52 protein-coding genes and 2 tRNA genes (1 of these 54 cut by a window edge) are annotated in these 53,343 nt (G+C 38.7%); 19 read left to right on the plus strand and 35 right to left on the minus strand.

Annotation, left to right across the window (positions count from 1 at the left end; translation table 11 throughout):
• A protein-coding gene (locus AC6CH7_RS22470; protein WP_498264833.1) for a hypothetical protein crosses the window boundary here: on the minus strand, positions 1-193 show its 5' portion. 110 nt of this gene lie to the left of the window's left edge; the window shows 193 of its 303 coding nt (coding positions 1-193); the start codon lies at positions 191-193; its stop codon lies off the left edge, out of view.
• Positions 194-366: 173 nt separating this feature from the next.
• Here AC6CH7_RS22470 and AC6CH7_RS22475 point away from each other — a divergent pair, with 173 nt between their 5' ends.
• From AC6CH7_RS22475 to AC6CH7_RS22490, 4 genes are read left to right on the plus strand one after another with little or no spacing between them, the layout of a single operon-like run.
• Positions 367-1,347 carry a helix-turn-helix domain-containing protein gene (locus tag AC6CH7_RS22475; RefSeq protein ID WP_498264834.1) on the plus strand — a complete coding sequence of 327 codons (981 nt, stop codon included), beginning with the start codon at positions 367-369 and terminating at the stop codon, positions 1,345-1,347.
• Positions 1,347-2,270 carry a helix-turn-helix transcriptional regulator gene (locus tag AC6CH7_RS22480; RefSeq protein ID WP_498264835.1) on the plus strand — a complete coding sequence of 308 codons (924 nt, stop codon included), beginning with the start codon at positions 1,347-1,349 and terminating at the stop codon, positions 2,268-2,270. The genes AC6CH7_RS22475 and AC6CH7_RS22480 overlap by 1 nt, the downstream gene beginning before the upstream one ends.
• Entirely contained in the window at positions 2,267-2,476 is a 210-nt protein-coding gene (locus AC6CH7_RS22485; RefSeq protein ID WP_498264836.1) for a DUF6965 family protein, read from the plus strand. Before AC6CH7_RS22480 ends, AC6CH7_RS22485 begins: the two co-directional genes overlap by 4 nt.
• Before the next feature lie 45 nt (positions 2,477-2,521).
• Positions 2,522-2,881, plus strand: coding sequence for a DUF4180 domain-containing protein (locus tag AC6CH7_RS22490; protein ID WP_498264837.1), 360 nt, complete (start codon positions 2,522-2,524; stop codon positions 2,879-2,881).
• A 152-nt stretch (positions 2,882-3,033) separates the two neighbouring features.
• Here AC6CH7_RS22490 and AC6CH7_RS22495 read toward each other — a convergent pair whose 3' ends face one another.
• The gene (locus AC6CH7_RS22495; protein WP_498264838.1) at positions 3,034-3,162 is read right to left on the minus strand and encodes a hypothetical protein; all 129 of its coding nucleotides are present in this window, start codon (positions 3,160-3,162) and stop codon (positions 3,034-3,036) included.
• Between the two features lie 141 nt (positions 3,163-3,303).
• On the opposite strand from AC6CH7_RS22495, the gene AC6CH7_RS22500 reads away from it, so the two are divergent.
• The gene (locus AC6CH7_RS22500) at positions 3,304-3,735 is read left to right on the plus strand and encodes a hypothetical protein (protein WP_498264839.1); all 432 of its coding nucleotides are present in this window, start codon (positions 3,304-3,306) and stop codon (positions 3,733-3,735) included.
• Positions 3,736-3,739: 4 nt separating this feature from the next.
• Here AC6CH7_RS22500 and AC6CH7_RS22505 read toward each other — a convergent pair whose 3' ends face one another.
• The 3 genes from AC6CH7_RS22505 to AC6CH7_RS22515 are packed head-to-tail and all read right to left on the minus strand — an operon-like array spanning position 3,740 to position 7,640.
• A complete protein-coding gene (locus AC6CH7_RS22505; RefSeq protein WP_498264840.1) occupies positions 3,740-4,321 on the minus strand; it encodes a MiaE family protein in 582 nt (193 codons plus the stop codon).
• Between the two features lie 42 nt (positions 4,322-4,363).
• Complete coding sequence (locus AC6CH7_RS22510; protein WP_498264841.1) at positions 4,364-6,244, minus strand: beta-N-acetylhexosaminidase; 1,881 nt, start codon at positions 6,242-6,244, stop codon at positions 4,364-4,366.
• 10 nt (positions 6,245-6,254) lie between these two features.
• A complete protein-coding gene (locus tag AC6CH7_RS22515; protein ID WP_498264842.1) occupies positions 6,255-7,640 on the minus strand; it encodes a serine hydrolase in 1,386 nt (461 codons plus the stop codon).
• A gap of 221 nt (positions 7,641-7,861) precedes the next feature.
• On the opposite strand from AC6CH7_RS22515, the gene trhA reads away from it, so the two are divergent.
• The 4 genes from trhA (at position 7,862) to AC6CH7_RS22535 (ending at position 10,188) form a co-directional block, all read left to right on the plus strand.
• Complete coding sequence (gene trhA, locus AC6CH7_RS22520) at positions 7,862-8,500, plus strand: PAQR family membrane homeostasis protein TrhA (protein WP_498264843.1); 639 nt, start codon at positions 7,862-7,864, stop codon at positions 8,498-8,500.
• 106 nt (positions 8,501-8,606) lie between these two features.
• Positions 8,607-9,170 carry an RNA polymerase sigma factor gene (locus AC6CH7_RS22525; protein WP_498264844.1) on the plus strand — a complete coding sequence of 188 codons (564 nt, stop codon included), beginning with the start codon at positions 8,607-8,609 and terminating at the stop codon, positions 9,168-9,170.
• A complete protein-coding gene (locus AC6CH7_RS22530) occupies positions 9,151-9,420 on the plus strand; it encodes a hypothetical protein (protein WP_498264845.1) in 270 nt (89 codons plus the stop codon). Before AC6CH7_RS22525 ends, AC6CH7_RS22530 begins: the two co-directional genes overlap by 20 nt.
• 90 nt (positions 9,421-9,510) lie before the next feature.
• A complete protein-coding gene (locus tag AC6CH7_RS22535; protein WP_498264846.1) occupies positions 9,511-10,188 on the plus strand; it encodes an ATP-dependent Clp protease proteolytic subunit in 678 nt (225 codons plus the stop codon).
• Positions 10,189-10,265: 77 nt separating this feature from the next.
• Here AC6CH7_RS22535 and AC6CH7_RS22540 read toward each other — a convergent pair whose 3' ends face one another.
• The gene (locus AC6CH7_RS22540) at positions 10,266-11,105 is read right to left on the minus strand and encodes an SDR family NAD(P)-dependent oxidoreductase (protein WP_498264847.1); all 840 of its coding nucleotides are present in this window, start codon (positions 11,103-11,105) and stop codon (positions 10,266-10,268) included.
• 81 nt (positions 11,106-11,186) lie between these two features.
• The gene (locus AC6CH7_RS22545; RefSeq protein WP_498264848.1) at positions 11,187-12,089 is read right to left on the minus strand and encodes a helix-turn-helix domain-containing protein; all 903 of its coding nucleotides are present in this window, start codon (positions 12,087-12,089) and stop codon (positions 11,187-11,189) included.
• Positions 12,090-12,255: 166 nt separating this feature from the next.
• Here AC6CH7_RS22545 and AC6CH7_RS22550 point away from each other — a divergent pair, with 166 nt between their 5' ends.
• Positions 12,256-12,897, plus strand: a complete 642-nt coding sequence (locus AC6CH7_RS22550) for an acyltransferase (protein ID WP_498264849.1) — start codon at positions 12,256-12,258, stop codon at positions 12,895-12,897.
• Between the two features lie 247 nt (positions 12,898-13,144).
• On the opposite strand, the gene AC6CH7_RS22555 is transcribed toward AC6CH7_RS22550, so the two are convergent.
• The 7 genes from AC6CH7_RS22555 to AC6CH7_RS22585 all read right to left on the minus strand — a co-directional run bounded on the left by AC6CH7_RS22555 (position 13,145) and on the right by AC6CH7_RS22585 (position 18,086).
• Positions 13,145-13,384: a hypothetical protein gene (locus AC6CH7_RS22555; RefSeq protein ID WP_131607084.1), complete on the minus strand. Its 240-nt coding sequence runs from the start codon at positions 13,382-13,384 to the stop codon at positions 13,145-13,147.
• A gap of 197 nt (positions 13,385-13,581) precedes the next feature.
• Positions 13,582-13,655 (minus strand) — tRNA-Pro (locus AC6CH7_RS22560).
• Between the two features lie 54 nt (positions 13,656-13,709).
• Positions 13,710-13,783 (minus strand) — tRNA-Pro (locus AC6CH7_RS22565).
• Between the two features lie 586 nt (positions 13,784-14,369).
• Entirely contained in the window at positions 14,370-15,266 is an 897-nt protein-coding gene (locus AC6CH7_RS22570) for an aldo/keto reductase (protein ID WP_498264850.1), read from the minus strand.
• Between the two features lie 122 nt (positions 15,267-15,388).
• A complete protein-coding gene (locus tag AC6CH7_RS22575) occupies positions 15,389-15,757 on the minus strand; it encodes a winged helix-turn-helix transcriptional regulator (RefSeq protein WP_172660192.1) in 369 nt (122 codons plus the stop codon).
• Positions 15,758-15,955: 198 nt separating this feature from the next.
• Positions 15,956-16,771 carry a slipin family protein gene (locus AC6CH7_RS22580; RefSeq protein WP_498264851.1) on the minus strand — a complete coding sequence of 272 codons (816 nt, stop codon included), beginning with the start codon at positions 16,769-16,771 and terminating at the stop codon, positions 15,956-15,958.
• Between the two features lie 28 nt (positions 16,772-16,799).
• Positions 16,800-18,086 (minus strand): NfeD family protein, encoded by a 1,287-nt coding sequence (locus AC6CH7_RS22585; protein WP_498264852.1) that lies wholly within the window; start codon positions 18,084-18,086, stop codon positions 16,800-16,802.
• A gap of 192 nt (positions 18,087-18,278) precedes the next feature.
• On the opposite strand from AC6CH7_RS22585, the gene AC6CH7_RS22590 reads away from it, so the two are divergent.
• Both AC6CH7_RS22590 and AC6CH7_RS22595 read left to right on the plus strand, forming a co-directional pair.
• A complete protein-coding gene (locus AC6CH7_RS22590) occupies positions 18,279-18,713 on the plus strand; it encodes a CBS domain-containing protein (protein WP_498264853.1) in 435 nt (144 codons plus the stop codon).
• A gap of 93 nt (positions 18,714-18,806) precedes the next feature.
• Positions 18,807-19,151, plus strand: coding sequence for a hypothetical protein (locus AC6CH7_RS22595; protein WP_498264854.1), 345 nt, complete (start codon positions 18,807-18,809; stop codon positions 19,149-19,151).
• A 7-nt stretch (positions 19,152-19,158) separates the two neighbouring features.
• Here the strand turns inward: AC6CH7_RS22595 and AC6CH7_RS22600 are convergent, their stop codons facing one another.
• The 3 genes from AC6CH7_RS22600 to AC6CH7_RS22610 are packed head-to-tail and all read right to left on the minus strand — an operon-like array spanning position 19,159 to position 22,135.
• A complete protein-coding gene (locus tag AC6CH7_RS22600; RefSeq protein ID WP_498264855.1) occupies positions 19,159-20,703 on the minus strand; it encodes an ADP-ribosylglycohydrolase family protein in 1,545 nt (514 codons plus the stop codon).
• A gap of 9 nt (positions 20,704-20,712) precedes the next feature.
• A complete protein-coding gene (locus tag AC6CH7_RS22605) occupies positions 20,713-21,519 on the minus strand; it encodes a glycerophosphodiester phosphodiesterase (protein ID WP_498264856.1) in 807 nt (268 codons plus the stop codon).
• A 7-nt stretch (positions 21,520-21,526) separates the two neighbouring features.
• Positions 21,527-22,135 carry a hypothetical protein gene (locus AC6CH7_RS22610; protein ID WP_498264857.1) on the minus strand — a complete coding sequence of 203 codons (609 nt, stop codon included), beginning with the start codon at positions 22,133-22,135 and terminating at the stop codon, positions 21,527-21,529.
• Positions 22,136-22,293: 158 nt separating this feature from the next.
• On the opposite strand from AC6CH7_RS22610, the gene AC6CH7_RS22615 reads away from it, so the two are divergent.
• Both AC6CH7_RS22615 and AC6CH7_RS22620 read left to right on the plus strand, forming a co-directional pair.
• Positions 22,294-22,833, plus strand: a complete 540-nt coding sequence (locus AC6CH7_RS22615) for an RBBP9/YdeN family alpha/beta hydrolase (protein ID WP_498264858.1) — start codon at positions 22,294-22,296, stop codon at positions 22,831-22,833.
• Between the two features lie 112 nt (positions 22,834-22,945).
• The gene (locus AC6CH7_RS22620; protein ID WP_498264859.1) at positions 22,946-23,767 is read left to right on the plus strand and encodes a metallophosphoesterase; all 822 of its coding nucleotides are present in this window, start codon (positions 22,946-22,948) and stop codon (positions 23,765-23,767) included.
• Between the two features lie 69 nt (positions 23,768-23,836).
• Here the strand turns inward: AC6CH7_RS22620 and AC6CH7_RS22625 are convergent, their stop codons facing one another.
• The 16 genes from AC6CH7_RS22625 to AC6CH7_RS22700 form a co-directional block, all read right to left on the minus strand.
• Positions 23,837-24,892 (minus strand): sterol desaturase family protein, encoded by a 1,056-nt coding sequence (locus AC6CH7_RS22625; protein WP_498264860.1) that lies wholly within the window; start codon positions 24,890-24,892, stop codon positions 23,837-23,839.
• Positions 24,893-25,150: 258 nt separating this feature from the next.
• Positions 25,151-25,438 carry a hypothetical protein gene (locus AC6CH7_RS22630; RefSeq protein ID WP_498264861.1) on the minus strand — a complete coding sequence of 96 codons (288 nt, stop codon included), beginning with the start codon at positions 25,436-25,438 and terminating at the stop codon, positions 25,151-25,153.
• A 57-nt stretch (positions 25,439-25,495) separates the two neighbouring features.
• The gene (locus AC6CH7_RS22635) at positions 25,496-26,227 is read right to left on the minus strand and encodes a ThuA domain-containing protein (protein ID WP_498264862.1); all 732 of its coding nucleotides are present in this window, start codon (positions 26,225-26,227) and stop codon (positions 25,496-25,498) included.
• A gap of 5 nt (positions 26,228-26,232) precedes the next feature.
• A complete protein-coding gene (locus AC6CH7_RS22640) occupies positions 26,233-28,518 on the minus strand; it encodes a glycosyl hydrolase family 95 catalytic domain-containing protein (protein WP_498264863.1) in 2,286 nt (761 codons plus the stop codon).
• A 3-nt stretch (positions 28,519-28,521) separates the two neighbouring features.
• Positions 28,522-29,988, minus strand: coding sequence for a RagB/SusD family nutrient uptake outer membrane protein (locus AC6CH7_RS22645; RefSeq protein WP_498264864.1), 1,467 nt, complete (start codon positions 29,986-29,988; stop codon positions 28,522-28,524).
• A gap of 11 nt (positions 29,989-29,999) precedes the next feature.
• Positions 30,000-32,294, minus strand: coding sequence for a SusC/RagA family TonB-linked outer membrane protein (locus AC6CH7_RS22650; protein ID WP_498264865.1), 2,295 nt, complete (start codon positions 32,292-32,294; stop codon positions 30,000-30,002).
• Positions 32,263-33,387: an STN domain-containing protein gene (locus tag AC6CH7_RS22655; protein ID WP_498264866.1), complete on the minus strand. Its 1,125-nt coding sequence runs from the start codon at positions 33,385-33,387 to the stop codon at positions 32,263-32,265. The genes AC6CH7_RS22650 and AC6CH7_RS22655 overlap by 32 nt, the downstream gene beginning before the upstream one ends.
• A 340-nt stretch (positions 33,388-33,727) precedes the next feature.
• Complete coding sequence (locus AC6CH7_RS22660) at positions 33,728-34,900, minus strand: FecR family protein (RefSeq protein ID WP_498264867.1); 1,173 nt, start codon at positions 34,898-34,900, stop codon at positions 33,728-33,730.
• 245 nt (positions 34,901-35,145) lie between these two features.
• On the minus strand, positions 35,146-35,733 hold the full coding sequence (locus tag AC6CH7_RS22665) for an RNA polymerase sigma-70 factor (protein ID WP_498264868.1): 588 nt from the start codon (positions 35,731-35,733) through the stop codon (positions 35,146-35,148).
• Between the two features lie 167 nt (positions 35,734-35,900).
• On the minus strand, positions 35,901-37,589 hold the full coding sequence (locus tag AC6CH7_RS22670; RefSeq protein WP_498264869.1) for a GH39 family glycosyl hydrolase: 1,689 nt from the start codon (positions 37,587-37,589) through the stop codon (positions 35,901-35,903).
• 151 nt (positions 37,590-37,740) lie between these two features.
• The gene (locus AC6CH7_RS22675) at positions 37,741-38,763 is read right to left on the minus strand and encodes a LacI family DNA-binding transcriptional regulator (protein WP_498264870.1); all 1,023 of its coding nucleotides are present in this window, start codon (positions 38,761-38,763) and stop codon (positions 37,741-37,743) included.
• Between the two features lie 62 nt (positions 38,764-38,825).
• Entirely contained in the window at positions 38,826-41,585 is a 2,760-nt protein-coding gene (locus AC6CH7_RS22680) for a glycoside hydrolase family 2 protein (protein ID WP_498264871.1), read from the minus strand.
• 17 nt (positions 41,586-41,602) lie between these two features.
• Positions 41,603-42,796, minus strand: coding sequence for a PQQ-dependent sugar dehydrogenase (locus tag AC6CH7_RS22685; RefSeq protein WP_498264872.1), 1,194 nt, complete (start codon positions 42,794-42,796; stop codon positions 41,603-41,605).
• Positions 42,797-42,915: 119 nt separating this feature from the next.
• Complete coding sequence (locus tag AC6CH7_RS22690) at positions 42,916-45,213, minus strand: GH92 family glycosyl hydrolase (protein WP_498264873.1); 2,298 nt, start codon at positions 45,211-45,213, stop codon at positions 42,916-42,918.
• A gap of 54 nt (positions 45,214-45,267) precedes the next feature.
• On the minus strand, positions 45,268-45,684 hold the full coding sequence (locus tag AC6CH7_RS22695; RefSeq protein ID WP_498264874.1) for a hypothetical protein: 417 nt from the start codon (positions 45,682-45,684) through the stop codon (positions 45,268-45,270).
• Positions 45,685-45,833: 149 nt separating this feature from the next.
• Entirely contained in the window at positions 45,834-47,627 is a 1,794-nt protein-coding gene (locus tag AC6CH7_RS22700) for a helix-turn-helix transcriptional regulator (RefSeq protein ID WP_498264875.1), read from the minus strand.
• A gap of 164 nt (positions 47,628-47,791) precedes the next feature.
• Here AC6CH7_RS22700 and AC6CH7_RS22705 point away from each other — a divergent pair, with 164 nt between their 5' ends.
• The 5 genes from AC6CH7_RS22705 to AC6CH7_RS22725 all read left to right on the plus strand — a co-directional run bounded on the left by AC6CH7_RS22705 (position 47,792) and on the right by AC6CH7_RS22725 (position 50,979).
• Positions 47,792-48,115, plus strand: a complete 324-nt coding sequence (locus AC6CH7_RS22705; protein ID WP_498264876.1) for a magnetosome magnetite crystal formation protein family — start codon at positions 47,792-47,794, stop codon at positions 48,113-48,115.
• An 11-nt stretch (positions 48,116-48,126) separates the two neighbouring features.
• Positions 48,127-48,591 carry a hypothetical protein gene (locus AC6CH7_RS22710; RefSeq protein ID WP_498264877.1) on the plus strand — a complete coding sequence of 155 codons (465 nt, stop codon included), beginning with the start codon at positions 48,127-48,129 and terminating at the stop codon, positions 48,589-48,591.
• 79 nt (positions 48,592-48,670) lie between these two features.
• Entirely contained in the window at positions 48,671-49,606 is a 936-nt protein-coding gene (locus tag AC6CH7_RS22715) for a hypothetical protein (protein WP_498264878.1), read from the plus strand.
• On the plus strand, positions 49,603-50,463 hold the full coding sequence (locus AC6CH7_RS22720; protein WP_498264879.1) for a hypothetical protein: 861 nt from the start codon (positions 49,603-49,605) through the stop codon (positions 50,461-50,463). The genes AC6CH7_RS22715 and AC6CH7_RS22720 overlap by 4 nt, the downstream gene beginning before the upstream one ends.
• Before the next feature lie 9 nt (positions 50,464-50,472).
• On the plus strand, positions 50,473-50,979 hold the full coding sequence (locus AC6CH7_RS22725) for a hypothetical protein (RefSeq protein WP_498264880.1): 507 nt from the start codon (positions 50,473-50,475) through the stop codon (positions 50,977-50,979).
• On the opposite strand, the gene AC6CH7_RS22730 is transcribed toward AC6CH7_RS22725, so the two are convergent.
• Together AC6CH7_RS22730 and AC6CH7_RS22735 are read right to left on the minus strand one after the other, a co-directional pair.
• A complete protein-coding gene (locus tag AC6CH7_RS22730) occupies positions 50,957-51,868 on the minus strand; it encodes a bestrophin family protein (RefSeq protein ID WP_498264881.1) in 912 nt (303 codons plus the stop codon). The genes AC6CH7_RS22725 and AC6CH7_RS22730 overlap by 23 nt on opposite strands.
• Positions 51,869-51,929: 61 nt before the next feature.
• Positions 51,930-53,258 carry an ABC transporter ATP-binding protein gene (locus AC6CH7_RS22735; protein ID WP_498264882.1) on the minus strand — a complete coding sequence of 443 codons (1,329 nt, stop codon included), beginning with the start codon at positions 53,256-53,258 and terminating at the stop codon, positions 51,930-51,932.
• Positions 53,259-53,343 lie beyond the last annotated feature (85 nt).

Here is a 53,343-nt window from a genome sequence, read left to right on the forward strand (position 1 = left end):
GAAAACTGATAAGATCTTTAAACCGAACAACTCCAATATGTTTTTCATTATAAAAAACAGGCATTGTATATAACTCTTGTTTAAGCATTACATCTATTACCTCAATCACTAATTGCTCAGAATGCAGTCTGACATGTCTATCCAACCCCCATTCTGAGGAAAATACTTCTTTACTCTGAATAATAACCCCCATTACTTTGATAAATTTGATAAGGATATCAAATTATTTCGCAAAATTAGCACTGCCAACAAGAAATAAGGGCCCAAATAAGGTTTAAAAATACCTGATGAGGACATTTTTTATGAGAATTAAAAAAAACAACCAAATAACTAACCAAATAACTCCCCATATTTATTCATTTTAAGATGAAAGAAGTAATTTATCGTTTCGGTGTTGAGACAGAGTGGGCTGAAGAATTGGCAGCTAGTCTTGGCGGATTTATGCGCGGTAATTTCACCATTATTCCGGAAGATATATCTACAGGTACCCATTACACATTTCAAGTAAGTGAGAATATTACGGTTATGCTGATAGATGTTACTTATCACCAGGATATACTCTTTAAAGTCAGAAATACTAAAAGCGATTTTGCAGGTATATATTTCAATCTTACTGAAGGAGATCTGATTCACATTATGGACGATGTTTCACGGTCAGTTGGACGATGGAATTATAATCTGGCAATTACAGATAGTCTGCTGGATACAGATTTTCTTATAAAGGCGGGAAGCAAGTCTTACAGCATTTCCATTTTTGCAAAGAAGGATATTCTACGAGAGTACCTATCCAAAACAGGCATCCTTGATGAGGTACTAAACAGGGTTTTTGATGAGAAGCAAAATACCCTTCTGCATTATGCCCATATGAGCAGTAACAGTTGGCATATCATCAATGAGTTCAGGAAAAACATGCCTGGATGCCTATCTTTCAATCTTTTACTGAGCGGCCTGGTTTACAACTTAATGGCAGATTGCCTGGACAATATTATGAAAAGAGAAATCATGATTAGCAAGGTTCTTCCTTCGGATGTTGCAATGATATTGAGCTCGCAGACAAATCTGATTAAAAAACAGGAGGGCATTTTTCCAGGAATAGCTTTCTTAGCTGCTGAAGCAAATATGTCAGAAACAAAATACAAGAATCTTTATAAAAAAATCACTGGTCAAACCCCCAATGCCTTCTTCTTAAACAACAAGTTGGAACTTGCAAGAGATTTATTGGGATCGGGGCAGTATACCATTAGAGAATTGGCTGATAAATTAAATTTCACAAGCACTTCTCATTTATCAGAGCTATTTAAAAGTTATTTTGGGATGTCGCCTAAAGAATATTCAGCTTCATTATAATGACAATAGGAAAAAAGATATCGATTCCTCATGATATAGCAGTTCAGGGCTGCTCCTATTTTATGGAGGTAGTACCCGGATTAATGACTCTGGTTGTTGATCTTAATTCGCTAAGGAATATTGAACTAAGCAAAGTAGTAGACGTGGAGGACTTTTACATTGCCTATTATGATTTAAGCGACGAAATTGATATTCAGAAAGTTAATGGTACAAAAGTTGATTATCATTCGAAGTTGGGAATGATTGTGGTAGATGCCACATTAAAAGGCAGCTATACCCCTTCCATGAAAATGTATTCTCTCTGGCTGCTAATAGCAAAACCATTGCTCCAAAAGTATCTGCTTGGAGCAATAGGTGATCCTAAAACAGGAAACAATCGCACAATCGTTTTTTCAAGCCATATGGACAGTCGTACCCGCTTGTGTATTCTTAAACTAAGAACCCGCAATTATAACGATCCATCATTTGAACTTTATTTGCGTGGAACCTCATTGCAGGTTTTGGCATACCTGGTGGAACGTATAAACGAAAATGTCCCGGAACTAGGGAAACTTTCTGAAGAAGATACTGCACAGATCATCAGCACTCAGACTTATCTAATGGAACAACTTTTAGGAGCATTTCCAGGAATAGATTTTTTAGCGGCCCAGGCCGGTATGTCTATTTCTAAATATAAGAAGCTATTTAAGAGGATATTTAAAGAAAGCCCTAACAGTTTCTTTATTCGAGAAAAATTAAACCTTGCGCAAGAGCTCTTGAAAAGTGGAAATTTTCATGCTATAAATGAAGTGGCCAGTGAACTTGGATACGTAAAACCGGGATACTTTGCCGCGATCTACAAAAATCATTTTGGACAATTACCCGGAGAAGTTTTTGTGAAAAACAGGGCGGAAACCCAAAAATCGGCTAACTTTGCGCCATGACAGCAGAAGAATTTGAGGCGGCATTTCACGGAATAGAATTACCATCAGAAATAGAATTGGGCCCGGGAGCGGTGATTAAAGACGTGTCATTATTCTTACAAAAAGAATTAACTATCCTCAAAACCAGCAATCACCCAAGAATACAAGAACCTGTTACTTACAGATTGAACCAGGTTCTTGAAATCATTAAAACAAAAACGTTATAATAAAAGACCGCATATATTCTTATGTTTGACTCAAAAGAGATCAAAATGAATATAGAAATACACCAAACAGGAGAAATAAGAATAGCAGAGGTCATTTCTGATAAAGTCCTGATTAAAAATCCAGAAGAAGGATTACAATTACTCGCAGATTTATACTATCAGAATGTTGATAGAATTATCCTTCAGGAAAAACACATATGTACTGAATTCTTTGACCTGAAAACAGGCATTGCAGGAGAAATTCTCCAAAAATTCTCGAATTACCGGGTACGCCTGGCTATTGTTGGTAATTTCAGTAAATACCAAAGCAAAAGTATGAAAGACTTTATTTACGAAAGCAACAAAGGCAAACAAGTTAATTTTGTAGACAGCTCGGAAAACGCAATTGCCAAACTAAATCAATAATTATACACAGATTACTCATATTTAGTAATCTGTGCCACAATAACCTCAGGTTCTATTGCAATGAAATGCCCCTGTCCCTCTTTTACTACAACTTTTAATTTTCCGCCAAGTTTCCTGTAATGTTGTGCTACCACCTTAGTATGCTCTTTAAATCAAGGATCCTGGCTTCCAGAAACAATTAGCAAGGGCACCCCCTCTTTTACAATCGGGCCAAGTCCGTCGAACAGATTCTTTGATGTACAGATAAACAGTACAGCGATAAGTGCAGTAATTTTTCGCATCCCTGGTTTTATTTGGTTATGATCTTGAAAGCAAAAAAAATAAATCTGGTTAATATTTACTTAATAAACCATTAATCAGAAAAATCTTTATCAATTTATAAGGAGATAAATTAACATATATTTGAAAGCGCCCATCATTATATGAAGAGATTTGTAGAAATTCTATGTTTATTTGTCGCTTTTGCGACATACGGTTGTTCAAGCACTAGCGTAGACCAAAATAACACCAAAACATTATATCGCGCTATAAGTAAAGATGACACTGCTACTTTTAAAATAAACATAACTGACAGGGAGTTTTTTGGACAGCTGGAAATAAATTACCATGGTCTTTATAAAGATTCTGGTGATGTAACCGGAATTGTAAAAGGAGACGAGCTAAAGGGAACTTATCGCTTTCAGCATTATGGAGTTGAGACATGGCACAAAACTCCAATAGCTTTGTTAAAAAAGGATGGGAAGCTAATTATGGGCGAAGGTTCTATGGAAATTTATATGAACATACGTTACTTCAAAAAAAACGTTCCAATCAATTACCAAGACCCAAGGTTTGTGTTTGAAAAGATACCTTAAACAATTAACCATGAATGGCTTCTTTGTTGCCGAAACTTTGGATAAGCTCACCTTCAAATTCAAGCCATTCTTTCCATCTTTTATCTACGTCAATATCAATGGTATATTTGCGGGCAAAGTTTAGAAAAGTAGTGTAATGACCTGCTTCTGATACCATCAGATCATAATAGAATTTTGCAAGCTCCTGATCTTTGATATTTTGCGACAACACACGGAAGCGCTCACAACTTCTGGCTTCAATCATCGCCGCAAATAAAAGACGGTCAATAAAAGCCGAGTTTCTGCTTCCATCCCTGCGACTGAACTTAACCAATTGACCAACATAGTCGTCTTTACGTTCACGACCAAGTGTATAACCGCGTTTCTCAATTATATCAACTACCATCTGAAAATGTTGCATTTCTTCAATGGCGATAGCTGTTAATTCCTGCACCAAATCCATATGTTCTGAATTATTGGCGATCAGGGTAATGGCGTTCGTTGCTGCTTTTTGCTCACACCAGGCGTGGTCAGTTAAAATCTCTTCTAAATTTGATTCAGCAATGTTTGCCCAACGCGGGTCCGTCAATAATTTTAATCCAAGCATGGTAATAAATATCTTCTTTACGCCAAAATTAGTAAGATTTGCTTACTCTTCTGTACGCTTTTCCAGATCTTTTATACTAACCGTAATCATTTTACCTATCGGCTTGCTGTTAAGGTAAGTTAAAACCCTTAAATGATCTGCTCCTTTAGGTATTGTAAGTGTATCGGTATACTTTGGAGAAAAGCTATCCGGATAAGTATTGTCAAACGTATAATAGATGTCTAATTTCTTTATCTCGGTAGCTAATGCAATGCGGAGCGTTTTATTCACAGTGTCTTTTAAAGGTTTAATTGAGGCATCATATACACTTCTTGCATAGTTGATATTAGCTACATCGTACCTTTCAAGATTGCGCTCCATTCGGGAAATAAAGCTATCCCATCCCTTGTTTTCTTTTTGCGACCAAAATACTTCAGCCAAGGCAAAAGCACGGGGCCAGGTCATGTATTCTACATGTCGGTAATTTGGAACAGATTCTGTCCACAAATTACCCTGGCCTCCCAATATCAGCGAAGGATTAGGTATTTCAGCTGGAATGGGTTCAAAATGATAACAACTAGACAAGGTAAGCATAGAATAAGTTGGTGGTTCTACAGCTGGGTCTCCCTGATAAAGATCAAGATAACAATTGTCGGCGGGCGTCATTATCACATGGTGATTCATTTTTGCCGCTTCGATGCCTCCTTTCATTCCTCTCCAGCTCATTACCGTAGCTTCGGGTGCCAATCCACCTTCCAGGATTTCGTCCCATCCCATCATTTTTTTCCCTTTAGACTTAACAATGGTTTCCATACGTCTGATGAAATAACTTTGCAGTTCTTCTGGGGTTTTCAGGTTTTCATCCTTCATTCTTTTCTGGCATTTTTTGCAGTCTTTCCAAAATCCCTTAAAACATTCATCACCGCCAATATGGATATACTGACCAGGGAAAAGCGCCGCCACCTCTCCCAATACTTTTTCCATAAACACGAAACTTTCTTCGTTGCCCGGACATAATGCATTGTCATCAACACCATAAAAGGTATTACCCACATTTACTTTAAAAGGCCCGCCTGTACAGGACAAGTTTGGATAAGCAGCAAGTGCGGCAAGACTGTGTCCGGGGACATCTATTTCGGGCAGGATAGTTACAAAACGCTGCTGGGCATATTTAACAATTTCCTTAACATCTTCCCGAGTATAATACCCTCCATAATCAGCAACCTCATTTGGCCCTTGCGGATCACGCTTCCACCATAAGCCCATTCTTGGTACACGCCAGGCCCCTACTTCAATAAGTTTTGGTAAGCTTTTAATTTCTATCCTCCATCCCTGATCATCAGTTAAATGCCAATGAAATATGTTCATTTTATATTTAGCAAGCTGATTGATGTATTTTTTAACCACTTCTTTTGGGAAGTAGTGCCTACTTACATCGAGCATTAAACCCCTCCACCCGAATCTTGGATAGTCTGTTATTTTAACACAGGGTATAGACCATGCTTTATTTTTAATAATCTCTGCACTTTCTATTTCTTTTGGCAACAATTGCATTAAAGTTTGCATGCCATAAAAAAGACCTACAGGCTTGTTTGCCTGAACCGTAATTTTGGTAGGCTTAACATCTAAAGTATACCCTTCATCGCCTATCTGCTTATTGTAAGCTTTGTTGATAGCCAACCGAATAGTTGAAACTCCACGCGTTGCATGGCCTAATGTAAAGCCTGTTGGTGCTTTGATCATAGCAGCAAACAATTCTGCTATTTCTTTATTTGCAGGAGCTGCAATCAGTTTAGTAGCCTTGCTTATTTTGAAGTTCCCCCGAAACCTTTGAAGCTTTACTGGTTGTGGGATTAGCGCTGGAACGCTTTCTACAGCGAATATATTTATCGAGAATAGCATGCAGAGCGTAAATATTGCTATTCTGAAGTATCTGAAATTCATATTTAGTGGATTAGTTAATTCTTTTTCCCTCTACCTTTTGGCCGGCCTGATAAAGGAAAAGGCTGCTGATTTTTCCCTCCTTATCTTTAACAAACTCTACTTTTGCTGAAACCACTTTTAAGAAGAACATATTCTCTGATTCTGCAAAAATCTCATTTTTACTTTGGCCTGTAGCTTGTCCAAATAATCTCCCAGCTTCCTGTGTAATAGCAATAGAAAAATTGGGTGCCAATTGATATTCGCCTACATATGTTAATAATGTTGCCTCAGGTACTTTGATTTCTGTAGAAGGCTTACTTTCAACACCAGCAATTTTATCAGGAATTGATTTACCAATGGTAATTGCAGCGATCTTATTTGCAACAGCATCAGGAGATTTAGCTGTAGAATTAGAAAGGACAACGACTAAAACCTTTTCTGTTGGCAGATAAGTGGCGTAAGATAAAAAACCATTTATACCACCCCCATGTGAAATAGTTTTACTTCCCTGAAGCGAATCTAAGGCTAACCCATAACCATATTTCAATTTCTCTCCATTGGCTAATCTATATGGGGTCAATGCCTTGTCAAGACTTTCCTTTTTTATTATTTTGTATGAAAAAAGCGCCTGATTCCATTTGTACAGATCTTCAACTGTAGACATTAGTGATCCTGCTGCATAAGGAAGCTTCATACTGAGCAAAGCTGCATTGCCTAGTCCGTTTTCTACAGGATCGTAACCTGCCGCCCTGTTCTTAATTATTCGTTCATTATCCCCATAATAGGAGTTGTTCATACCTGCAGGCTTAAAGATCTTGTCTTCTATATATTTTCCATATGGTATTCCAGTAACCTTTTCAATAATGTACCCTAAAATGAAATATCCCGAGTTATTATATTTATACTTAGTTCCAGGCGCAAAATCAATAGGTTGAGTCCTAATAATATTGATAAGCTCAATTGGCGTCATATCATTACGCATCATTTTTCCAAAATCCGACATCCCTGTGTAGCTTTTTATACCAGAAGTATGCGTAAGAAGGTGCGCTATGGTAATTTTGGTTCCCGTATTAGGATAGTCAGCAATATACTTGTTTATGTCGTCTTGTAGTCCCAGCTTCCCCTGCTCCAGGAGCTGTAGTATCGCTACAGCGGTAAATTGCTTTGTAACAGAACCAATTTTGAAAACCATATCAGTTGTCATTGGAACACCCAGCTCTAGATTAGCCATTCCAAATGCCTTTTTATATATAATTTTTCCATCTTTTGCTACCAAAGCAGCCGCTCCTGTTTCTCCCGGTTTAAATTGAGCCGACAGCAACTCATCATATTTTGCCACAAAGTTCCTGTCAACTTGTGCACAGGTAATTTGAGTTGAAAGAAGAAGTACAATAATCAGGTAGTAGCGACTTTGCATAATTTTCTTTATTTAACTAAGTTTCTAAATGAAAGATTCTTTGGCATTTTAGTAGTTATACTGAGTGCTTCAGCATCTAAATAATAAACAGGCTATTGGGTACTGGATAAAAGCGAACAACATATGATTTAAATAACTAAGGTAATTATTTACATTAGTAAACAATGCAATAAACAGTGGTATATAGGTAACTTTTACAAGTTTCAATTGTTATTTATTTGATGGAGGAAATTAAATACAAGTATACCAGAAAACAAGAACTGGTTCATGGACTGATACATGGTATTGGAGTAGTATTTGGTGTTAGTGGCCTGCCGGTATTAGTAGGAATTGCAACGGCTCACAACAACGTCTCAGCAATTGTTGGTGCAGGCATATATGGCTTTTGTTTTATGTTGCTGTTCACTTGTTCAATGGTATACCACCTGGCACTGGAGCCAGCAGTAAAAAGACTATTCGAAATCTTTGATCACATAAGTATTTATTTCCTGATTGCAGGAACCTACACTCCTTTTTTACTGATCTACATGAACAATCGCTTCGGGATCACCCTGCTTTCGGTACTATGGGGATTGACGCTTCTGGGTGTATTTTTTAAAATATGGTTCACAGGCAAGTTCAATATAGTGTCAACAATTATTTACCTGCTTATGGGTTGGATGATGATTATTGGAGGCAATAGATTCTTTTCAGTACTTCCGGAATCTGTAATCATTATGCTATTTATCGGCGCGGCATTGTATTCAGCCGGAACGATAATATACATTTTTGGAAAGCGATCTTATACACATTCCTTATGGCACGCAATGGTACTGGCAGCAGCAATTTGCCATTATGTAGCCGTATTGCTTTCTATGTAAAACGGAGTTAGCAGAAGAATCAAAAATAGTTATTAGTAAAAAATAATTACCAGATTTGGGTGATATTTATATCCAAACAGACACATACTATTAAAACGTAGTTGCAATGGTTACAAAACTCAATAAAGATAAAGTAAGCACAGATAATGAAACTTTGCTGATGTCGCTGTACCAGGATACTTTTCCTCTTGTAGCAAGCCATGTGAGTAGAATGGGTGGATCATTTGATGAAGCCAAAGATATTTTTCAGGATGCACTGATCATTTATTATGAAAAAGTAAAGCATACCGGAATGGTGCTTAGGCACAGCGAAAAAGCATATCTTTTTGGCATTACCAAATACCTTTGGAATAAACGCTACAAAGAAACCAGCAAGCAGCTATCCCTTGATCAATTGAATATTGACCTAGATGAAGAGGCAACCCCGGCTGATTCTGTCTACGAAGAGATATCTTCCTCCAGATTACTTCATTTGATGCAAACAGCAGGTCAGAAATGTATGCAGCTATTATGCGCTTTTTATTATGAAAAGCTGAATATGGAAACATTGGCTGAGCGATTTGGATTTTCAAGCGCGCGATCAGCAACTGTTCAGAAATTTAAATGCCTGGAAAAGATAAAAGAAACTGTAAAAGAAAAATCACTGGAATATGAAGACATCATGGAATGAGCTGCGATTGATAGAGGATTTTCTTTTATCTGATACAGATACAGAAGATATACTCTTGTTTGAAGCCAATCTTTTGTTGCAACCAAATTTAAAGGAAAGTGTTTTTTGGCAGCAAAAAACATATAATCTGGTCCATAAATACGGAAGACTGCAGCTGAAAAAAGAAATAGAACAGGTACATGAAAAGTTGTTTACTACCCCAGAACATCGTTCTTTCGGGCAAAAGATTATGCAGCTTTTCGGTAAATAACCTAACCATTTAATTAGCATTCACAATTATACCCCTCCAAACCAGAGGTGAGGGCAACCTATGCCTAAAATTTAACTAATAACAACAGACATGAAGAACAACGAATTTCGCAATTACGCAATAAAACACCATCGGATCAACAGTCTATATCTAGATCGTCACATCTCCCAAACATCAACTAACGTTGGTCCGTTTGCCATGACCCCCTACATCATCGAAGAACGACAATTAAACGTAGCACAGATGGATGTATTTTCACGTTTGATGATGGACAGGATTATTTTTATCGGTGAACCTATTGACGACAGAAATGCCAATGTAATACAGGCCCAATTGCTTTTTTTGCAATCTGCCGATGCTGACAAAGACATTCAGCTGTATGTTAATTCTCCAGGTGGATCTGTCTACGCCGGACTTGGTATTTATGATACTATGCAATATATAAGGCCTGATGTTGCTACAATCTGTACAGGTATTGCCCTCTCTATGGCTTCCGTACTACTTTGCTCAGGTACAGCTGGAAAACGCTCCGCCCTGAAACATTCTAGGGTAATGATCCATCAAGCCTCGGGCGGAACGCAAGGAACTGCCGCAGATATGGACATCAGCATCAGAGAAGTACTTAAGATTCAAACCGAACTTTATCAGATCATTGCGGAACGTAGTGGTCAGAGTTATGATAAAATAAATGAGGTTGCTGCTCGTGATTATTGGATGACTGCTACAGAGGCCAAAGAATTTGGTATGATTGATGAAATATTAGGGTAAATTTAAAAATCCTGTAAGCTAAGGGCTTACAGGATTTTTAATATTTAACATCCAGTAGTCATATAAATATTAGCTGATCATCCGTTGTAGGCCATAGCTTTGGATAGCTCTTCGTTGAGTAAATAATCCTTTTTCAGTCTGTCCAATTTGGTCATTGCACGGCTGTAAGCATCATCGCCAAGCAACAGGTAAAGTGGAGGATTTTCTGAATAAGCTATCTCAATGATAGCTGCTGCTGCTTTTGCTGGGTCGCCAATTTGCTTACCGGCTTTTTGCAGAAGCATCTTTTGCGCATTATGCACCTCGGTGTACTCAGGAATAGCATGCTGCGCGATATTGATTGAATCGGCATTTAGAAAATTAGTGCGAAATGCACCAGGCGCAACCACTGTTACTTTAACTCCGAATTCTGCAACATCCTGCGCCAGAACCTCAGACAATCCGACAACAGAAAACTTTGTAGCTGCATAAACTGACCAGCCGCTTGTACCCGTTATACCTGCTATCGAAGATATATTAATAATATGTCCCGACATTTGACTGCGCATATAAGGCATTACCATTCGGATAACGTTCAGCGTTCCAAAGACATTTATTTCAAAGCTATTGCGGGTTTCACGATCACTTAATTCTTCGATACTTCCTCCGATACCATAGCCTGCATTATTTATTACAACATCGATGCTTTTAAAGGCAGCATTTGTCTGATGGATGGCGCAGCCAACACTATCTTCATTACTAAGTTCTACCTGCAGCGGTAGAAAGTTTGGTGCGGTAACACCAACGGCATCTACCAATGCCTTTAAATCGCGGGAAGTAGCTGCAACATTCTGACCCGCCTGAAGTAATTGTTTTACCAGGTTTAATCCAAATCCCTTGGAAGCTCCTGTAATAAACCAAGTTCTGACTTTCTCCATATTTCGTTTGTTTTTACAATACAAAGATAATGGGAAACAACAGCTGAGCGTGTACGCTGATCAAACCGATCATTACGAAATTCAAACAACACGAAATGCTGACGGAGTAGTACTGGTCTGTTTTTTGAAAAAATTATTGAAATGCGTAGGTGCTTCGAAACCAAGACAGTAGCTTATCTCGGAAACATTCCAGTTCGTATGACGTAGAAGTGCCCTGGCCTCGCTGGTTAGCCGCTCCATAATATGATCCGTAGTTGTTTTTCCAGTCGTCTGACGGACAGCCCGGTTAAGATGGTTAACGTGTACCGATAGTTGATCGGCAAAATCTTTAGCAGAACGCAGACTAAATCTTTGCGAAGGGGACTCTATGGGAAACTGTCGCTCAAGAAGCTCTGTAAATATAGCTGTGATACGTGAATTGGCATCCGGGTGTTGATAGAGACGATTAGAAGGCTGTATCTTCAAAGCATAGTGAATCAACTCAGTAACGTAATTGCGAAGTAAATCATATTTAAAAATGTAGTCGGAATTAAGTTCTACCAGCATCTTATCAAATAAAGCCAATACAATTGTTTCCTGTTCAGCGTTAAGCACATAAACAGGATTTGCTCCAGGAGAAAACATAGGTAATTGATGGATATTACTACGCAGCATCTCGGTAAAAAAAGACTCCTTATAAATACAAAATCTACCCGAATGCTTGTCATTTAGATTTTCAAAAGTATAAGGAACAACTGGGTTAAAGAAAACCAATGCGGTTCCATCCATTTCTATGCTTTTATCAGCATAGTGAATGACTCCCTTACCCCTGAAAAGACTGATCTTGTAGAAATCCCGCCGACTGTATTGAACAGGCTTCGCACCGGGGATGTAACAGTCCTCGGATCTAAATACATTAAAGTGTCCAATATCCTGACTGAGATTATCAGGTAACCAATTAAATTTTTTCTTGTAGAAATCCTCAAGTGTCTCCGTATGTGCCATAGAACAAAGTTATACAATTCAAACCAAATTCAGAAAAAACACCATAAACCAAGCGTATTATAATTATATATAAGTTTCGCTTGTGTGCTATGTTTAAGTTTGCTAATATTGAAAAAGTAAATTAGATAGCATTTATTATAATTGCTTAACGCTAATTTCAGAAAAAATGAAAAGCGAGATACTTAACATTATTTACAAAGCCAATTTGTTAAAGACAATTTGGCATAATATTATGTTTAAGGGAGATAGAACAAAGAAAAATCTCTTGATATTTTATGGAAATGTTTCAGTGAAGAAAGATCCCTCTGCAAGAATCGATATAACAACTGGGCGATTTAAATTTAATTATAGTGGTCGATACCGCGAGCCATTCTACGGTATGCTAGAGATGCATAAAGATTCAAGAGTTAAATTACTAAATACGTTTACAATAAAGTCTGGTGCACATATTATAGTGACTGAGGGGGCCTGCCTACAATTAGGCAGTGGATACATTAATAGGAACGTGAAGATTAAGTGTTATGAGAAAATCGAAATAGGAAACAACGTTGCGATATCAGAAAACGTAACTATATGGGATAGTGATGTTCATAACATCGAAAGCGGTACACATAAGAAGACTATCCCTATTAAAATAGGCAATAAAGTCTGGATTGGAACCAATTCTATTATATTAAAGGGTGTAGAAATTGGGGATGGATGCATAATTGCAGCAGGATCAGTCGTTAATAAAAGTATTCCAGCAAACTGTTTAGCAGGAGGTGTGCCAGCCAAAGTATTAAAAACAAACATTGAATGGACGCCTTAAATAAGGAATCCCGAAAGTGTTTGTTGATCTCATCTTCAATGACTTAAATACTTACATGTTTAAGCTCTTTATAGCGAACAAATACAAATATTAAATCTGTTCACCTTATTGTTCGCATGACAGGAGGAACAATATAAACATCGGTCATCAAAATCTCAAAACTTTCAAGCTCATTTAACCGGGTTCTAATAAATGTTGATTTACCAGTGGCATTGCAACCAGCTACGAAGATTAGCTCTGGCATATGCTAGTCCAATTTCTTAATAATAGTATCCTTAACCTCCACAGGCATATCATTTTCATCAGTAATAACTTCAAGTGAGACAAGGAATTTTTCACCACTTGGCAATTCTTTACGCCATAAACCACCATCTTCAGCAAACTGAGCATAAAATGGGTTGCCTAATTCAAACGCCCTCTGACGCCCTAATTCATGCATATTTCCCATATTTTTTAAAAGGCGGTCAACAACTGAAGAAACTCCCATAATGGTAATTTTATTAGCTAGATATTATTATCTAATCAATTGCAAATTATGCAAAATTTGCATAGTCAAATATAGCAACACTATACTACAAATATTCCAATTGTAATAAAAATGAAGTTAATAATACATATAAAAATGTATAATATTAAAACAAAAAAGCCTTTAAATCTTACGACTTAAAGGCTTTTTGTTGTGTGTCGGGGTGGCAGGATTCGAACCTACGACCTCCTGCTCCCAAAGCAGGCGCGATACCGGGCTACGCTACACCCCGAACTGGTATCTGTTTTTACTGGTCAATATTAAACTACTCATCTAAGTAGTTGTGTCGGGGTGGCAGGATTCGAACCTACGACCTCCTGCTCCCAAAGCAGGCGCGATACCGGGCTACGCTACACCCCGAACTGGTATCTTCTTTTTCCCTTTTTCGAAGGGATTGCAAAGTAACAACTTTATTTTTATAAAAGCTAACTTTACTTTTTTTATTTCTAGCTTCATCAGCTAAGGCTGCAAAGATAGAAATAATTCATTTGCGTGCAAATATTTAAACACTAATTAAAGTTAAAAAACATCCTTTTACGATACAAAAATCGGGTTTTCACTCTATATCAACCACTTAAAAAAACATAAAATATTTAAGTTTTTTAGGTAGCATAAGCATATTTGGGTTTCAGCATCAGAATCCTCCCCTTCTCGCTTATTCAGAACTGCCTATATTTTATCTCTTTTCATTATAAACTCCCGGCTGTATCAAAGATTATTAACAGTAAAATCTCCTTTAGCAGCGAGTATTTAAATAGAATCAGAAGGGATTTAGGGTGGTCTTTTGGCTTAGAAAAAAATGATTAAAAAAGAAAGCGGGAATAAACCATAATGGCCACTCCCGCTTAAATTAACGCTCTCACCACAAATATACAACTGTAAATTGGATTACCTAATAATTTTAAAAAAATAATGTAAGCTTCTATTTTGTTCTACAAAGTTTTGTCTATAGATTACTGTTTTCAACAGATACGTTATACAATTCATACCAGTCCTGATGATCAAGCTCTATGGTAAAAGCATTTACTGCATTTCTAATTCTTTGTTCATTTGTTGTGCCAATAAGTGGCAACGCCCCCAATTTAACCAGCCATGCTACTGCTAATGATTCAATGTGCACATTGTATTTTGCACTTAATTCCTCTAGCTTTTCGCGCACCTTAACAGCTTGTTTATCTGTTCCCGCAGCAATTCTACCTTCTGCAAGAGGCGCATAAACTAACGGACGCATGTAACGTTGCTTGATATAATCAATCTGTCCGTTATCCAACGCCTGCATGTTTAGCAGATTTAGTTCAATATGATTGGTTACTATTGGCTTAGTTAAGTAAGAAGCCAATAACTGGTGCTGAAAAACAGAGAAATTTGCTACACCTATGTTCTTGATCTTACCTGATTCTTTTAGTCGCTCAAGGGTTAGGGCTGTTTCTTCAAGATTAGATATTGGATCGAGTTTGTCTAATAAAAAGATATCGATATAATCAGTTCTCAAATTCTTTAGCGACTGCTCTACACTGGCAATAATATGATCCGCTGAGGTATTATAATGTTTAACTCTAATATCAGGGCGCTGTGCATTTGGAAGCCTTAGTCCGCATTTACTAAACAAAACAACTTCTTCTCTTTTAAAAGCGCCTTCTTTTAGCAACTCTCCAAACAATTGCTCACATTTTTCAGAACCGTAGCTGTCGCCATGCTCAAAGGTGTTAATACCCAGCTCCATGCACAAATAAAAAATCTTTTTTAAAGTAGCATCAGCATCCTTAACATCATCCCATCTGTAAAAACCATAAACTGCAGGTGACACTTTAGGCCCCGCATCTCCCATATAAATCTTTTGCATATTCTCTTTCTATAATTCAAATCTAAGCATTACTTCAATCTATATAAATTTTAGTAAAAAAATACTTACATTTTTTAAATAACTGTCTTTATAAAGACATGGTGAATTTCATGGTTACGAAATCATGCTTTTATCTTTTCTCGGTGATTAAGCCCCCATATCACTAAACTCTCCGTTACCGGTAACACACTACTACCGTATTCGGTGATCGCATATTTTACGGTAATGGGTCGGGTATCCAGCACGGTCCTGGAAACAAGCAGATTAATTTCAAGATCATGCAGCTCCTTTGATAACATTTTGGCAGAAATGCCTTCTATTTCACGTTGGATTTTTTTGAAAGTATTCTGGCCATCCTTCCTATTGTTCAGGTAACGCATGATCCGTAGTTTCCATTTTCCACCAAGTATTTCAAGGCTATCACGAATTGCTGATAGTTCCTGCTCGCAGGTTGCCTCTTTTATATTTCCGTTGATATTTATTGTTGCCATACTCAAATGGGTTAACTAAAGGTAACCGGTTACCTTTAGTTAACCCATAACAAAAATAAACTATTGCCTCCTAATTTTGAAATACAATTTTATATACTAATCAAAAAGGTATGCAGATCAGTAAAATATTTCGCTGGATTTTTAGATTAAAAAGTCGTTACAGCAAGCTCTCTAGTTACTATCATATCAGAAACACCATTAAGTAAGATCATTACCATCTGCCTCCTTAGCTGGCTTATCTTCCTTTGGATGCAGTTCTACAGATGGCTGCATAAAAGGTTTCAACAGATCAATTGGTACCGGAAAAATCGTTGTTGAGTTGTTTTCTGTTGCAATTTCACGAAGAGTTTGCAGGTAGCGCAGGGTTAGTGCGCTTGGCTGTTCGCTTAAGATCTTTGCGGCGTCCGACAAACGTTGCGAGGCCTGGTATTCTCCTTCGGCAGAAATCACTTTTGATCGCCTTTCACGTTCTGCCTCGGCCTGTTTAGCCATTGCCCTTTGCATTTCCTGAGGAAGGTCTATTTGCTTTACTTCAACCGCCGTTACCTTTATGCCCCAGGGTTCCGTTTTCAGATCAATGATCTGTTGCAGGTGCAAGTTTATTTTATCGCGTTGCGAAAGCAGATCATCAAGTTCCGACTGTCCCAGTACACTCCGCAATGTTGTTTGCGAAAACTGAGAAGTAGCCGTTAAAAAATTCTCTACCTCCACTACAGCTTTTTGAGGATCTATTACCCTAAAATAGATTACCGCATTAACCTTTATAGATACATTGTCTCTTGTAATCACATCCTGAGGTGGCACATCCATAACTATAATACGCAGCGATATTCTTACCATTTTATCAATAAAAGGGATCAAAAGAATCAGCCCCGGCCCTTTTGCACCTTTATCTAGCACCCTACCTAAACGAAAAACAACTCCACGTTCATATTCACGAAGTATACGGATCGCGCTGGAAAGTACGATGACAGCAAAAAAAATGAGCACTATAAAAAACACATTGTAATACATAAACACCTCCTTTTAGTTAAACATAGAATTATACGGTACGCCCGAGTGGCTCCACAAATAAAGTAAGCCCTTTAACCTTAATTACTTTTACCAGCTCACCTTTGTTAATTTTCCCTTTAGTTGATTCTGCAATCCACACTTCTCCATTTACCTGTAGCTGTCCCTGCGGGTTAAGCTGACTCAGCGTTTCTCCGGTCTGTCCCAGTAAGATATTGATCCCTGTTACTGTTTTGAGTCGCTGTGCCCGCAAGCCTAAAACTATTACACAGAGAAAGAAAGCTGCACTTAACACAGTAACTGAAATAACCACTCCCGTAGATATTTTAATCATATCTAATGAAGAACTTGACTTGAACAGCATTACCGAACCGAGAAACAGTGACACCACACCTCCAATTGCAAGCACTCCATGGCTAACTACCTTAATTTCGAGCAGAAAAAGCACCAGAGAAAAGACGATCAACATTAATCCGGCATAATTAACCGGCAAAGTATTCATGGCATAAAAGGCAAGGATCAGGCTAATTACCCCAACAACCCCTGGTAGCACTGCTCCGGGATTGAACAATTCAAAGTATATTCCTGCCATGCCCAGCATGAGTAAAACGTAAGCAATATCAGGATTACTGATAAAGTCAAGCAGCTTTTCTGAAGCGCTCATCTCTACATATTGAATTTTAGCTCCTTTTGTACGTAACGTAACATTGCTGGAGCTTAGTTCTACATTTCGTCCGTCTATTTGATTAAGTAATTCATTTTCATTTGCAGCGATATAGTCGATTACGTTCTTATTGAGCGCCTCATTTTCGGTAATAGACAAACTGTTTCTGACTGCATCTTGGGACCATTCGAGATTGCGTTTTCGTTTTTCTGCTATACTGCGGATAAATGCGACGGCATCATTTGTCGCTTTTACATTCATAACTGAATCTGTCTTACCTACCAGGTTCACAGGGTGAGCAGCACCAATATTGGTTCCGGGTGCCATGGCGGCAACATGAGCTGCAAGGGTAATGAAAACTCCGGCAGAACCGGCATGTGAGCCAGAGGGGGAAACGTAAACCACGACTGGAACAGGTGACGTCAGAATATCGCTAACAATAGTACGGGTAGATTGTAGTAAGCCTCCCGGCGTATTTAGGTGAATAACCAGACATACTGCCTTTTCCTTCGTTGCCTTTTCAATTCCGCTATGAATAAAGGAGGCCGAAACTGGATTAATTGCACCATCAATCTTTATCACCACAACCCTTTGTGCACTTAACATCAACGGGAAACAAGTTAGAAAAATCAAGAACAAAATCTTATTTTTCATACGATTAGATTTATTACTCACGCAATATATAAATGTACTGAAAATCAACAAGAAACGAGCAAAACCACGGTAACATTTATCTTGAAGATTAACTGCTTATTATTCTTTTTTTAGCAATATTAAAGGTAACTTTAATATGACCAACCTATTGATATATTACTACCCAAATCTGCTACAGGAAGGAGTTAAATTATGGGAAAAGTTAGAAACATCTTACAAGAAAAAACCAGTTCTACAATTTTTGTAAGCCCAAGTACCACAGTCTTTGAAGCGTTGGAATTAATGTTTAAAAAAAACATCGGCTCGCTTCTGATTATGGATCATGAAAAATTCATTGGAATTTTCACGGAAAGAGATTACGCCAGAAAAGTAATCCTAAAGGGCAGATCTTCAAAAGAATTGACGATCAGCGAAATCATGACGGAGAATCCGCTTACCGTATCTTCCGATAATACAATAGAAGAATGTATGTGGTTAATGACAAATAATTTTATTAAACATTTGCCGGTTATAGATGAGGGCAAGCTAAGTGGCATTATTTCTATTGGAGATGTGGTGAAATACATCATTGAAGAGCAAAAGTTTATCATCGGAAATCTGGATCATTACATTACCAGCACCAGATAGCACGATCATTGAGGCAACAAAAAGATTCACAAAAATGAAAGAAAGACAGATAACTTTTTTTATTTTCGGCCCATATCTGCTTTTTAGAAATACATGAAACCTCCCTTCACCTGCTTATATTACCTGGAAAATGATTCCGATTGCTTACTGGAAGTGAAACGTAATGACCTGCCTGAAAGTGCAGACATTGCTGACATATTCAGGTGGCTATATATAAACAAACAGACATTTGAAATTTCACCCCTTGTCTTCCGTTCAATGGATTCATCGGGCGAGGTACAGGAACGTTTCTTTGACCAGGGGTATTTAAAATTTAATGACCAAACGGGCACTTATATTGAGAAATTTAATTCTGCACAGCATCAGCTTGAAAATAAAACAGGATCAGCCATTTCTGATGAACTACAGCATACGATAACAAGCTATCTTAATCTGTAAGCTGATTCTATTTATGAGCCATTATCCCATCAATGGCTTTATCACCATAGGTTATGTAATCCCATGCCCTTAAATAGTACCCTTTTTTAGGATTCAAAACCTCAATTTTTATATGATGCTTACCATCGGGCAACTGATAGCGCCAGCAAATTTCATGTCTCCTGGTTCTGTAAGCGGTAGGTAAATGAGCAGTCTCGATAGTCCGACCATCAACATATACTTTGGCTTTAAGTTCGTAATCATCCAAATTCTGATCATTTTTTCCGGCATTGCCACGCAAAACAAATCCGGTTCCTTCAAAGTCAAACTCGTAAACACCATCAATATTGCGATTAAGTGGCTCTTTTGCTACAGGATAAATCCCTTCAAAACCTTTCTCCAACCGTACCGCCTCTGGCTTTTGCACATTAATAATTACTTCCGCATCCCCTACTTTACCGTTGTTGGCAGCAATTGCTTTCAAGGCATGCTGATAACTTATTTCATACACTTTATTTAAAGACATATTTGTGTATTTGAAGTTCATATCCTCACTACCATTCAATCCTTTTTTCCAGTAATCGGGAATTTTACTGTAACCTAGTATTGTTCCCAAAATCCCTCCAACGGTAGATGGGTTACAATCAGAATCCTGTCCGGAACGTGTAGCTATTTCTAATGTCCTTGTATAGTCTCCTTTTCCGTAAAGCAGTCCCATTACCACATAAGCAGAATTAACCTTCGCATCAATGTCAAACGGACTGAATACGCCCTCAGGACATCCTGATTCTTCTGACCATTTCTTCTGAACCTCATACCAGGTCTGCTTCCAGTCGTTTGGATATTTTTTATGCCATTTGATTACATCGGCAATACACTTATAGAAATCACTTTCTTTTGGTACGGTCTTCAGGGCTTCATTCACTACGTAGTTCACATCATCAGATAAAAAGGCAAGACTGTACATTGCCCCAACATAAACCCCACCATACCATCCATCACCATAATTCATAATATGGCCAACTTTATCACTTAAAGTACTTGCAGAGTTTGGCATTCCCGGATGCATTAACCCCGCAAAATCTGCCTCTATCTGATAGTCAATATCGTCAGCATGTGGGTTATTTAGCCAATGTCCGCTTTGTGGTGCTTTTATTCCATTAAGAATATTATAACGGGCGGCCTGGTTTGCATGCCATAAATTATATGAAGCATTGGCAAAGGCATTTGCAAATGAATCAACAGGAGCATCAAAACCTGCTCTTTCCAATACTTCTACAAAAGTTAGGTCCATATAAATATCATCATATAAATCCGGCCATTCCAACATCAGTTTTTTAACATATCCTTCTCCCCATGGGATTACCTGATAATCTTGTATAAAAGTACCATTGTGCCTGAACTCTGTATAACTTCCAAAGCTCACCCCAATAGTTTGGCCTGCCCAGCCTCCTTTTATTTTATCACGTAATTTCTCTTTTGTGAATGTTACTGTTTCTTTATTGTCCTGCCTAATGGCATATCCAGATAGCAATACTGCCATTATAAGTCCGGGGATTAGTAATTTTTTCATCTTATTTTTTTAATAGCTAAATAAATGATCGAATACGGAATCAATTTGAAAGTAGAGTAGCCCTGTTGATTTCAATTTATCAGCCTGTTCTTTGGCCTTGCCCATAACATCAGATGACTTTAGTGCCCAAGAGTTAATTACACCTACGGCTAAAATATTATGCTTACCAGCCCATTCGACATCTGATTTTGAAATACTGTCAGAGAAAAGAAAATAGTTAGATGAAAGGTAATTGGCTTTAAGCATATTTTCTTTAAGCTGCTCTCTGGTACAGCTGAGCTTTATCTTTCCAGTAAAAAAATCAGTAGATTCATCTGTACCAATCATTAACACATTCTCATATAAATGGTACTTTTTAAGCATATCTATCACTTTTGTAAATAGTACGGTATCATTTCCATCTATTTTATTATCAATCATAACCTGCAATTTGCCCTCGCAGTAATTAAGCACATCCTCAAATTTTAATATTTTGTTGCCTTTCTTATCCCTAAGCTTACTGATCTGTTCCCAGGTCATGGACGAAACATCCGCATCCTCACCAAAAGATCGTTTCAAATTCTTATCGTGATTTGTAATTAATACCCCATCCCTGGTTAATCTTAAATCCACTTCTACCATCCAGTAACCTCTCTTTACTGCCCTTTCTAATGCTGAAAGACTATTCTCTGCAGAAAGGCTATCCACCACACCACCGCGATGGGCTATCAGTTTATAGTTGGCAGCGAGCGAATGCTGTTTCGAGTTCTGGCAAACACCCACAGATTGGATCAAAGACAGCAATAAACAGATTACTATTCCTATGGTAAATTTCATATTCTTTTTATTCTTTAAATAAAGGAAGGTACCCAGCTCTAAAAGTCTTAACCACAGATTTTGGAGTTAATACATGTAATCTTTCTTTTGGCAACACGCCTGCTGTCCCATACCCTTCTACCGACCATAGATATATCATTCCATTCCGTATTAAATAAGGTTCTTCTTTAAAGATAATAAATGTGCCGTCAGGTAGTGCATCCGGGTATTCCAGGAAAGTAACCTTTTTGTTATTTTGATCGACCCTTTCCTGCTGAAGAATATCATCTATCGCTTTTATTGGTGTTTTAGTGTTAAATCCATATTCAGGATTCCCATTTAACCAAAACGTTTTGAAAGCACTCGCCTCGGCTCTGCGACACTCAAAACATGGTCGGTGACCAGCAGCAAACGAGGTGGCTTCATCCAGAAAAAACAACTCAGTATATTGGCCAGGAGCCATCACCGGCCGCTTCCTATCTTTAAATTCCAATACGCAGGTTATCCAGGCAGTGAGCTTAAAAAGACGTCGAATCTCCTGCTTTTCATTGTGTAGTAATCCTCTATTTCCCATTAATGTACCCCTCGCAGGAGATTTAATAATGTTGCCAAATGGATCAACTCGGTTTTGTAACATGCCTGACAATTAAAATACCCTTGTAATTTAGCAAATATCATTTTTAAAATGGCTCAATAAAGTTCATTACAGTTTACTAAATTGTGCACTATAATTAGGAGCTAAAATCTATTGCTAGGCCCTATAGAATAAAACAATAAACAACTGCATTTAGAAAAATGGAAGCAAAAATTGTGATTATACCTGGATTAGGAGGTTCTGGAGATGACCATTGGCAAAGCTTTTGGTCAAGAAGCTTTGACAAGGTTATAAGGCTTGAGCAGGAAAATTGGGATGAGCCCGAATTGGACAAATGGCTAGAAAAGCTAAGTGTGGCTGTCGAAAAATTAGATTATCCGGTTATTTTAGTTGCCCATAGTCTTGCGGTTTCACTAGTGCTTCATTGGGCAGCCAGATATGACAAATCTAATATCAAAGGAGCATTACTTGTAGCTCCTGCTGATGTTGATTCTCCTGAACACACGCCCGATGTTGTAAGAGGATTTGCACCAATGCCTACAATAAAGCTTGCCTTTCCATCAATAGTAGTCGCAAGCATTAATGATCCCTACCTCGACTTAAACAGAGCCAAATATTTTGCAGAAAAGTGGGGTAGTGAATTCATAAATATCGGTGAGAAAGGCCATATTAATTCCGACTCAAAGTTAGGATTTTGGGAAGAAGGCCAACTGATTTTACAGAAATTACTAAAGAGCTAATGACCATCATATTATCGTCGACAATAAATCGGTCATCATCTTCTGTTTATTCGCTCATGCATAATTAAAAAATCGTTTCTTTGGAATACGGCCCTTAACATTTAAGATTGTAATGAAACTAACCAGGCGAAAATTTATAAGGGCAGGTCTCCTGACTACATTCGGAGCCATCGTGGCAGATATGTTTTGGATCGAAAAGTTTTTTATTGAAACTAATGAATTTTACATTGGTAAGGCAACTAAAGAAACATCCAATATCAAGGTTGTTCAAATCTCAGATTTACACCTTCAATCTGTAAATTATCAGTTAAAGCATCTGGCAAATGAGCTTAACAAATTACAACCTGAACTGGTCTTAATTACCGGTGATGCAATAGATAAATCCGAAAACACTCCTCTACTCAATGCGTTTTTAAAACTAATTGACAAGCAAATAAAAAAGGTTGCCATTTTAGGTAATTGGGAATATTGGGGTAATATTGATTTGGATGAATTAAATAGAATTTATGCAGACAATAATTGCACCCTGCTAATTAATCAAACAATACAGTATTCATTCAAGAATAAGTCCATTTCAATAACGGGCATAGATGACTTTATTGGAGGCAAGGCCGAGTATGATACTGCAATAAAAGACTATAAAAAAAGCGACTATCATATTGTTCTGAATCATTGCCCTCAGTACAGCGATTATATCTCAACTCAAACAGATGTAGATACGAATATTGATTTTATCCTTTCCGGACATACACATGGAGGTCAGATAAATTTATTTGGCTACGCTCCATTTTTGCCACCCGGAAGCGGAAAATATGTTAAAGGATGGTATAATGATAATACCCCTAAAATGTATGTTTCCAAAGGTATTGGAACAAGTATTTTACCAGCAAGATTCGGAGCGAGGGCTGAAATGGCTATTTTTAATTTAATATAGACTCATTTAATCCCAAAATAGTTTCAGTAAAAGCAACTACCTCGGATCCTACTAAGCTAAGCTATTTTCTCATTCCTGAATCATCATTTGCTTTGGATCGGTACTAAAGTCAGACGTAAATTCATTTTGTATAGGTCGACGTTGAATTTCCTTAAACTCATTTCTGGCTTTACTTGCCGTCTTATGATCACCTGTATGGCTCCATCCCGGTGGCATAAAAATGTATAGGAATTTATTTTTAATGCCTGGTGCCCTGTAAACATCTTTTATCAAACAGGCAAACTCTCCAAAATAACTATCCAGAAAACTATTAGGTTTCATCTCTCTGGTGATACCATATTCGATTGGAAGATTCTTCTCCTCAGGCTGATAAGTACCAAAAACACGATCCCAGATATTCAGTAGGTTACAAAAATTTGTATCCATATACAGTGGATTTTTAGCATGATGTACCCTATGGTGCGAAGGGGTTAGAATGTACTTATACAAAAAGCCCAATTTCCCATCCTTCATCAGTTGTTCGCCTATATGTATAAAACCACCGTAAAACCCATCAATAAACATAATTACGAACAGCATCGGCGGATTAACGCCTAATAAAATGCATACTGTAGTTCTGATCACATCCGCATAAGGCCCTTCCAGAAAAAAGTGTGCATAGGATACAGAAAGATTCATTGCCTGTGGTGCGTGATGAGTAGAATGCAGACACCAAAACAAACGAACTTTATGGCCAAGATAATGATAAATAAAATGCCCAAATTCCCAGACTATATAGCCATAAATAAACCAATACCAGGTAAAACTAGTTTTAAAGATGGCATACTTCTCAAAAAGCCCTATACAAAATACAATTGCAGCTATAGAAATAAATCGGCCCACAAAAGCATTAAAAACGTATGAGAAGAAAGATATCTTATAATCAATGGCTTTGAACTTCCTTAATATTAATGCAGTTAATATCTCAATTACTAAAACTATTGGAAAAAGAGGACCAATAATAGAGGTAAATCCGTCATAAGTTAAAAAAGAGCTATAATCGCCAGAGTTAACGATCTTGATAAAATTTCCGATACCAAAGAAACCGATAACCCAATCATAAATTGCTTGAAAAAAATCCGTCATAATACTTTTCGATATTTGGTTTAAGACTATTTATATTGTACATACATATATACAGATTTTTTCTTAAAACCTTCACATAAAAATATAAAAAAACTGTCAAAACTCAAAAAACCGAATGAATCAAATGGATCATTACATTTTTATAACCTTATTATGTATATACATTAAAAACTCATAACGACAATCCCGTGCAATTAGTGGCTATCATGCCCAGAACACTGCCATAAAAGAAAGAATTTAATACAGAAATAGCGACTCTTAACTGAGACCCTCAATATTGTTGATCTGCTTGCCAATGTCTTGTACTACCTGTTCATCAAGCAGCAGATCAGCATGTCCGGATGTTTCATCGTACTCGTAAATGGGGTAGCCACCAAAATCCAGATCATCCGCCGAAACAGCCTCCCAGTTTCCTGAATTACCCATAAATATTTCCCCTACCAGTCCGCCATGACAAACCACCTTATAACTGCCTGCTTCCTGGGGGTGTATGTTTAAATCAACCTTTTCCCCATGGCTGGTGATGATAATATTAAACGGGTCCATAATTTGCTATCCTCTAATGTAACTTATAAACCATTAACGGGCTAAATAGTTTTCACTTCAGGATTTTTTTCTATGCCGCAACACTGACCATTCAATACCTTGCAGTAACAACTTTCTGTAATTGGGATTTCCGAAGGCTTCCGGTCCATGTCCTAATTGGATAAACAATACATCTGTCTGCCCATAGGTATTAATCCATGCGATGTAATGAGAACTCCCGGCGTGAGTAGTACTAAGGAGAGGTCTGATGTTGGGTTGAGTACCAAAATGTCCATATACTTCATCGTAGATCTCGAAATCTTTAAGTCCCTTGGTAACAGGATGCTTATGGTCTTCAATTTTCACCGGGATAATAACATCATGCTGGTAGCTTGATTTTATGCTATCCCCTTTTACAAGTGTTGCCTGCTCATAATACTTACCTCCAATGATCTTCTCAAACTCATCCCAATCCTGGTAAGACACCAAAGAATGATGCAAAAATATCATTGCTTTTCCCTTCTTCAACAATTGTATATAAGCCTGTTTCTGCACTGGAGTAATCGAATTGTACATATCGTAAAAAACGAGGGCATCGTACTTATCAACAGCTGGCGAGGCGATCAGCTCATTGGCTGCAGGTTGTTCCAGCTTATCATAACTAACGCTACCTAAGGAATCAAACATATGATAAAACGGTTCCTGCTTAAAACCATGTCCTCCGGTAATGACCAGGGCGTGTATCTTCTTCTGCGCAAAACAAGCTGTACTAATGATACATAGCAAGATCGCCGTTCTTATTGATTTCATAATTTTTACATTATTGTAAGCTCCAGTTGTTCACCTCTTTTTGTATCAAACGTAAATGTTTTACCCGCTAGCACCTCTGCCTTCTGCCCGTTCCTGGTTAACTGCACCTTTTTTCCAGACCACGGGTTATCTATCGTGCACGGTCTGCCTGCTTCGCTTAGTAGTTTAACATATTCAATTTTGCTATTTTTCAAATGGCTGCTAACTAAGAAAGCACCATAAGCCCGTAATTGCTCAAAACTTGCATCCTTGGCCTTGTTCCAGTTTGGAAATATTCTGATCACCTGCTCATAGCTCTGCATCATCATTTCATTTATGGTCAGCGGCACTGCGGCGAGAGTTTCTGTTCCTCCACCATCAGCGGTAATCCACAGGTTTGGAAGCGACTGCTGCGTTATCCGGTCTTTCAGCTGTTTAATGATTTCATCAGAATCATATCCAACCCTTACCGCAGCAGGAAAGCAGGTTTCAATTCCATTGCCAAGGGTGTTCGCCCATTCGCCGGGAGCTTGCATTCTTTCCTTCCAGCGACCTACATCGCTAAGCAGGATCTGGTTAAAAGCAGAGTCTGTTTTAGGTCCGCATACTCCACCAGGCAGTATCAGCCCATGGATAGAAACCCTTGCCAAACCCGTAATACGGCTATGCCTGATCGAAGGGCTCTTTTCAACTTCTTTTAAACTCAGCTTACCATTTACTTCACCCACAGTAAAATCACTTAAATGTTTTACAATGTGCTGCCATTTGCCCACCCTTTCGGTGTCAACTTTTAAAAAGCTACTCACATCGATTATTCCCTTAAATAACATTTTCACCAGACCAATGGAAAGCGTCGAATTAAAATCGCCCAATTGATCGCGCCATTTCCCTTTATTTTTAAGGTTGGGCATCACCTCGCCATAGTGATCCATATAAATCACATAGCGTCCATTTTCAAACTTCAAGTAATCTTCCCAAAAATTAGCACACTCCAGCATATAAGGATAGATTTTTCGGGCATAGGCGGTATCATAAGTGCTGTAAAAACGCATCAGCATATTCCCTACGCTAAAAACTGCATTGATCTTTTGGCCTAAAAACTTATATCCTCCATCAATGGTATTCTCCCTTGTCGCATATCTTTTTTCCATTTCATCCGGAGTAAGTGGCCAGCGGGTAGTAGCCAATCCTTTAGGGCCTATTCCTACGGGATAATAAATCCCTTTCATGTGGAGTAATTCTTGGGCATGTTGTTTTCCCTTCTCCATATAATCCAATAAGGGCTGATCAAAATTAGCAGTCTGATCAATGTAATTGGACGAATAAGCGGCCCAATAAGGAGCCTGGTAGTTATAATTTAAATGGTAATCACCTCCCCACGATGATGAATCCCGGGTTATAAATGGTCCCCAGATACCAGGAGCGAATTTATTACCTCTCGATGTAGATCCAAACAGATATTGAGAGGCATAATAATACTTCTCAATTAAGGAGTCGCCAATTTGAACATTTGAGTGGCTCCAAAAATCTTTCCACCAGCCCTCATGTTCTTTTTTTATGGTTGCAATTGAACTTTGTGTTGTCGATTGTGCCTCTTGGATGGTCTTTTCCTTCCAATCATCTTTATCATGATTGGTATACATCTTAACCGATAGGGTGAGTTTCTGATTGGGTTTCAGGTTAAGCGTCCCATCTTCCTCAACTTTTCCGCCCAGTACCTTTAGCGCCATAGCAACATGCGAAGGCCATTCCAATAATGGGGTATTTTCGAAAGAACGGGCTACCCAAATCACATCTCCATCAATACCTTTTGTGTTTACAGATGTATTTCCTACAGTGGCTTTTAAGTCAAAGTTCATTGTACAGGCCTTATTTGCTGTAAATTCTGCAATTACCGTGTTCGTTGTAGCCGATACCCAGGAATTAAGTATGAGCGTAAGACTACCTTTTGTAAACTTACCCGCTATTAAGGCCCTGTCCTGTATTTGTTCTGCATAATAATTAGCGCCCTTAAGGGCGCTAATATGAACTTCTAACCATCCTGGCAAAGCAATACCTCCTCCGGGATAAACCGGATATGCCCGCCAGAAATCATTTTTGCCTAAGTAGAACAGCAATTTATCAGGGCTACCGCCAAGGGTAAGCCCAATATCTCCATTTCCTGCCAACGGACCATCTGGGGTTTTTGACGTTGGCACCTTTTTAGGCGCAGTTGTGAAAACAGCTTTATACCGTCCTGCATATATTTCCTGTGCCTTACTTTTTTGAGCAAAACTGGACAGGATCAGAAATATGGCCCACAGATTACGCACTACCTAAAAATTGGGATTCTGTGTCCACACGCCTTTCATAATATCCATTTGACCCAATGGGATTGGAAAAAGGTAAGACTTAAACTTTCTCTTTGTTCCCTTGGCATCATAAGCCACCAGAGGGATAACCTGATCTGCTATTTTCCATCTGATCAGGTCATTGTATCGTAAACCCTCAAAAGCCAGCTCTACTCTTCGCTCATTTCTAATGATTTCACGGGTCAACACAAGCTTTTCCGGCATATTAACTCCAGGTCTGGCCCTTACATCATTCAATGCTTTTAAAGCACGTGGATCAGCACCTTGTCCATTTTCGAACATGGCCTCAGCATACATCAGCAACAGATCGGCATAGCGAATTTTAACCATATGCTGATCACTCAATGTAGCACCAGATGCATTATTTATGGCAGGATTTACCCATTTTTTAAAGGCCATAGTAGTATAAGGAATTTGTCCTTCAGCAGTACTTCCCGCTTGTTTAAAACCTCCCGGATTGTACGCCCACGAATCCCCGGCTTCAAAAATGGTCATCTTTCTGCGTGGATCATTTGGTTCATAAGCATCCTTCAGTTCTACAGTAGGAAATACGGACATACGCCCGCCAATAACCTGATCCAAAGAGTGATAATCATCTGGGGCTTTAAATTGTACAGAGAACATGATCTCTTTGTTATTGATTTGATTCCCAAAAAATATACCTGCGTAATTATCAGAAAGTCGAAATGGATTGCCAGCATCACCAATTAATGTCCAGGCTGCATCGGCTGCCTCACTATATCGTTGATTATTTAACAGCACCCTGGTTTTAAGGGCTATTGCAGAACCTTTCACCGCACGGCCATCACTAAATGCGGTAGCTGGCAAGTAAGAAATGGCCAAATCAAGATCTTTGAGGATCTGGGCAACTACTTCTGCCTTAGCAGATCTCGGCGTTTTCATAAAATCACCATCTAATGTTGCTGGTTTCAAAATAAGTGGCAAATCTCCATAAAGCTGGGTAAGATCATTATAGTAAAAAGCCCTTAGAAACAAGGCCTCCCCTTTCATCTTGTTACGGACATCATCCGCAATTACAGTAACACGGTCTATATTGTCCAGAAAATAATTACAATAAGCAATTCCCTGAAAACCAAAAGTAAAGGATTTACTCACAATACCGGTTGTAGCAGAATTATGCTCTCCCCTCATTACAATATCAAATGCTTCATAATTAGAGGTGTTGGAAGCATTGTCAGACAGTGCTTCCCAGTAAAGGGAATTACCGCTTTGCCCTGCTCCATTGGAAATAATTGGTTCTTTAAGCTTATAATAGCAAGCTATAAGTGCCTTATTGGCCTCTCCTTCTGTTTTCCAAAAATTTTCAGAATTGGGATTAGAAAGCGGTTCTGTATCTAAAGTCTTCTTACATGAAAACACCATTGTGCTCAACATCATCAGAAGCATTGTTTTTTTATATATAGTTTTCATAACATCAACGATTATAGTGTTACTTTCACACCGAATGAATAAATTTTAGCCTGAGGGTATATTGCTGCACGGCCACTGGCCGCTGCCCGTTCAGGATCGCTTCCTTTAAAAAAGTCGCTAAATGTTAGCAGGTTGTCTCCAGACACATATAATCTTAGTGCCTGAATTTTAGCCCTGTTAATCAACTTAGCCGGGAAGCTGTAACCCAGCTGAAAATTCTTCAGCCTCAAATAAGAAGCATCCTGCAACCACCAGTCCGAAACCTGGGTATTAGGCGTATAATTTTCGTTAAAAATATGAGGGATGGTATTTGATGTACCTTCTCCATCCCAGGCATTTCTCCAGAACGTAGGTGGCGGGCCCGCTTGTCTGAATGGCGCAATCCCCCATTCTTTAACATAGATCTTACGGCCCTGAACTCCCTGGAAGAAGAAACTCAGATCAAAGTTTTTATAATCGGCGTTAAAGCTTAATCCGTAATTAAATTTAGGAAAAGCACCACCAACCACCATTCGGTCATCTGTAGTAATCTTCCCATCAGGAACACCATTTGGCCCACTTACATCTTTGTATTTCATGTCGCCTGGTTTAGGTTTAACAAGTGGAGTGGGTCCATTGTCAATTTCAGCCTGATTTTGATAGATACCATCAAACACGTACATAAAATACGAATTATAAGGTAGTCCTTCCTGATTGATCGTTCCATTGCCACCATTAATCTCACGCGCACCATATTTCACTACCTTATTTTTGTAACTTTCAAAGTTTCCCTGCACTTTGTAATGAAAGTCGTTGATCTTGTTTTCATATCCTAGCGAGACTTCGAAACCAGTGTTATTCATTTCGCCAAGATTTACTGTTGGACCGGCAACGCCTATAAAATCAGGAACCTGAAGCGGCCTCAAAATATCCGTTGTGTTTTTAGAATACCAGTCTACACTTCCAAATAATGATGATTTAAACAAACTGAAATCAAGACCTATATCGGTTACCGTAGTTGTTTCCCAGGTAATATTTCTATTAATCAGGTCGGTTCGGGTGACGCCTTGCTGTAAAGAACCTCCTATATTGTATAAAACAGGGTTTAGCACATCTTGATACGGATAAGGCATTGATTCTCCTCCCAGGTTACGGTTAACATTTTGGTTCCCAACTTGTCCCCATGATACCCGGGCTTTAAGGTTATCTACCCAATCAATAGATTTCATGAAGTCTTCCTGCGAAATTCTCCATCCGGCAGAAGCAGATGGAAAAAATCCCCATTTGTTTCCTTTCGGAAAACGTGAAGAACCATCGTAACGGAAGTTTCCTTCCAACAAATATTTCTCTTTATAGTTGTAATTAATCCTTCCAAATAGCGACTGCAGTGCCCATTGATATGCATAACCATCGGCCAGTTGCCCTCCCGGAGAATAAGACCCAAGTTCGATCAAATCATCAGAAGGGGCATTTCTTTTAAAGCCTTGTAAGCGGTCATAGCGAAAAGTTTCCTGGCTTCCACCCAATAACGCAGAGAAGTTATGTACTTCATTAAAAGTTTTGGTATAATTTAATGTCCCGAATACGGTATACTGCACATCCTTTTCATTACGAACAGTCAGGTTATTTTCGCCTACCGTTCCGTTCCATTGCGTATTGTAAAGGTATTCTCCGCTTGCATCAGGCAGGAACATATACCCTGGTATACCAACAACATGTACCTTACTTTGCCTGTCATTATATTTTACTGCACCTTTAATCTCTCCTTTTAATCCAGGAAGAATATCTACATCAAGAAATGCAGATGCCAATGTATAATAGTTCTTTATATACCGTCCTCCATTTTCTGCTGTAGCCACCGGATTCTTGTTTCCACCTTCCTGGATAAAGGCTTTAGCAGCATATCTTCCACTTCCATCCGGGAGCTTTGGCGTAAATGTAGGGTGAGCTGCTAAAGCACTTAAAATCTGATCTTCCGTCGAATTTCCATCAAAATTATTATTCAGTGCAGTCTCATTCCGGTCCCCTTTAGAAAAAGCGATGTTGGTTCCAAAAGTAACTTTATTGTTCAGACTTGTTTTAAAGTTAAACTGGGCATCATATCTTTTATAACCGGTTGCAATAAGGATACCATCCTGATCAAGATAGCCAGCCCCAAAGTTATATGTTGTTCCTTCTTTACCCCCATTAACACTCACATAATGCTGTTGCATTGGAGCTGTACGGAAAATCGCATCCATCCAGTCGTAACTTGGGTATTGTGCAGGATTTGTAATGGCACCCTGGCGGTATTGCTCAATCTGGTCGCGTATAGATTTGGTTGGCACTGGTACCGGTATGTGCAATTGCTTTATTAAGCAATTCCATAAACTCAACAGAGTTGGTAATCCTATCATAGATAGAAGTAGCACGCTGACTGCCATAATTATAGCTATAGTCAACATTTAATCTTCCTGCTTTACCAGATTTGGTAGTTACCAAAACTACCCCATTTGCCGCTCTGGAGCCATAAATTGCTGCCGAGGCAGCATCCTTTAATACAGAGATACTTTCTATCTGATTTGGGTTTACATTATTTAAATTCCCCTCTACACCATCTATCAGGATAAGCGGGTCGTTCCCTGCACCACTAAAAGTACCCTGACCACGAATTTGTATAGTTGCACTCTCTGCTCCCGGTTGGCCAGAATTCTGGGTTACCTGTACACCCGGCATCCTGCCTTGTAATAATGAGGTAGTGTTTGGCGCCTGTCTGGTGGTTAACTCCGTACCCGAAACATTGCTTACCGCTCCAGTAAGGTTCACTTTCTTTTGTGTACCATAACCTACCACCACGATCTCAGAGAGCGCACTGCTTTCTTCTTTTAACACCACATTAATAGAGGTTCGGTTATTTACAGGAATTTCCTGTTGTGCAAAGCCAATAAAGCTAAACACAAGTGTTCCCGTTCCATCAGGTAAGGTCAGCCCATAATTACCATCACTATCTGTCATGGTGCCCGTATTGCTTCCTTTAAGTTTTATATTAACACCAGGCAATGGCCCACCTTTTTCGTCGGTAACCTTTCCTTTAAGTTCTAATTTTTGAAGAGAAGTACTTTTGGATGATATAACATTGGCCACATTATCTTTAATGATCACCGTTTTGTCCTTAAACATATAAGTAAAGGGTTGCCCATCAAAACAGCGTTTTAATACTTCTTCAAGCGTTTCATTGTTAACCGAAATATCTACTCTTTTCGCCTTCTTTATATCTTCCAGATTGTAAAAGAAATCGTATCCACTTTGTTTACGGATTTCTTTAAACAACTGCTGAAGACTCGCATTCTTTTTTGAAAAGGTGATACGTTGGGCCTTACTTGCCTGGGCAATCTGCAAAAAGAGGGTGACTAGTAAAATTGTAGTAATCTTAACTCTCATAATTAGTTTACTATGATCTGTCTCTTTAAATCTGCGCAAAGCAGAATTCATAATTAGCAGAATTTTAGGTACAAAGCTCCGCGGCTTACATACAGATTGTTTGTAAAAGTTCATACATTTGTTTAGTTGGGGTTTAACGAAAAAATAACTATTGGAGGGTAATCCCAGCCATTTTTGACCGGGAGTGGTTCGAAGCACTTCCGGTTTTTTTGGCTCAGCCTGGTTGTTACAGAATAATACTGGTTCCGGGCTTTATTACCTCAAATTAGGGTATAAGTTGTGTGGTCATTCTTCTTCTCATGCTGTTTATTTTTTTGGTTAGTTATAAATATTTGCTTGTTTATTTTTTATTACGCAGTACAGTAATCCGGTTGCCATCAATCTCAAAATGTATTTTGCCGGTCGACTCCATGATCCTTAATACTGATGATATATTTTTTGAACGGGAAATCAAGCCACCAAATTTCACATCCTCAAACTCGCCTTTATAGATCACTTCTACATCGTACCATCTGGCTACTTTTCTCATAATACTTTTCAGATCATCACCATCGAATACAAAATCTCCGTCTTTCCAGGCTAGAGTACTTTCAGTATTCACTTCTTTTACATTTATCTTCTGATCACCCAATTCGCTCTGCTCACCTGGTTTTAACAATACGTTGTTATCTGGCGCATTAACATTAGATTTTGAGCGGATTACGCGAACACTACCTTCTAAAAGGGTAGTCTTTATTGGGCCTTCGTCTTTATAGCTGTTGATATTAAAATGCGTTCCCAGAACCTCTACTTCCTGTCCTTCGCTTTTAACAATAAATGGAATTTTACCAGGCAATTTAGCTACTTCAAAATAGCCCTCTCCTGTTAATTCTACAACTCTTGTACTTCCACTAAATTTAGTTGGATAACGCAATAATGAAGCGGCATTTAACCAAACTCCGGTACCATCAGGCAGATTAATCTGATACTTTCCTCCATTGGGGGTTTCTATAGTATTGAATAACTGAGCTCCATTTTTGTCCTTGTTATCGGAATCTGCTACTGAGTAAACCAGCTGACCATCTGCCGTTTTATTAATTACCAGGCCCTGTTGTTTAACTAGCTCACCATTGGCGGCATCGGTTAACGAAATCCTTTTACCATCAGCAAGTGTTAAAAATGCTTTATTGCCTCCCGGAGGGATATCTTGTTTTTTTGAGACCCTGGCGATTGAAGATCGTTTCCCCAGCTTATTTAAATAAACAATTCCAATGAAACCGATGATACTAATTATAGCTGCCCAACTGGCGGCTTTACGTAAGAGCACACTTATTTTAACAGGTTGAGATTCCTTATCCCTCTGGGCCGACAATGCCGCCCATACCTGGTCTTTAGTATTGCTAATAATTCCATGCGAAGGAGTCTCCTTTCCAGAATATAACTCCAGATACCAGCTTTCAACAATTGCTTTTTCTTCTTCAGAGCAACTGCCGGCCTTGTATTTTTCTAACAGTTCTCCGGGATCCCTATGCATACAATATATTTGGTATTTATACTTTATGCTATTATGACAGGAAAGGTGGGGGGTATGGGGTACTTATTTTTTAAAAAAATAAAAAAAAGATAAGGGAACAACATCATACTATTGCACTGGTCGTCCTCTGGAATGTAAAGAAATGTCTCGGCCACGGACTAACTGCGAAGCTTTGCATAACCAAGAGGTTCTCCTATCGTCGAAATGACGGCAGCTTTGAACAGTCTGGCATTGGTATTCAAACGCTATATGAAGTACAAAATCAAACTATAAAAAGCGATAACAAACAAATCAAACTTGGGTCTAAGTATCCGTAAAGCCTTTTTCACATGCATGCGCACGGTCTGTTCAGATATCTGAAGCCTAACAGCAATCTGTTTATAAGAAAGGTAATCTCTCCTGCTCAATTCAAACACTTCTCTCATTTTAGATGGTAAGGCCGAAATTTCCCGTTCAATCATCTTTCTCATTTCAATCTCTCTTATTCTATGATCTGCAAAGTAAGTATCGCGATCTATAAAGCTACGCAGTGAACTGATGTATTTATTTTCTACCTCATTATGTGAAATACGGTTTATAATACGATTCCTGATGGACGAGTATAAATAAGAGGACAGACTGTGATCGAATGAAATGGTTTTGCGACGCGTCCATAATATTTCAAATAGTTCCTGAACCACGTCCTTTGCTTCATCCTGGTCCTTCAGAAGCTTACAGGAATGGACAAATAATAAACCATAAAAACGATCAAAGATGGCAGTATACGCTAAATGATCCCCTTTCTTCAAGAGATCAGCCAACTCCTCATCGTTTAATTGGTTATATGATAACATTGGTTAAAGTACAATTGGACTTTACGCCCATACCCGACACAGTTATTGAAACAAGTAATGTATTATATTTGATTAGTATCCAGATCAAATGTAATACATTACTGCTTCCCTGCTTACGCTCATATTGGCATTTTATTCAACTATTTTACCATAAAAATTTGGTTTAATTACTTAAAAGACAAATGCAGCAGGGAAACACCTTGTCTTGGCAGCAGGATTTCTAAATTAGCAGTTCCATTTCTAGTTTTAAGTATCGAAGGTTTTTCGAGCATCGATAGTTGACCCGCTTTTTCAAGTTGCTTGATTTGCACAGCTGTCGGACTTACAGGAGAACCCATTTTTTTCCAGACTTCATACGAATTGCTGTGCTGATCATCAATACGATAATGTTTAAGTTCAATTGTTTTCGAAGGCAATCCATTAAGCTGAATACTAACTTTTTCAGCGCTCCCCTTTTCATCAGCATCGTGATAGTTCCAAACCATAACTGCAGCAGATTTAGTATTTTTTGATGCCAATGCACCAATATCGGTGTGGGCGCCACGAATACCAGAGGCTAAAATACTATCTAAAGCATACATCCTGTTTGCGTCAACCTTCACCAAATTCCCTCCCATCATTCCAAACATCCTGAATACATTCAATACCGGTTTATCAACTCCATTAGTTGCCAGGTCTCTGAAACCATAGAACCATGGTTGGTTTTCAAATTCAAAAGCCCAGGTAACCGCTCCAATCAGGTTAGATTTTAGTAGGTGAGCCAGTTCATATTTACGAGCAAATGATGCAGCAGTATAACTGGAATACATCGTTCCGTTACGATAGGCATTTTGAGGATCTGTAGCCATACCGCAAGCAGCACATCCTTCCGGATCCGACTCTCCAATCACTATTGGAAGATCCTTTAACTGTGGATACGCCGCAATAACCTTTAGATTATCTTTAATGTTTCGAAGCTGACTACGGATTCCCATAACTACCCTTCCATTTTCTAATTTTGGTGATCCTTTGGCATGAAATAAGAGAATATCAAGCGGCGACCCGGTTTTTCCGGTTGCATAATTGGTCTCGAACAAACAGTGTTTTATAAAAGCATCCTGAAATTTCATTGCTCCCCCGGTAATATCAGTCCCCCCTATTTTTGCTGTTGGTAAAGCCCTTTTAACTGCATCGGCAGAATAATCATATAACTTAAAAAATTCTTGCTGTGTTCCTCTCCAATATTGCGAATCTGGTTCGTTCCAAAGTTCCCAGTACCAGCTTTCTACTTCTTCTTTTCCGTAACGCTCAACACTATGCTTTACCCATTGATAAATAAGCTCTGCCCATTTATTATAATCCTTAGGAGGATATGCCCAACCGGTAAAAATATCGCTGTATTTATCACCTGGTTTCCAGTTATGTTTATAAGGAACAGGCTTGCTCGACAGTGCTTCAGGCATAAAGCCAATCTGTGCCAAAGGCTTCATACCTCTTTTTATATAGGTATCAAAAATGCTGTCGATAATAGACCAGTTATAAATCGGATTTCCAGTAGCATCTTCGGTATAGGCATTGGTTGAGCCCCATTTTAAAGCCGCAACACCGTCACCGGTTACCAATAAACTATGCGCCCTAACGAACACCGGTACCGGACTTGTTGCTGCAATTTCGGTTAGCAACTTCTTACCATCCTTCATATAGGTATAATTTGGTTCATCATATCCAAACCAGGCCCACAATGGTTTCATTGGTTCTATTGATGCCGAAAAATCAACAGCAATCTTTACTGGTTCATTTTTGTTCGTTTGAGCGTACACAAGACTGTTTATGCCTAGTGCTACGATAAAGAGTTTAATGCATTTTTTTAATAGCATGTTCATTTGTTTATACGATATTATCCTTTTAAGCAATCAATGACATCGCCCCACAACATAAAAAGAGAAGTGACAAAAAAAAGGTTAACCAGATATTTCTTATCTGTGATGGAAGCTTTATTAGACATCATTTTTGATCGGTGTTTATTATTTATACGCTTAGATCCTCAGCCCAAAATATGTCAGCATCAATTATTTTGGTATCAAAGTCAGTAATTGGATATTTAGCCTCAATTATTTTTAAAAGCATGGTCATAGATATTTGCCCCATTTCAAAGGCTCGTTGTCTGATATGAGAAATTGGCGTTTGAAGCAAATCTATGATATCTACATTCGAAAAGCCTATGATTGACAGTTGATGGCTTTTAATCTTTAGATTTTTAACAACTCTTAGGCAAGCCATACTCAGCCTGTCTCCGGCCACAAACACTGCATCGGGGCGTTCCTCTAATGCCATCAATTGTTTTATTGCCAATTCTACTTCTTCATAATTGCTGCCTCCTGAGGGACAGAACTTAATCATCTCAGCACGACATGAAATAAGCTGATCTGTCATTGCGGCTTTATATCCCCCTATCCGCTCTTTAGTAATTGACAATTGTGGTGCATTAGCTAAAAAAGCGATTTTTCTTTTACCATTTTCTATTAGTTGCGTAGTGGCCTTATAGGAGCTTTCAAAATTATTGCAAATTACTTTATAGGTATTTATTTCATCTACAATCCTGTCGAAGAAAACAATAGGCAAACCACTTTTATGCATTTGCTGTAGATGTGTATATTCAGTTGTTTCGGAAGACATGGTAATGATCAGGCCATCAACATAGCGGTTAGCCATATGGTTAATCACTTCAATTTCCTTATGATACGAATCTTTTGTTTGTGAGATTATGGTATGATAACCCTCTTTTTCTGCTATTGATTCAATTCCTGATATTGCCTGGGAAAAGAAACTATTTGCTAAATCAGGAACAACTATGCCAATAGATTTACTTTTTTTACTCCTGAGTCCAGCCGCCATTGGGTTGGATTGATAATTTACAAGCGTGGCATAGTCGTTTACCAGCTTTTTGGTCTTTTTACTAATGTCATAGGTGTCCCTTAGCGCACGGGAAACCGTTGATGGTGAAAGATCCAGTGCTATTGCGATATCTTTTAAAGTAATGGGTTTATACATAAAGCACGTAAGCTAAAACATGATCAATGTACTAAAAAACTCCTACACTTACCTAAACACCCCTAATTGAAGTCAAACCAAAGCTTTCCCGTTACCTTTGAACCCGTCGCTATGTTTTTTTGACTTTGAGGTCCCATTGAGTCCGCCTGCTTAAATTTATTCCCAATAGGAGCTATTGCATTTAAAAATCCTAAGTTTCCTTCTGGAAACGGAGGGTTTACATGAGGTATGAACGATGTACGTGGCTTATCGGGTTTCAGCATCTGCAGAAACAAGTCTGATTTATCAGTATACACCTTAAATGAAGAATTCCCCGCTTGTATTTCCGCCCAATACAGATTAGCATGATAGCCTTTAAATTCCGGGTAAACAAAAGTTTCACCAGTTATGGTATTATTGTAACTCTTTTCCCAAACGCTAGTGCTCACTCCTTTTAATCTGTTTTTCCAGGTTCTGTAAGGTCCATCGCCCAACCAGCGCATTCCTTTTATTTTAGATTCATCGATGTTAAATGTGATCCCATAAAAATTTGCGGTTCCTGTTTGCGTATAATCGTATTCCAGGCTTACGGGTTTTCCTGTTGCAAACAACCATTTGGCATTCAGCGTTGATTCACCTGCGTAAGAACTTTCTACCACGATTCCCCCATTTGCAGTTTTCGTATGTTTAAAGCTCTGAAGTGTCTGATCTACACCTGCCAGCATAGGGCCATTACCAAAAGAAACTGTCCCTTTACTATTTTCAACCATTTTTAAATAACCCGTCTGCGTATCAAAAGTATAAGTTACACCATTTTGTACCACAACATATGCATTCTCTTTTTCTGAATCGGTAATTTTACTTTTTTGTTTGGTTATAGAAATCAAATTCTTCTGTGCAATTTGAGCAGTAGTTTTAATAGGCCAGGTCCAGGTATAAATTTCTCGTCCCTGACTGTTTGTAGCGGTAAACCGCAATGCATCTGCATCTTTCCAGTGAGAAGAAAGGTTTAGTTTGAAACTATCTGTTTTCCCTGGTGCCAAGGCGACTGATAATTTACCTGAAGAAATTTGGGAAAATCCACTTTTTTTAGCTGTTGCCAAAGGATATTTAACCAATTGCCAGCTAAACTTACAATCAGAAAGATTGGTATACAAGTAGTTATTTTCGAGCTCAATAACTATGTTTTGTGAAGTAAAATCCGGTTTTTTTGGCTGTACGGGGCTCCAAACCTCTTTGATCGTATAGAAACTCCCCTCTTTTTCGCGATGAGGACCAACAATACCATCCGCCCCATGGTTTCCATCGGTATCCAGACTGTCTTTTTTATCTTTTCTAACCACTCCTTCATCGGTTAGTGCCCACAGAAAGCCTCCTGCATGCCTCGGATTTTGGCGAATGAGTTTCCAGTTATCGTCCAGACTTGCGCCATGTCCTCCGTCATAAAGACCATGGATCATTTCAGTATGAAGCAGTATATCTTGTTTTTTAGCGGCTTTTTCGATGTAACTGTATTCAGGGTAGTGCTTAGTGTCTATATTATTAAAATTACTCCAGGGATGAATCACTACCCGTTTTTGTGGATCATAAAATGCATAATCGTTATCCAAATCGAAATTAAATCCTCCTTCGTTTCCATTGGCCCAAAATACAATACTTGGATGGTTCACATCACGAACAATCAATTCTTTAACCAGCTTTCGCCCAACCGGAGTACCATAGCGTTGTTGCCAGCCGGTTAGCTCATCAACTACAAATAACCCTATAGAATCACAAAGGTCTAAGAATTCGGCATCAGGCGGATAATGAGACATACGGACACCGTTCATATTCATATCTTTCATGAGCATAATGTCCTGAAGATGAATCTTTCTACTTAGTGTTCTGCCACTTTCCGGCCAGAAACTGTGACGATCTACCCCTTTTATTAAAATCTTAGTGCCGTTTACGTAAATCCCGTCCGACTTTCTCACCTCTATGGTTCTGAATCCAAAGCGTTGATTTAATACATGTACGATATTCCCATTTCTTACTATGCTCACATCAGCAGTATAAAGATTTGGGAATTCAGGATTCCAGAGGCTCGGATTCGTAAACTTACCGGCAAGCCTTATAGAATCAGCAGGATTAGATACACTATAAGTTAACGGAGCTCCGAATGAAGCTCCTTTTAATGTTTTCAATTGCACTGATATTTTATCTCCTGACTTTATATTGCCGGTAAAAACATCTATTCCAAAATTTCCATCAGCTTTTGCATCAATTGCAACGCGGTTAATAAATGTTTTAGGCATTACCTTAAGATAAACAGGACGAAAAATGCCACCAAATACCCAGAAATCACCTTCTCTTTCGGCATCATTTACTGTAGAATCAGCACTTTGTTTACTTACCGTTACTTCCATCACATTATCAGCATCAAATTTCAAAAACTTATTTACAGCGTAATTGAAACGGTAAAAACTACCCTGGTGTATGGCTCCGGCCAGCTGACCGTTAATTTTGACTTCAGCGTCGGTCATCACCCCTTCAAAAACAAGCTGAATCTCTTTATCAGTCCAGGATTTATCTGCTTTAAAATGATGGCGGTACAACCCCTGCTCATCCGATTTTTTCTTGTCATGGCCATAATTATAACCACCAAATCCCTGTAATTCCCATTGAGATGGAACAGGTATTTCAGTCCATTTACCACTATTTATTCCCTTGGTACAAAAGAACTCCCACTTAACAGTGTGGTCTTTGTCAGTTCCTGATAAATAAACAAGCTTGGTTTGTTGCGCAAAAGCTCCAACAGGGAATAGACCAACAAGGCACAAGGCACAGAAAATTATTCGCTTCATGATGTCAAATTGAAAGATTATGGAACCATTTTATACAATACTCCTTTTCCGCTTTCCAGCAAAACGGTAAGCATATATATGTCACCTTTAAGATCCTCGCCAAAACTGTAGATATGCCAGTATCCGGGATCTCTTGAAATTGACATTTTTGTTCTTACCCATTTGTTGTTTGAACCTTTGGAAAGGTTCCAGATCGGCCCCATGAAATCGCCAAAAACATATTTGCCATTTAAGGATGGAATTGCTTTGCCACGGTAAACATATCCACCTGTAATACTTATACCTTCGGTGTGAGGATATTCAGCAATTGGCAAGATATGTTCTTTAGGTTGTGGATCTGCTGGTCTGTAAGAATGAACGCCTTCAAAAGCACGCCAACCGTAGTTGCCCCCTTTTGTAACCAGATCTACTTCCTCATACTTATCCTGACCCACCTCACCTGCAAAAAGCTCATTGGTTTTACGGTCAAAGCTGAAGCGCCATGGGTTTCTAAATCCATAAGCATAAATTTCAGGGCGTACATTAGCCGTATTTACAAATGGATTATTGGCAGGAATCCCGTATGGGATCTTATTTACATCAATCCGGCTAATTTTTCCAAGCAGATTGGTTAAATTCTGTGCATTCCCATGTTCACCATGCATGTCGTTCTGGCCACCACCATCACCAAGAGAGATATAAAGAAATCCATCTGCTCCAAACTGCAAACAACCCCCATTATGATTGGATTGTGGCTGATCAACAACCAGTACCTTTCGCATTTTCGTCTTATCGGCAATCTTGTTATTATTTTTAGATACCATATATTCCCTTACCTCCGATTGGTGATCTGTTCCTTTACCTTTTTCTGAAGGAGCACTACAGTATATATAGAATTTACCATTAGTGGCATAGTTAGGATGAAATGCCAGGCCAAGTAATCCACGTTCATCATATCCTTCAGTTTTTATCACTTCCTTTGAGATGTCAAGAAAAGGAGTTTGAATTAACTTCCCATTCTCTATAATACGTATACGACCCTCCTGCTCACAAACAAAAAGCAAATTCGGTTCTTTTTTAGTAACAGCCATTGCTGTAGGATGTGAAAGCCCGTCTGTAATTAGTTTTAATTTGACATTATCAGTTTTAACGGCTTTCTGTCCAAATGAAGCAACAGAACTTACTAAAACAAAAAGAATAGGCAAAAGGATCTTATTTAATATTATTTTCATTGGAGTGTACTTGGTTAAAAGGGCATAATTTCAATACGATATTAAGAAGTTTAATGCCCTTTTCACTTAATTTAAGCAATAAAAATTTACGCAATCGTTGCCGAAATCATTCAAATTATTTATTTCTCTACCAAGGCTTGGTCGACCAAACCTGTAGCCCATCTTTTATTCGGCTTATCGGTCAACGTAACTTCAATAAGCCCTCCCTGCTTTAATCTTTGATGACTGAGGTAATTTTTAGTATAAACTTTCTTATCCCACTTTACCGCCGAAATATAACCTGAGTTTTTAGATTGTTTGTGTGTTACAATGGTTAGTTTTTTTGCATTAGGGAGACTTATCGTAATGCGGTCAAATAAAGGAGTGGTAAGCAAATAGTTATTCGAAACGGGATCTACCGGGTAGAATCCAAGAGCAGCAAACACATACCAGGCAGACATTTGCCCGGCATCGTCATTACCGCTTAGACCTCCCGGTCCATCACTATACTCATTGGCCAGAATTTCTTTTACCCTAAGCTGTGTTTTCCATGGGGAACCGGTGTAATTATATAAAAAAGGAATCTGGTGCCCGGGTTCATTTCCATGCCAGTACTCTCCACCATTAAAAAGTGTATCTAATGATTGTTCCAGCTTGGTTCTGCCTCCCATCAATCCGGCCAGTCCTTGTACATCATGTGGCACGTAAAAAGTATACTGTTGCGGTGTACCCTCTGTAATGTAAGGCTCTTTAGCATTTCCTTTAAAAGGCTCATACCAGCTTTTATTGATATACCTGCCCCGCATCATATTCACCTTTGCATCAAAAACATTGCGATAATTTTTACTCCTGCTCATCAAGGTGGTATAATCAGCAGTTTTATTTAAGCCCTTTGCCACCATAGCCAAAGCATAATCGTCATAGGCATACTCCAAAGTTCTGCTAACCTGTTCCTTTTTATGAAAAGCCTCAGGCACACTATCCTCCATCGGGATGTAGCCATATTTCAAATAAGTATCCAATGCTCTTCTCCCTTTCCCGTTTACATAGTCTGGTTTTGATGGACTGTCAAATGCATTTTGTCGCATCAATCGATAGGCCTCATTCACATCATAGTTACGGATTCCCTTTGTGTAAGCAGAAGCAATAAAAGCTGTTCCATGATCGCCAATCATTGCTGCCGTATAACTATTCCAGCAAGGAAAAATAGGCAGCCAGCCTCCCTGACTCCCTTTAAGGATCATAGATTGAACCGCATCATTAATCAATTCTGGTTTCAGCAACTCAAATAAAGGTAACTGTGCCCGGTAAATATCCCACATGGAAAAATCATCATAATAATTGCCTTTTGAAAGTTTTTCCAATTGATTGGTTCCCGAAAACCTGGGATAAGTACCATCCACATCATTAAATAAGCGTGGGTGCTGCATGCTATGGTAAAATGCAGTATAAAATATGCGCTTATCTTTAACCACCGATGTTTCTACTTTTACCTGGCTCAGCGCCTGTTGCCAAACTTGTTTGTTTTTTGCGGTGAGGCCCGAAAAGTCCCAGCTGGTGATCTCTTGCTCCAGGTTTTTACGGGCTCCTTCCAGGCTACTGAAAGAAGTGCCTATCCGAACCCTTAGTATCTCTCCTTTATTTACTTTAAATCCCAGATAGGCGCCAATATCCTTTTGTTGACCAATAGAATCTGTAGTAAAGACACCTTTGGAACTGAACGTTCCATGGCTGGCTATTGCCTTTTCCACTTTCAGATAGAAGAAACCATTAAATCCTGCAGGTTCCCCCCAGCCCTGATAAATGCGGTGAACAGGGTTATAACCCCACACTATACCATTTTCTTTATCGATCTTAACAAATCCTTTTCCCTGATCACTGTTAGGCATAATCAACAAGTATAAGCTATCTGCACGATGCGCTGTAAACTGCATCATCGACGAGCGAAGCGTTGCGGTAAGCTCCACATCCAGTTGAGATGCAGGTAAAGTAACTCTATAGTAATTTGGGCTGGTGATTTCCTGTTCATGAGAAAATGCTGCGCCATATTCTTCTGGTTTGGTCTTTAAATTCCCCATCATCGGCATAATAGTAAAGCTGCCATAATCCTGCGTACAGGAACCGCTAAGCCAATGCGTAGCCCTAATACCGGTGAGCACACTATCCTTATAAAAATAAGGTGGAAGGCATTTAGTTTCTGATTTTCGTGTTTCGGGACTGAACTGGGTCATACCAAAAGGTAACCCCACGGCAGGAATGGTATTGGCATTTAACTCTGTTCCGTTCCCATGCTTTAAGGCCGCACTTGTAGTACTTGCCGCAGTACCGGCAAGAGGTTGTACATATTGGACTACATCCTGCGCTTTTAAAGATAAACCGGGGCTAAAAAGCAGCAAACTAGCCAAACCACAACGAAAAATAAAGGGGACGCTTCTCATAATAAACTACGTATTGTTTTTAAAGCTAATAAAAAAACGATTTGATTATATTTTTCATTGTTTCATGATTGGTTCAATTTTAGCAGGAAAAGCAGATTCCCCTTCCAGGTTAATCGTTTTTAAATCAACAACGTCGTTACTTTCTAATACATGCGCAAAATAGTCAGGCCTGTTTTTACCCCAGGTTACCGCGCAGTTTCTTAAGGTAATCTGACTTGCATTATCGAGATAAAAAGCTGATGTTCTGGCTTTCAAAAACCCCTCAACATTGCTCGGCCGGCGATCGTAAACCCCTCCTGGTAGTGTCGTGGTTTTATTGATGAATACATTTGTCCAAAGCTTGGTGAAAACATCCTGTACAATTTCTTCGCAGGTTTCGGTGTTGTTAACTCTTTTATAAGATGAATTAAGTAACCTGTCCCAATACCGATCGTAAATCTCTTTAAAAACTTCTGGGCCAGCATGTTTCAACAACAAAGCTAGTTCTTCATCAGTATGTTTTGAATAGTTACCCGTTGTTAAAATCAGTTCCCAGTCATTAGATACTTGGCACAGCTACTAAAAGTAACTAAAAAAAATACAATTAACTGGGAGGGAAATGTGAATTTAATTTACCCGGCTTACCCCAGTTTCTGTAAAAAAATATTCAGATCGTCTTCCCTACCCAATCCCAATTTTTGCTTAATCCGGTAGCGGCTCATGCGTACACTTTTGGGCTCTATATGCAGGATGCTGGCTATTTTTTTTGTATCCATCTGCAAATGCAGGTAAGCACAAAGTTTCAGATCAAGAGGAGTAAGTTTTTGCTGCGCTTTTTCGTTCACAAGGTTAAAAAAGTCAGGGTGCACTTGTTGAATACGTTGCTTTGCCTCATTAAAATCATTATCGAGCAACAACTCCTCGTTCCATATCCTGTTGATATTCAGTTCATGATTATCACTTAACCTTTCTTTGATCTGTGAGAACACCTCTTTTTTGTGTTCGAGTTGCAATACATTGGCCATCATTTCTTTTTGCAACTGCTGTTGTTGGGTTTCCAGCAGTTGCTGCTCGGCCCTTAGCCGCAACTGTTCCTCTTTTTCCAATTTTGTTTGCAGTTCCGCCTCCTGTTTTTCCAAATGCAATTGTTTTTCGCGTTGCAAAGAATAACGCAGACGGAAGTGATAAGACCTAAACATAAAAATGAGGCCCATTAAAGAAACAATAGAAATACCAATATATAGATACCGTTGTGTCTGGTTATATTTTTCCTTTTGCCGCAGCAGGACCACTTCATTGTTTTTTTTTTCAGCTTCGTATTGAATTTCCAGCTTCTGCGCGTTTAATGCCTGTTTTTGATCAAAAAGTTTAGCACTGTATTCGGTCACTTTCTTCTGGAATTTTAATGCCATGGAGTCGTTACCGGTTTGCTCATACAATCTGGAAAGTGAGCTCACCACATTGACCAGGGTATAATAATAGGGTATTTCTTGTGCCTGCATCATGCTATAAGCCTGCATCAAATAACTTTCGGCCATTGGAAAGTTTTTTTCACGCATGGCATACTCACTCAAAATACCTAAACCACTGGCTATAATTTCATCACCATTCGGCGCATCTTTCATCACTTCCCGGGCCTTATTAGCATATTGAATAGCGTTTGCTTTCGCATTTTTATCCGTTTGTTCAAAATTTTTCAAGTAATAATCTGCAATATTAATGCAGGCAATACCATAAGTCTTTGGCGCTATTTCTTTTGGATGTTGCCCGTATATCTCCTCTACTCTTTTTAAGAAGTAGAGAATGCTATCTCGTTGTGCCATACTTTTCGAAGCATTGTAATTGTAATCTGCCGATATGGATAAAGCAGTATAGCAGTTGCCAAGTAAGTTGTAATCTTTGGTGAGCAGGGCGTTTTCTGTAGCTAACCGGGCATAACGGTTTATATTGGGCACATTGTCCCAACGGGTATTTAGAGCATATAACAGGTAATATATTTTAGCCAGAATATAATGATCAGCAGTTTTTCCTAATTCCTTAAGCGCCATATGGCCATATTTCATCGACAATTCTGCATTGTCAATGCTCTTGTATAAAAAAGCCTGGGCGTAATAACCATAAGCCAGGGCTAAAGAACTGTGCGCCTGCTTTGCGGCAAACATGGCAGAATCGCTCATTTTTTTTAATGAAGGGAATTCCTGCATATTGGCGTAAATGTTGGCAAGAACAACGTAGGACTTTGTTGCGGCCGTAAAATCCTGCAGTTTTAAGGCAGTACTTACAGCGAGCCTCCCCTGGACAAGCCCTGCTTTATAATTTTCATTAATACGATACGATTCGGCCAAATGAGTAAGTTGAACAGGTGTTTGTGCTACTGCAGTAAAAAATGACAAACTTGCAACTACTAAAAACAATACGGGCCTCGAATAATTCATGTCGTAAAATTAATATAAATCAGCTATTTATTTTTTGATGTAGACGTATTGTAGACACTTGTTCTATTTAAGTGTAGGCGTTTTGTAGTATGCCCGAATTTGGTAAGACCTTGAGTAAGCGTGCAACTTTACATCGAACAATTTTACAACGAAATGCTATCAAAATGAACAACAAAACATTATCTATCGTATCCTACATTACCATTATTGGTTGGTTTGTAGCTTATATCAGCGGAAAAGACAATGCTGATGCCCTGCTTAAATATCATTTACGACAAGCATTAGGCTTGGCTCTTGTGAACATCTTTTTTAGCCTTGTATTAAATATAGCAGCACTGATTGTACCTGGTTTATCTTTTATAGGAATACTTGGTCTTGCCTTTCTGATGTTGTGGATTATTGGAATTATCAATGCGGCTAACGGGGCTCAAAAGCCTTTACCCCTTATTGGTAAAGCGTTTGAAAACAAATTTGCTTTCGTTGGTTAATTGGAATAATTATGCAAACATTTAAATATTTTGAACAACAAGGCAGCACTTATCAGCTAAAAGTGCAAAAAGGCTTTTTTTATACCATGGCGGTTATAATTTTTGCCATAATGATAGTTAACCTCTTATTTGCAACCACTAAAGGTGCCGCCGTAATCGCTGTATTTCTGGCTGCTATTGGGATATTGGGCATATTACGAAGTACTGCAGAAATGACCTTTGATATGGTAGACCGTAAGATCCATCACAAGGCATTCTTTTTCAGTACCCCAACCATCTACAGTTTCGATGATTTCGACCATTTTCTGGTCTCCAAACTTAAAAGTCTTTTTATTACAGTTGGTGTATCGGGAATTCTGGTAATGCAAAAAAACAGGAAAACGAAAAGCATTTTGCTGCGTCAATGTTTTTTTTCGGCAAAACCATTACAAAAATTGAATGACGAGCTGTATACCATAATGGGCTTACCTGGTTAATAAAACTGAAAGTATTATGGGCAAGGGCTTCTTTATATTTTGGAAACTGTTCGCATTATTTTATGCGATACCTTTTCCCATGATCTTATACTACGGTATCAAGAGTGATAGCTATCCGCCAGATTTAGCAACAAGAAATCCTTGGCTTACCCTGGGTCTGGTAGTTTTATCTATCATTATTTGGATTATTCTTTTGGCAGGCTACTATAACAAATGGATATTGCGAACGCTTTCTATAAAACGAAAAATAGAACACCTTAAAAATACGGGCGTAAAGCGAGAGGCCAAAATCCTAACAAGTACCGATAAGTCAAACCCAAAGGTAAACTACAATACTTATGAGCTTAACCTGTCATTCAAAAACCTTGTCGGTGCCCAAATTGAAGAAAAATTAACTGTAAACGATAAAACTCCTTACGAACGCAGGTTTGAGGCGGGCAAGAACGTGGAATTGGTTATTGATCAAAATCCAAATGACTATCCTTATATCCTTCTGTCGAGCTTCCAGGTAAGTCTTAAAGGGAATGTATTTCTATTGCTTCATATTGCCTTGCTAATTATTGCAGCATTGGTAGCAGGGTATTATTGCTATGCTTATCAAACAGAAAGTGAGGGTATGGGTTGGCGTTTTATGGTTTTTTATCATCCACTCATGGTCTGCGCATTAATGCTTACACTGGGTAATTTGAACCTCCTTGGGCGATTGATATCTAAATTTGCCAATCAAAATCCTAAAAATGATTTTTTAATAAAATACAAAGGGCTGCCGGCAACAGCCAGATTACTCAAAGCCACCCAAACAGGAACGTACATAAACGAGCAGCCCATGGTTGAGTTTGTCCTTGAATTTACAGACCATCAAAATCAACGTCATGGCGTTAGCATAAAAAAAATAGTAGACCTGTTAGATCTGGATAGCACCCGACAAAAAGAAGTGGATATTTTTTACCTGAAGGAAGATCCCAAACAGGTAGCCTTTGCCAGCGATTTAAAAGAGTTAAGCGTAACGATATGAAAGCCTTAAACATCATAGTTAGCTCATTGGCTATTGGCTGCGTACTACTAACGGCCTGTAAACAAATCACTAAAAGTGTAAACGACACCTTTAAGCCCGGTGATGCTGCCTTAAAACGCCAGGCGCAAAAACAGTTGGCAACAGGCTTCACTACAACCACAACGCAACATATACAAAAATCTGAAGTAATTGTAAACGGCGATACCCTTAAGACCGATGGCATGCAGGAAAAGGCGGCAACACTATTTAAGGATTTGGAAACATTACAAAAAAACAAAACAGGCAACAACAGTAAAGAAATTCAGGAAAAAGTAAACGAGTTTTTGAAAAGCATTAACATGCCGCGAAAGGTTAATACCGAATCTATACCCCAACCTAAGACAAATCGCAAGAAAGCTTTTTTTACTGAAGCAGAACTGGAAAAGGCAGAATGGGAACTTATAAATCTGCCTCAGTATGCTGGCAAAAAAATAAAGATATATCAGTCTGTTCACTTTGATGGCGATGGACGAATCAGGTTAAAACTCCAACATCCGGAAAACCCAGCATATGTAGATGATTATGAGTACGAAAACGGCAATTGGTCGGTTCCAAAGCCTGTCCAGGTTACTGTAGGCAATACAGAGCGCCGGTTGATATCGCTAAACCAAATCAACTTTTCCACTGCTTTTAAGGTACTGGAAACGTACAACCAAAAGGTATTAGAGGTAGAAGGTGCTAAGCCCACAACGTATGTATACCTGTCTGTATGGGATGGGCGTATACGTTGGTTTCCAGATACGATAAATGGAACCAGAGCGCGCTATTCAATTGATTTCGATCCGAATGGAATATTAAAAACCTTTACACAAGATTAATTAAAGTATATGGCAGGTTATAACCTAAAAACAGAAAGTGGCCGGCTTAGTTTCCAGCCCAAGCGCGATTATAAAGGGAAAGTTATCCTTTTTACCGTGGTTGCTTTGATAATATTTATTGTAACACCAATGCTTCATTTGATTTATGAAACCAAATGGGGAATATTTACCATAGGCTTGTTATGCGGATTTACTGCGTTGTACGATTTTTTGTTTCACTTTAATGTGACTTACATATTTGACCATACATCCCGGCGCATTTTTCACAAAGTTCCCGGCTTGTATACCCGCCAGATCATGACCTTCGAAGAAGTATTTATATTACCTGTAGAAGAAGATGGGTTATTGCATTATGCGCTTTCAAAAAAACAAAACAAGTACGGCAAAAGCTACACCATAAGCCAGCCATTTGGCACTAACAAGAAAAGCAGAAAAAGACAAGAAACATTTGAAACAGAAATTCTATCAGCAATTGAAAGTTTTATTCAGCAACTTAAAGGACATACTCATTATTAATCGGCTTTACAGGTTCAGGTATATTCGTTTCTCCCAGCATTTCCAGTAGATTGATCTCAATAGTACGCGCAATTTGATTTAATGGAACAGCTGCAGAATTATTATCGAAAGGGTTCATCAGGCTCATTCCATTGATCTGAGTAGATACATAAACAAAACCTACCAACCACCCTAAAAATATAGACCATACTCCTGCAAAAGGACTTATAACCAGGGTAAGTGACACCACAAAAAGCCATATAAATGCTTTGGTGAAATAAATATAAGCTGTTGGATATATGGTGTTTTTAATGCGTTCACTCATACCCATCTGGTCAGAAAATTTGACCAGCAACTGATTCATTTCAATTAAACGGAAACCATCAATCATTCCATCTTTTTCTAGTTGCTGCAACGCTCTGGATTGCTGCATCAAAATTGCATTGGCCACATTACTATGTAAGTTAACTTCCTCCATATCATGCGGTTCAAGGTACTGGCTATAGGTTTCATCAACAGCATCTCTAAGTTTAGCTTTTAATGCATATAAAAATGCAATTTGCCGGTATACCAGTCTTTTTTTTAGAGCGGCATACTGTTGATCATCAACTTCACCTTGTGAAATGTAGCTAATTATACTTCTTGCCCATGATCGGGAATCGTTTACCAGGGAACCCCATATTTTCCGGGCTTCCCACCAGCGGTCATATGCCTGATTGTTGTTAAAACCAACAAAAAAAGCAATAGCTGTACCTAAAACAGCGGGAATAATGGAGGGAATCTCAAAATGATGCCTGATTAAAACTGTCCTTACCAGGTAGGTTGCTGTGCAGGAGATAATCATAATGATGTCTACCTGCCAGGTATTTCTCAGAATCCGGCTTAACCGTATGTTTGGTTCAATCAGCATTTTATCCGTTAGTTAAATCTATGTATTCATCTAATTTAGAATATTTTTTGTTTTCCATAGATTAATTTTCCCGTCTTTCGCCTACCTGTTGGCGCCACATGGAATAATAAAGTCCTCTTTGATCCAATAGTTCATCATGAGTACCCGCTTCCGAAATAATTCCCTTTTCAAGAACATATATCACATCAGCGTGCATGATGGTAGAGAGACGGTGAGCAATCAATATGGTCATTTGTTGTCTGCTATCTGATATTTCTCTAATAGTTGTGGTAATTTCCTCCTCAGTAAGTGAATCTAATGCTGAAGTGGCTTCATCAAAAATCAGTAATTGAGGCTGGCGCAATAACGCCCTGGCAATCGATAGTCTTTGCTTTTCTCCACCAGACAACTTCATACCACTTTCTCCCAGGATCGTATTTAAACCATGAGAGGCTCTGGCAACCAACCCAGACGCGGAGGCTTTTTCCAGTGCATCATTAATATCTGCATCCGTAGCGGTAGGGTTAACAAATAGCAGGTTATCTTTAATAGAACCTGCATACAACTGCGTATCCTGTGTTACAAAGCCTATTTGCCGTCTGAGGGGATTATATTGTACCTGGGTTGATGGTACATCGTTAAAACAAATACTCCCATCCACAGGAATATACAATCCAACCAGTAGCTTTACCAGGGTCGATTTACCTGACCCTGAAGGGCCTACAAAGGCTATGGTCTCCCCTCTTTTAATCTTAAACGAGAGACCGTCAATAGCATTATAGCCCGCTGTTTTATGGCGGAATACCACATTTTCAAACTGCAGGTTTTCGAGTTTACCAATTTCAATTGAATTTTCAGGCCGTTGCTCTACAGGTTTGTTCATCAGCCTGTCGAAACTCTTTAAGGATGCATCTGCCTCTCTATAAAGCACAATCATATTGCCAAGATCTTGTAATGGCGTAAATATAGCTGTAGAAATGAATTGCATGGCAATAAGCTCTCCGGTGGTAAGTACTTTCCTAAAGATAAGCCACAAAAGAATGAAGAGTATAGATTGCTTTAGCAGGTTTAACATATTCCCTTGCAAAAAAGACAAGAAACTTACCTTGCCGGCCTTTTGCATTTCTAACTCAAATATTTTTAATGTTTGTTCATTAAGGCGTCTGATCTCAGGAAACGTTAACCCAAGACTTTTAACCAGTTCAATATTGCGTAAGCTTTCGGTTATAACTCCGGCCTGACTATCAGTTTGCCTGTTTATAGACCTTTGGATTCCCTTTATCCTTTTAGATACTAATCCTGTAAGCGACCCAAGCAGCACAATTCCTACAAAGAAAACAGGAACCAAAAGCCAGTTCTTGTTGATGCTATACCATATTAAAAAGCCGACCCCTACAAGGGAAGAAAACAATACATTAATAAGTAAACTACCCAACCACACTTTGTGATGGATTGGGCTTTAGACATCAATAATGTACAGTACAACTATACCTATT

This window comes from Pedobacter sp. GQ55, from assembly GCF_059758925.1.

Bases quoted from the DNA above. Each gene is read 5' to 3' on its own strand.
- AC6CH7_RS22720 (WP_498264879.1), top strand. From the start codon at position 49,603: ATGAAAGCCTTAAACATCATAGTTAGCTCATTGGCTATTGGCTGCGTA.
- AC6CH7_RS22710 (WP_498264877.1), top strand. From the start codon at position 48,127: ATGCAAACATTTAAATATTTTGAACAACAAGGCAGCACTTATCAGCTA.
- AC6CH7_RS22485 (WP_498264836.1), top strand. From the start codon at position 2,267: ATGACAGCAGAAGAATTTGAGGCGGCATTTCACGGAATAGAATTACCA.
- AC6CH7_RS22550 (WP_498264849.1), top strand. From the start codon at position 12,256: ATGAAAAGCGAGATACTTAACATTATTTACAAAGCCAATTTGTTAAAG.
- AC6CH7_RS22575 (WP_172660192.1), bottom strand. From the start codon at position 15,757: ATGGCAACAATAAATATCAACGGAAATATAAAAGAGGCAACCTGCGAG.
- AC6CH7_RS22540 (WP_498264847.1), bottom strand. From the start codon at position 11,105: ATGGAGAAAGTCAGAACTTGGTTTATTACAGGAGCTTCCAAGGGATTT.
- AC6CH7_RS22500 (WP_498264839.1), top strand. From the start codon at position 3,304: ATGAAGAGATTTGTAGAAATTCTATGTTTATTTGTCGCTTTTGCGACA.
- AC6CH7_RS22635 (WP_498264862.1), bottom strand. From the start codon at position 26,227: ATGAAATCAATAAGAACGGCGATCTTGCTATGTATCATTAGTACAGCT.
- AC6CH7_RS22570 (WP_498264850.1), bottom strand. From the start codon at position 15,266: ATGCAAAAGATTTATATGGGAGATGCGGGGCCTAAAGTGTCACCTGCA.
- AC6CH7_RS22610 (WP_498264857.1), bottom strand. From the start codon at position 22,135: ATGTTACAAAACCGAGTTGATCCATTTGGCAACATTATTAAATCTCCT.
- AC6CH7_RS22600 (WP_498264855.1), bottom strand. From the start codon at position 20,703: ATGAAAAAATTACTAATCCCCGGACTTATAATGGCAGTATTGCTATCT.
- AC6CH7_RS22670 (WP_498264869.1), bottom strand. From the start codon at position 37,589: ATGCTATTAAAAAAATGCATTAAACTCTTTATCGTAGCACTAGGCATA.
- AC6CH7_RS22510 (WP_498264841.1), bottom strand. From the start codon at position 6,244: ATGAATTTCAGATACTTCAGAATAGCAATATTTACGCTCTGCATGCTA.
- AC6CH7_RS22495 (WP_498264838.1), bottom strand. From the start codon at position 3,162: ATGCGAAAAATTACTGCACTTATCGCTGTACTGTTTATCTGTACATCA.
- AC6CH7_RS22490 (WP_498264837.1), top strand. From the start codon at position 2,522: ATGAATATAGAAATACACCAAACAGGAGAAATAAGAATAGCAGAGGTC.
- AC6CH7_RS22505 (WP_498264840.1), bottom strand. From the start codon at position 4,321: ATGCTTGGATTAAAATTATTGACGGACCCGCGTTGGGCAAACATTGCT.
- AC6CH7_RS22690 (WP_498264873.1), bottom strand. From the start codon at position 45,213: ATGAGAAGCGTCCCCTTTATTTTTCGTTGTGGTTTGGCTAGTTTGCTG.
- AC6CH7_RS22675 (WP_498264870.1), bottom strand. From the start codon at position 38,763: ATGTATAAACCCATTACTTTAAAAGATATCGCAATAGCACTGGATCTT.
- AC6CH7_RS22715 (WP_498264878.1), top strand. From the start codon at position 48,671: ATGATCTTATACTACGGTATCAAGAGTGATAGCTATCCGCCAGATTTA.
- AC6CH7_RS22530 (WP_498264845.1), top strand. From the start codon at position 9,151: ATGAAGACATCATGGAATGAGCTGCGATTGATAGAGGATTTTCTTTTA.
- AC6CH7_RS22625 (WP_498264860.1), bottom strand. From the start codon at position 24,892: ATGACGGATTTTTTTCAAGCAATTTATGATTGGGTTATCGGTTTCTTT.
- AC6CH7_RS22630 (WP_498264861.1), bottom strand. From the start codon at position 25,438: ATGGACCCGTTTAATATTATCATCACCAGCCATGGGGAAAAGGTTGAT.
- AC6CH7_RS22475 (WP_498264834.1), top strand. From the start codon at position 367: ATGAAAGAAGTAATTTATCGTTTCGGTGTTGAGACAGAGTGGGCTGAA.
- AC6CH7_RS22655 (WP_498264866.1), bottom strand. From the start codon at position 33,387: ATGAGAGTTAAGATTACTACAATTTTACTAGTCACCCTCTTTTTGCAG.
- AC6CH7_RS22665 (WP_498264868.1), bottom strand. From the start codon at position 35,733: ATGTTATCATATAACCAATTAAACGATGAGGAGTTGGCTGATCTCTTG.
- trhA (WP_498264843.1), top strand. From the start codon at position 7,862: ATGGAGGAAATTAAATACAAGTATACCAGAAAACAAGAACTGGTTCAT.
- AC6CH7_RS22660 (WP_498264867.1), bottom strand. From the start codon at position 34,900: ATGCATAGGGATCCCGGAGAACTGTTAGAAAAATACAAGGCCGGCAGT.
- AC6CH7_RS22705 (WP_498264876.1), top strand. From the start codon at position 47,792: ATGAACAACAAAACATTATCTATCGTATCCTACATTACCATTATTGGT.
- AC6CH7_RS22605 (WP_498264856.1), bottom strand. From the start codon at position 21,519: ATGAAATTTACCATAGGAATAGTAATCTGTTTATTGCTGTCTTTGATC.
- AC6CH7_RS22615 (WP_498264858.1), top strand. From the start codon at position 22,294: ATGGAAGCAAAAATTGTGATTATACCTGGATTAGGAGGTTCTGGAGAT.
- AC6CH7_RS22590 (WP_498264853.1), top strand. From the start codon at position 18,279: ATGGGAAAAGTTAGAAACATCTTACAAGAAAAAACCAGTTCTACAATT.
- AC6CH7_RS22685 (WP_498264872.1), bottom strand. From the start codon at position 42,796: ATGAAAATAATATTAAATAAGATCCTTTTGCCTATTCTTTTTGTTTTA.
- AC6CH7_RS22555 (WP_131607084.1), bottom strand. From the start codon at position 13,384: ATGGGAGTTTCTTCAGTTGTTGACCGCCTTTTAAAAAATATGGGAAAT.
- AC6CH7_RS22730 (WP_498264881.1), bottom strand. From the start codon at position 51,868: ATGCTGATTGAACCAAACATACGGTTAAGCCGGATTCTGAGAAATACC.
- AC6CH7_RS22515 (WP_498264842.1), bottom strand. From the start codon at position 7,640: ATGCAAAGTCGCTACTACCTGATTATTGTACTTCTTCTTTCAACTCAA.
- AC6CH7_RS22580 (WP_498264851.1), bottom strand. From the start codon at position 16,771: ATGTATTACAATGTGTTTTTTATAGTGCTCATTTTTTTTGCTGTCATC.
- AC6CH7_RS22585 (WP_498264852.1), bottom strand. From the start codon at position 18,086: ATGAAAAATAAGATTTTGTTCTTGATTTTTCTAACTTGTTTCCCGTTG.
- AC6CH7_RS22595 (WP_498264854.1), top strand. From the start codon at position 18,807: ATGAAACCTCCCTTCACCTGCTTATATTACCTGGAAAATGATTCCGAT.
- AC6CH7_RS22620 (WP_498264859.1), top strand. From the start codon at position 22,946: ATGAAACTAACCAGGCGAAAATTTATAAGGGCAGGTCTCCTGACTACA.
- AC6CH7_RS22525 (WP_498264844.1), top strand. From the start codon at position 8,607: ATGGTTACAAAACTCAATAAAGATAAAGTAAGCACAGATAATGAAACT.
- AC6CH7_RS22545 (WP_498264848.1), bottom strand. From the start codon at position 12,089: ATGGCACATACGGAGACACTTGAGGATTTCTACAAGAAAAAATTTAAT.
- AC6CH7_RS22725 (WP_498264880.1), top strand. From the start codon at position 50,473: ATGGCAGGTTATAACCTAAAAACAGAAAGTGGCCGGCTTAGTTTCCAG.
- AC6CH7_RS22645 (WP_498264864.1), bottom strand. From the start codon at position 29,988: ATGAAAACTATATATAAAAAAACAATGCTTCTGATGATGTTGAGCACA.
- AC6CH7_RS22680 (WP_498264871.1), bottom strand. From the start codon at position 41,585: ATGAAGCGAATAATTTTCTGTGCCTTGTGCCTTGTTGGTCTATTCCCT.
- AC6CH7_RS22700 (WP_498264875.1), bottom strand. From the start codon at position 47,627: ATGAATTATTCGAGGCCCGTATTGTTTTTAGTAGTTGCAAGTTTGTCA.
- AC6CH7_RS22535 (WP_498264846.1), top strand. From the start codon at position 9,511: ATGAAGAACAACGAATTTCGCAATTACGCAATAAAACACCATCGGATC.
- AC6CH7_RS22480 (WP_498264835.1), top strand. From the start codon at position 1,347: ATGACAATAGGAAAAAAGATATCGATTCCTCATGATATAGCAGTTCAG.